This is a genomic window from Streptomyces sp. NPDC090083 (assembly GCF_044747445.1).
Classification (GTDB): domain Bacteria; phylum Actinomycetota; class Actinomycetes; order Streptomycetales; family Streptomycetaceae; genus Streptomyces.
The window spans coordinates 1-57,671 of the sequence record NZ_JBIVED010000012.1; the positions used below are offsets into that span (position 1 = coordinate 1).

Consider the following 57,671-nt stretch of genomic DNA (forward strand, 5'->3'; position numbering starts at 1 on the left):
CCGTCCGCGTTCCGCTTGAACCAGATGTTCGGGAACGCCAGGAAACGGTGCCAGGCCACCCCCATGTCGGTCTTCAGCGAGACGGTGATCATCCAGATGAAGGAGGTCGCGATCTTCACGCCGGCGAACAGGTAGGTGAGGTTCTGGAGCGTGGAGATGTCCAGGTGGCGGAGGGCCGAGACGACGGGGTACGAGATGAAGAAGGAGGCCTCGTACGCGTCGACGTGGTGCTGGGCGCCCTCCAGGGCGTGCAGCATGAAGATGCAGACGCCGACGATGAGGATGACGGCCTCGACGAAGTACGCCTGGCCGAAGTTGGAGCCGGCGAAGCGGGACTTGCGGCCCGGCCTGTCCGGCCTGTTCAGCTGGCGGATCGCGATGAGGGTCAGGATGCCCAGGACCGTCATCGTGCCGATGAACTCGACGAAGACGTTGTACGGGGCCCAGTCGCCGATGACCGGCAGCAGCCAGTCGGCCTGGAAGAGCTGGCCGGTGGCGTTGACGATCGTCAGCAGCAGTGTGAAGAAGCCCACCGCCACGAACCAGTGCGCTACGCCGACGACACCCCAGCGGTTCATCCGGGTGTGGCCGAGGAACTCCTTGGCCACGGTGACGGTCCGCTGGACGGGTTCGTCGGTGCGGGTGCCCTTGGGCACGTTCTGGCCGAGTCGCATGAAGGTGTAGATCTGCAGGACGGCGCGGGCGAACAGGGCCACACCGACCACGATCAGAACCAGCGACACGATGATCGCGGCGAGTTGCATTTCAGGGCTCCTCGGGCCTGCGAGGGGTCATTGCATCACCACTCAGCACATTACTAAGCGGTAACTTAATCGGTTCGACCGAGACTACCCCTATCTTGCGTCGCACTGTAGTCAGCCGTGCGGTGACGTGCGTCGCTGAGGGTCGCCTAAAAAGACCTGCTCCGGGCCGGTTCGCAAGCTTGTTACGGTCTGATCGTGTTATTCGTACTGAATTGGTACATTTGCCGCTAATTTGGATCCGTGCTCTACGGGATTCTCGCCGCCACGACCGCCCTCCTCCTCTCCGCCCTGCTCGCCGCACTGCTCCGGGTGCCCGCGCTCCGGGCCGGACTCGTCGACCGGCGACGACGGAACCGGCCCGTTCCGCTGCTCGGGGGACTGGCGGTCGCGCTCGCCGTCTCGGCGGTCACCTGGGCGTGCGACCGGACCGGACTCGCCCCCCTCGGTGACGGCGTCGACGGACTGCTGGCCGCCGGGGCCGCGGTCGCCGGGCTCGGGCTCGTCGCCGACGTCTGGCGGCTGAAGACCCGCTTCCTGGTTCTCGGTACGGCCGTGGCGGCCGCCTGTGTCGTGCCGTACGGCGAGATCGGGGTGCCCGGCGGTCTGCTGGCCGTGGCGTGGATCGTGTTCGTCGCCGGTGCCTTCAAGGGGCTCGATCACGCCGACGGGCTCGCCGGGACCGTCGGGGTGGTCACCGCCTTCGGGGTCGGGGCCTGTGCCGCGATGGAAGTGATGGACGGGCTCGCGGTGTTGCTCAGTGTGCTGGCCGCCGCGCTCACCGGGTTCCTGATGCACAACTGGCATCCCGCGCGGATCGCGCTCGGCGCGTGCGGGTCGCTGTTCACGGGGTTCCTGCTCGCCTCGGCCGCGGTGCTCACCCAGGGCGGGCACGGCCTGGGCGACGGTGCGGGCGTGCTGTTCGCGCTCACCGCCGTCGCCAGTGCCGACGCCGTCCTGGTGCTGCTGTCGCGGCGGCTGGCCGGGCGGGCGCTGCTGCGGGGCGGGCCGGACCATCTCGCCCACCGGCTGCGGCGGTTGGGGCTCACTCCGCAGGGGGCGGTGGTCCTCGTGGCGGTCGGAGGGTTCTCCGGGGTGGTCGTCGGGGTGCTCGTGCACAACGGGTGGGCGGACGGATCCGCCGTCATGTGGGTGGTGGGCGGGGCTCTTGTGGTCGTGTTCGGGTTGCTCAAAGTCTCGGTCCATGGGGGACGGCGTGCCGCGTCGACGCAGGTCAGGGTCCAGTTGCGTGTAAGGAACGGATAAGAGTTGAGTCTGCTCGACTCAGCTCTGTTGACCCAGCGGTGAGTGTCGTGCACACTTGAGTCCGTTCCACTCAAGTCATTGCTGGAGGAATCAACCATGGCACGTGCGGTCGGCATCGACCTGGGCACGACTAACTCCGTCGTCAGCGTTCTTGAAGGCGGCGAGCCCACCGTCATCACCAACGCAGAGGGCGCCAGGACCACGCCGTCCGTCGTCGCCTTCGCCAAGAACGGCGAGGTGCTCGTCGGAGAGGTGGCCAAGCGCCAGGCGGTCACGAACGTTGACCGGACCATCCGTTCCGTGAAGCGCCACATGGGCACGGACTGGAAGATCGAGCTCGACGGGAAGAACTTCAACCCGCAGCAGATGAGCGCCTTCATCCTGCAGAAGCTGAAGCGCGACGCCGAGGCCTACCTGGGCGAGAAGGTCACGGACGCGGTCATCACCGTCCCGGCCTACTTCAACGACTCCGAGCGCCAGGCGACGAAGGAGGCCGGCGAGATCGCGGGCCTGAACGTCCTGCGCATCGTGAACGAGCCGACCGCCGCCGCGCTGGCGTACGGCCTCGACAAGGACGACCAGACGATCCTCGTCTTCGACCTCGGTGGCGGCACCTTCGACGTGTCCCTCCTGGAGATCGGTGACGGCGTCGTCGAGGTGAAGGCCACGAACGGCGACAACCACCTCGGTGGTGACGACTGGGACCAGCGGGTCGTCGATTACCTGGTGAAGCAGTTCGCCGCGGGCCACGGCGTGGACCTGGGCAAGGACAAGATGGCCCTCCAGCGTCTCCGCGAGGCCGCCGAGAAGGCCAAGATCGAGCTGTCCAGCTCCACCGAGACCTCGATCAACCTGCCGTACATCACGGCGTCCGCCGAGGGCCCGCTGCACCTGGACGAGAAGCTCACCCGCGCCCAGTTCCAGCAACTGACGGCCGACCTGCTGGAGCGCTGCAAGACGCCGTTCCACAACGTCATCAAGGACGCCGGCATCTCGATCAACGAGATCGACCACGTCGTCCTCGTCGGTGGCTCCACCCGTATGCCGGCCGTCGCGGAGATCGTGCGCGAGCTGACCGGCGGCAAGGACGCCAACAAGGGCGTCAACCCGGACGAGGTCGTCGCCATCGGCGCGTCCCTCCAGGCCGGTGTCCTCAAGGGCGAGGTCAAGGACGTCCTGCTCCTCGACGTGACCCCGCTGTCCCTCGGCATCGAGACCAAGGGAGGGATCATGACCAAGCTCATCGAGCGCAACACCACGATCCCGACCAAGCGGTCCGAGATCTTCACCACCGCCGAGGACAACCAGCCCTCCGTGCAGATCCAGGTCTACCAGGGCGAGCGCGAGATCGCGGCGTACAACAAGAAGCTCGGGATGTTCGAGCTGACCGGTCTGCCGCCGGCCCCGCGCGGTGTCCCGCAGATCGAGGTCTCCTTCGACATCGACGCCAACGGCATCATGCACGTCACGGCCAAGGACCTCGGCACCGGCAAGGAGCAGAAGATGACCGTCACCGGCGGCTCCTCGCTGCCGAAGGACGAGGTCGACCGCATGCGCCAGGAGGCCGAGCAGTACGCGGACGAGGACCACCGCCGCCGCGAGGCCGCCGAGTCCCGCAACCAGGGCGAGCAGCTCGTCTACCAGACGGAGAAGTTCCTCAAGGACAACGAGGACAAGGTCCCCGGCGAGGTCAAGACCGAGGTCGAGGCCGCCGTCGAGGAGCTGAAGGCCGCGCTCAAGGGCGAGGACACCGCCGAGATCCGCACCGCCACCGAGAAGGTCGCCGCGGTCTCGCAGAAGGTCGGCCAGGCCATGTACGCGGACGCCCAGGCCGGTCAGGCCGCCGGCGCCGACGCCCCGGGTGCCGAGGCGCCCAAGGCGGACGACGACGTCGTGGACGCCGAGATCGTGGACGACGAGCGCAAGGACGGTGCCGCGTGACGGAGGAGACCCCGGGCTTCGAGGAGAAGCCCGACGTCCCCTCCGGCGCCACCCCCGACGACGCCGAGCCGCAGGCCGCCTCCCCCTCCAGCAGTGGGGAGGGGGCGGCCCCGGCAGGGGACGCAAGTGCACAGATCGCCGGTCTGACGGCCCAGCTGGACCAGGTGCGCAAGGCGCTCGACGAGCGCACCGCGGACCTCCAGCGGCTCCAGGCCGAGTTCCAGAACTACCGCCGCCGGGTCGAGCGCGACCGGATCGCGGTCAAGGAGATCGCCGTGGCGAGCCTCCTGACCGAGCTGATGCCCACGCTCGACGACATCGGTCGCGCGCGGGAACACGGTGAACTCGTCGGCGGTTTCAAGTCGGTGGCGGAATCCCTGGAGACCGCCGCGGCGAAGATGGGACTGCAGCAGTTCGGCAAGGAGGGCGAGCCCTTCGACCCGACGATCCACGAGGCCCTGATGCACTCGTACGCGCCGGACGTCACGGAGACGACCTGCGTGGCGATCCTGCAGCCCGGGTATCGCATCGGCGAGCGCACCATCCGCCCCGCGCGGGTGGCGGTCGCGGAGCCGCAGCCCGGCGCCACGGCCACCGGCAAGGCGGAGTCCTCGGACGCCGCCGAGACGGCGGACGACGACAAGGAGAGCGGTGGCCCGGACGAGGGCTGACATCGCCTCCCACGGGACCCGCACCGCGAGGAGCACCAGAGGAAAGGAGGGACGTCGAGGATGAGCACCAAGGACTTCATCGAGAAGGACTACTACAAGGTCCTCGGCGTCCCCAAGGACGCCACCGAGGCCGAGATCAAGAAGGCGTACCGGAAGCTCGCCCGCGAGTTCCACCCGGACGCCAACAAGGGCAACGCCAAGGCCGAGGAGCGCTTCAAGGAGATCTCCGAGGCCAACGACATCCTCGGTGACCCCAAGAAGCGCAAGGAGTACGACGAGGCCCGCACCCTGTTCGGCAACGGCGGCTTCCGCCCGGGGCCGGGCGGCGCGGGCGGCGGCAACTTCAACTTCGACCTGGGCGACCTCTTCGGAGGCGGCGCCCAGGGCGGAAGCGCCGGGGGTGCCGGCGGCTTCGGCGGCGGGATCGGTGACGTCTTCGGGGGCCTGTTCAACCGGGGCGGCACGGGCACGACCCGTACGCAGCCCAGGCGCGGCCAGGACATCGAGTCCGAGGTCACGCTCAGCTTCACGGAAGCGATCGAAGGGGCCACGGTGCCGCTGCGGATGTCCTCGCAGCAGCCCTGCAAGGCCTGTTCGGGCACCGGCGACAAGAACGGCACACCGCGCGTGTGCCCGACCTGCGTCGGCACCGGCCAGGTGGCGCGCGGCTCCGGCGGCGGCTTCTCCCTCACCGACCCGTGCCCCGACTGCAAGGGCCGCGGCCTCATCGCCGAGCACCCCTGCGTCGAGTGCAAGGGCAGCGGGCGCGCCAAGTCGTCCCGGACCATGCAGGTCCGGATCCCCGCGGGGGTCACGGACGGCCAGCGCATCCGGCTCCGCGGCAAGGGCGCACCGGGTGAACGGGGCGGCCCCGCGGGCGACTTGTACGTCATGGTGCATGTCGACACGCACCCGGTGTTCGGCCGCAAGGACGACAACCTCACGGTGACGGTCCCGGTGACGTTCGCCGAGGCGGCACTCGGCGGCGAGGTCAGGGTGCCCACCCTGGGCGGGCCCCCGGTGACGCTGAAGCTGCCCCCGGGCACGCCGAACGGCCGGACGATGCGCGCCCGCGGCAAGGGCGCGTTCCGCAAGGACGGCACCCGGGGCGATCTCCTCGTCACGGTCGAGGTGAGTGTCCCGAAGGACGTCACGGGGAATGCTCGTGACGCACTGGAGGCGTACAGAGAGGCGACCGCGGGCGAGGACCCGCGGGCGGAGCTGTTCCAGGCCGCGAAGGGAGCATGAGAGTGATGGACGGCCGTCGACGCAACCCGTACGAGCTGACCGAGGAGACCCCGGTCTACGTCATCTCGGTGGCGGCCCAGCTCTCCGGCCTGCACCCGCAGACGCTGCGCCAGTACGACCGCCTCGGCCTGGTCTCCCCGGACCGTACGGCCGGGCGCGGCCGGCGCTACTCGGCCCGCGACATCGAACTGCTGCGCACCGTCCAGCAGTTGTCGCAGACCGAGGGCATCAACCTGGCGGGCATCAAGCGCATCATCGAGCTGGAGAACCAGGTGGTCGCGCTCCAACAGCGCGTCGCCGAGCTCCAGTCGGCGGTGGAGGGCGCGGCGGCGACGATGCAGCAGCGCGAGGCCGCGGTGCACGCGTCGTACCGGCGCGACCTGGTGCCGTACCAGGAGGTCCAGCAGACCAGCGCGCTGGTGGTGTGGCGGCCGAAGCGGCAGCAGTCCTCGGACTGACGTCCACGCACACATGGAAGGGGCCCGGAGTCTTCTCCGGGCCCCTTCCGCGTGCCCGTGCGCCGCGGGAGAGGGCGGGGTCCGCTGTGCCGGTCTTTGCCTTTTCGTGAACTCCCGTTGGATGGAGGGTCCGTAAAGAGTGTTTGGAGGTGGTTTCGCGAGGTCTCCACATACCGAACGGAACGTGGCGTTGCCATCTCGTTAAGTGGTTCCGCTTGACGCCGGTGGTCGCATCCGCGTTGGCTTTTCAGTCACCTGGGTTGCAATGCTGCACCCACGTCCGGACGGCACCAGAAGTGAGCACCCCAATGCGTCGTATCGCCATATCCGTGGCCGCGTTCTCGCTGGCCCTCCCCCTGGCCGCCTGTGGCGTCCTCGACTCCTCGGGGAGCAGCTCGGACGCGACTCCGGCGAAGGGCAACGACATCACGGTGGGCGTGCTCATGCCGGAGAAGACGAACACGCGGTACGCGGAGTTCGACTTCCCGATCATGAAGGCGAAGATCCAGGAACTCACGGCGGACAAGGGCAAGGCCGAGTACGAGAACGCCGGTGGCGACGCGTCCGTCCAGGACAAGCAGATGCAGAAGATGATCGACGAGAAGGTCGACATCATCGTGCTCGACGCCGTCGACTCGCACGCCATCCGGACGATGGTGGCGAAGGCCAAGGCGGCCGGCATCCCGGTCATCGCCTACGACCGCCTCGCCGAGGGCCCGATCGACGCGTACGTCTCCTTCGACGGCGAGCTGGTCGGCGAGGTGCAGGGCCGCTCCCTGGTCGAGGCGCTCGGCAGCGACGTGGACACCTCCGACAAGATCGTGATGATCAACGGTTCACCGACCGACCCCAACGCCGCCGTGTTCAAGGGCGGGGCGATGTCCGAGCTGCAGGGCAAGGTGACGATCGCCGCGAGCTACAACACCAAGGCCTGGGACCCGGTCGTGGCCCAGCAGGAGATGACCGAGGCGATCGGCAAGCTCGGCAAGGGCAACATCGCCGCCGTGTACTCCGCCAACGACGCGATGGCCGGCGGCATCATCAAGGCCCTGAAGGCCTCGGGTCTGACCAAGCTGCCCCCGGTCACCGGCCAGGACGCCGAACTCCCGGCCGTGCAGCGGATCGTCACCGGCGAGCAGTACATGAGCGTCTACAAGCCCTACCCGGACCTCGCCGAGGCCGCCGCGAAGATCGCCGTCGCCAAGGTCCAGGGCAGGGACATCGAGTTCGACGCCCTGACCCGTGACACCGTCGACAGCCCCACGAACAAGAAGATCCCCTCGCAGCTGGTGTCCGTGGTCGCCCTGACCAAGGACAACATCAAGTCGACGGTGGTCGCGGACGGGATCTACAAGGTCTCCGACATCTGCACCGCGGACTACAAGTCGGCGTGCTCGGCCATCGGCCTGAAGTAGCGGCCTGCCGCGGTCGGTGAGGCAGGCCGCCCGGTCCCACCGGTGGCCGCCTCACGGGCGTGCGGGCGCCCGTCGTCGTTTCCCACGTGCACGGAGCCGTCCGCGGCCGTGGGGGCCGACCGGACGGCTCTGCGGGTGCCCTGGCGCCACCGCCGACGGTTCAGGCCAGCCGGGTGAACTCCACCGTCACCTCCGGCGGCCCGCCCGCCACTCCCCGGTAGATCCCCTTGTGCGGGGTCACGTCGTCGTAGTCACGTCCCCGGCCGACCACCACATGGGACTCGTCGGGCCGGGTCCGGTTGGTGGGGTCGTAGCCGCACCAGTCGCCCGCCCAGTACTCGATCCAGGCATGGCTCTGCCCGGCCACCGGGCGGTGCAGCTCGGCCTCGTGCTCGGGGTGGAGGTACCCGGAGACGTAGCGGGTGGGCAGGCCGAGCCCCCGCAGCAGCGCGATGGTCACATGGGCGATGTCCTGGCAGACCCCGGCGCCCTGCTCCCAGGCCTCGGCGGCCGAGGTGTTCACGCCGGTGACGCCGGGCAGGTAGGCGACCCGGTCGGCGACCAGCGCGGAGACCGCCACCGCCGTCCCGTGCGGATCGAGTCCCGCGGCGGTTCTGCGGGCCTTCTTCAGCAGTCTGGGCGGGACCGTCGTACGGGCGGTGGGGCCGAGGAACTCCAGCAGGCGCGAGTTCGCGGCCCGTTCGGTCACCTCCTGCCAGGCGGGGGCCGGGCCGAGCCGCTCCGGCGGGGAGGTCTCGACGAGGCTCGACGCGGTGATCGTGAGGTCGGCGTGGGGGTCCATGAGGTCGAAGCCGGTGACCTGGGTGCCCCAGTAGTCCCAGTACGACCAGGTCGGCGTCGTCGGGTCGACGGTCACGCGCGCGTCCAGCGTGGTCTGGCCGGGCAGGGTGAGCGGGGTCATCCGGACCTCGTTGTGGGAGGAGACGGCCGCCTGGGCGTACGACACGCGCGTGGTGTGACGGATGCGAAGCCTCCGGGTCATCTCAGGCTCCTTCCTGGGCCCACTCGACGGGCCCCTGGTACGGGAAGAACAACTCCGCGACCGCTTCCGCCGAGGCCATGCAGGCGTGCTGCAAGTCCTTGAGCAGAGCGGGCAGTTGCTCCTCCAGGGCGGGCGAGTCCAGGTATTCGAGGCGGGTGCGCAGCCGGCCGATGGGCCGGCGCGCCGGGTCCTGCCGCTGCCGCCCGAGCGCGGCCAGGCACTCCTCGGCCGTCGTCAGCGCGTGCAGCGCCGAGCGCGGGAAGTCCCGGTCCAGGAGCAGGAATTCGGCCACGCGCGGGGTGTCCCCGAAGCCGCCGTACACCCGCGCGTACGCCTCGTCGGCGCCGCTCGCGCTGAGCAGGGTCGGCCAGTCGGGCGCGTGCGCCGCGTCCAGCACCCGTACCGACAGCAGCCGTACGGTCATGTCCACCCGTTCCAGGCTCCTGCCGAGGACGACGAAGCGCCAGCTGTCGTCGCGGCTCATCGTCGAGTCGGCGAGGCCGAAGAACAACGCGGCACGTCTGCGCACGAGTTCGAGATAGGCGTAGGGACCGGTGCGGCGGGCCGCGAGGCGCTGGTCGGCCAGGGCGTGCCAGGTGGAGTTGAGGCACTCCCACATCTCCGAGGAGACCGCCTCCCGGGCGCTGCGCGCGTTGAGGCGGGCGGCGCCGAGCGCGCCCTCGATGGAACAGGTCGAGCGGGCGTCGAAGGCGAGCTGGTCCAACACCTGCTGCATGTCGACGCGTTGACCGCCCGCGTCGACCCCGAGGATCGCGTAGAGCGACCGGCAGGCCGCGTCCTCGTCGCGCCAGGGGTCCTCCAGCAGGCGGTGCAGATAGGCGTCGAGGATGCGCCCGGTGGCGTCCGCCCGCTCGACGTAACGGCCCGTCCACGTCAGGGCCTCGGCTATCCGGGAGAGGATCACGTCGTTCACTGCTGCACCCCTTCCTGTACGACCACGGGGTTGCCGTCGGGGCCGAGCTGGCGGGGCGCCACCTCGGGCAGGTGGCCGTCCGCGGTGACCGGCTCGGGCTGTTCGGCGGGGCCTTCCGCGAGCACCCAGGTGTCCTTGGAGCCGCCGCCCTGGCTGGAGTTGACGATCAGGTTGCCCTCCTGGAGGGCGACGCGGGTGAGACCGCCGGGCAGCACCCACACGTCGGTGCCGTCGTGCACGGCGAACGGACGCAGATCGATGTGGCGCGGTGCCATGCGGTCGCCCGCGAGGGTGGGCGAGGTGGAGAGGGCGACCGGGCGCTGGGCGATCCAGCCCCGCGGATCGGCGGCGACCGCTTTGCGAGTGCGTTCGAGGGTCTTCGCGTCGGCCTTGGGCCCGATGACGATGCCCTGCCCGCCCGCGCCGTCCACCGGCTTCACGACCAGCTGGTCGATCTGGTCCAGGACCGCCTCCAACTGGCCTGGCTCGTCGGGACGGTAGGACTCCACGTTGGGGAGGACGGGTTCCTCGCCGAGGTAGTAGCGGATGAGGTCGGGGACGTAGGTGTAGAGGAGTTTGTCGTCCGCGATGCCGTTCCCGACGGCGTTCGCGAGTGTGACGTTCCCGGCCTGGGCGGCGTTCATGATGCCCGGGCAGCCGATCACCGAGTCGGGGCGGAAGTGCAGCGGGTCGAGGAAGTCGTCGTCGAGCCGCCGGTATACGACGTGGACGGGCACCTCGCCGCGCGTGGTCCGCATCCACACCCGGTTGCTGCGGCACACCAGGTCGTGCCCCTCGACCAGTTGCACGCCCATCAGCCGTGCCAGCAGGGCGTGTTCGAAGTAGGCGGCGTTGCTCGGCCCCGGGGTGAGGACCACGACCCGCGGGTCCTGGGTGCCCGCGGGCGCGGCGGCCCGCAGCGCGGCGAGCAGGCGCTGCGCGTAGCCGTCGACGGGGACCACGTGCTGCTCGGCGAAGAGGGAGGGGAAGATCCGCGTCATGGCCCTGCGGTTCTCGATGACGTACGAAACCCCGCTGGGGACCCGCACGTTGTCCTCCAGGACCCGGAAGGCGCCGGCCTCGTCGCGCACCAGGTCGATGCCGGCGACGTGGATGCGGACCCCGCCCGGTGGCTCGACCCCCTGCGCGGCCCGGTGGAAATGGGCCGAGTTGAGGAGCAGCCGCCAGGGCACGACCCCGTCCTCGAAGACGCGGCAGTGCGTGTACGCGTCGGAGAGATAGGCCTCCAGTGCCCTCACCCGCTGCGCCACCCCGCGCTGGATGAGGTCCCACTCCAGCGCGTCGATGATCCTCGGCACCAGGTCCAGGGGCCAGGGCCGTTCCTCGCCGGCGAAGGCGTAGGTGACGCCGCGGTCGGTGAAGGCGCGGGCCATCTGGTCCGCGCGGAAGCGCAGTTCACTCGGCTCGATCGGCTGGAGTGCGGCCAGTACCGGCTCGTAGGCGGTTCTGACCTCACCCGGCCGCACAAACATCTCGTCCCACGCATCGGCCAATGCGTATGCGTCAAATATGTCCGCCATGAGGGGACGTTAAGTGCGATACGTAACACGGTGATCTCTGAGTGATTTCCGGCAGCTCACGCGGAAAGTGATACGACGAGAGGCTCGGTGGCCCTGGCCGGACACCCCCCAGCTTGTTGCAAGGTGAGCCGCGGAGGCCGGGAGATAGAGGGTGAAACCGGAGGTTTTCGGGGGCTGTTCGAGGGGGAGCCGTGTTGCGGAGCAGGTCGGGTCCGCGCATAGTTGCGCTGCAAAGAAGCGGGAAGCGGGGGTGGGATGAGCGATGGCCGGGCACGGGACGGACGAGCATCCACACGGTGCTGACCGACTCTGCGACGCGGGGGACCGTGTGTACTCCCGGGCCGTACGGCGGGGCCGGGTGCCGCGCACGGACGCCGAACCGGTGCCGTGCCTGCTGGAACTGGCCCTCCTCCATCCCGACCCCGACGACATGGCCTGGCTGGTCCCGACCTCCCCGCAGGAGGTCATGACCCGTCTGCTGCGCGGGGTCTACGACGAGGTCAGCGAGAGCCACCGGCGGGTCGGTTCGGCGGTCGCGGCCTTCGAGCGGTACGCCGGTCTCGGCAGCCGTGTCCAGGCGTCCGCGAAGGCGCCGGCGTCGCTGGAGGGCGGTGCCGCGATCCGCGTCCTGGACGGGCTGTCCCGTATCCAGGCGGCGATGGACGACGCGACGGAGGCCTGCACCGGCGAGGTCCTCACCGTCCAGCCCGGCGGGATCCGTCGCGAACCGGAACTCACGGAGGGTCTGCACCGCGCCCTCGCCCTGCGGTCCCGCGGGGTACGGATGCGCGACCTGTACACCCATGTGGCCCGCCACGGCCAAGGCCTGCTGAACTACCTGGAGTTGATGGGCGAGGCGGTGGAGGCGAGGACGCTCGACGAGGTCGTCGACCGGCTGATCCTCTTCGACCGCACGGTCGCCTTCATCCCCGCCAACGCCGACCACACGATGGCCCTGGAACTGCGCCACCCCGCGCTGATCGAGTACTTCGTCACCGTCTTCGACCGCCTGTGGCGCCTCGCCATCCCGGTCGCCGCCCCGCTGCCCGACACCGGCATCGAGGGCATCTCCCACCGCGAACAGTCCATCGCCGCCCTCCTCGCGGACGGCCACCAGGACGCGGTGATCGCGGAACGCCTCGGCATAAGCGTCCGCACCTGCCGGGCCCACATCGCCCGGCTCTCGGAGACCCTCGGCGCGGCCAGCCGCACCCAACTCGGCGTCCGCATAGCCCAGGTGGGCCTCGACGGCACCCCCTCCCGCCACCCGGACGTCCCGGTCCAGCTCACCCCGGCGGAGCGAGAATCCCCGACTGCCCTATGAGGTAGCCGAGTTGGGCCCGGCTCTCGCTGCCGAGGGTGGCGGCGAGTTTGGCGATGTGGACGCGGGCGGTGCGGATGTTCATGCCGAGCCGGTCGGCGATCACGGCGTCGGTGTGTCCCTCGACGAGCAGGTTCGCTATGGCGCGCTGACGCTGGCTGATGCCGTTCAGGGAGGGCCGCTGGACCGCCTCGGGGTGCATCGGGACGGCGAGGTGCCAGAGGCGGTCGAAGACGCCCGCGAAGTACTCGATCAGCGCGGGGTGGCGGACCTCCAGGGCGAGGTCGCGGTCCCTGCTGGCGGGGACGAACGCGACCGTGCGGTCGACGACGATGAGCCGGTCGGTGACCTCGTCCAGGGTGCGGGCCGCCGCGTCGCCCCGCAGCTGCTCGTAGCGGGCCAGGACGAGCGGCTTGTGGCGCTGGGTGTGCTGGTAGAGCGTGCGGATACGGCCGCCGCGGTCCAGGAGTGCCTGGTCGCGGGCGAGCGCGAGGGCCAGGGCGTGCGGGCTGCGCGGGCTGACGTTGGGCTGGATCGCGAGCAGTTCGTCCGTGGCGTCCGCCATGGCCTCGGAGATCGCCTCGTTGATCCGCTCCTTGCCGGCGAGGACCGTGAGCGCGGGGGAGTCCGCGGCCGTACGGGACCCGTCGAGCCGCAGCAGCGGCGCGAAGGCGGTCTCCAGGCGCTCCTCGCGGCGCCGCTCGTCCGCGATGCGCTCGGCCGACCGCCGCAGCAGCCGGTTGAGCACGGCGGCGGGCGCGGCCGGGCGCAGCCGTCCCGCATCCCCTTCGTCGGGGTGCAGCAGTCCGAGACCGGCCAGGCAGGGTGCCGTGTCCGCGTCCTCGGCGGGGACTCGCCCGTCGCGCAGCGCGCGGACGTAGAGGCTCAGGCCCTCCGCGCACAGGTCCTCCGCTCCGTGCGTGTGTGCCTCGGTCACTGCGGGCCGTCTCCCTCCTGCGCCGGCTGGTCCTTCTGCAGGATCCCCGACTGGGCGATGAGGAAGCCGAGCTGGGCGCGGCTGCCGCTGCCCAGGGCCGTGGCGAGCTTGGCGATGTGGGCCCGGCAGGTGCGCACGTTCATGCCCAGGCGCCGGGCGATGGCCTCGTCGACGTGGCCCTCGACGAGCAGCTTGGCGATGGAGTGCTGGATGTCGGTGATGCCGTCGGCGGCGGTCTCGTAGGGGCTGCCGGCGCTGAGCGGGACCGCGCGGCTCCACATGAACTCGAAGACCTTGATCAGATAGCCGACGAGCCCCGGGTGGCGGAGTTCCAGGGCGACCTGCCGGTCGTCCCGGATGGGGATGAAGGCGACCGTCTCGTCACAGATGATCAGGCGCTCGACCAGCTCGTCGATGGTCCGGTACTCCGCCTTGCCGTTGGCGAACTGATCCACGTAGGCCAGCCGCTCCGGGATGTACCGGGCGGTGTGCTGGTAGAGGGTGCGGATCCGCACCCCGCGTTCGATCAGGGTCCGGTCGCGCTCCAGGCCCTCGATGATCCGGCGCTCGGGATGGCGGACGCTCGGCTGCACCGTCAGCACCTCGTTGCGGCACTGGTCCGTGGCCAGGTCGAGGGCTCCGTTGATGCGGTCGAGGCCCTCCAGCACGGTGATCGAGTGCGCGGGGGCCGAGCCCTGCGCGGTGAGCGTCATGAACGGCTCGAAGACCTCGGCCAGTTCCATGGACGCGCGTCTGCGCTCGGAGATCTCGCGTTCGAGCGGGTTGAGCCGCAGGGACAGCGCCACCGAGGGGGGAACCGGCCGGAGCCAGTTCTCGTCGTCCGGATCGGCGTGCAGGAGGGCGAACTCCATCAGACAGGGGGCGGCCTCCACGTCCACACGGGCGACTCGTCCTGTGCGCAGGGCGTTGGCATATACGCGCCTCCCCTCCTCGCACAGTTCGGCGATGGTGTGGGGATGTGCCGCTTCTGTCGGATTTGTCGTCAAATCTCCACCCCCCAGGGTCCTGAACATGCAGGAACATGATGCACTCATTGTGTGGTCATGACGTGCCTGAATGAGCCATCGTCTTATCAGACGGGGGAAGAGGGGACCTTCAAGTGAGGACGAAGCCGACTATGCGTAAGAGAATGCTTCGCTCGGTGCTTGTCGCCGCCTTCTCCGCCGTTGTGGCCTTCGGAACGCTGAGTGGCCTCTCTGGTGCGAAGAGCGACATGCGAGCGGGGGACACCCAGTGGTCAGCGGTGAGGGCCGACGCGGTTGTCAGCGAAGCCGTCGTGGCCACACCCGGCGACACCCAATGGTCTTGATATGACAACGCCTCCTGACGACCGCAGCTTCCGTCGCGAAATGGCCACGGCCTACCGCTCCGGCTGGCACTTCATCGACCTGGCCACCGCCATCCCCCACAGCGGTGACTCGCTCATGGTGACGGTGTTCGGCGAGCCGGTCGTCGTGACGCGGGACGAGGACGAGGACGTACGGGCGTACCGGTGTCTGCGGCGGCCTCGGGGGGCGCCGCAGCCAGTGCGGTGTGCCATTCGGTACGGAATGATCTTTGTGAATCTTGACCAGCGAGACCACCGGCTGGTGGAACCGGATGCCCCCGACGTCCAGACCATCTCAGCCACCCCCCGCAGTGCCTGACGCGATTCCCCCGTCGTAAAAGATCGCTCAGGTGCTTCCCCCCGCAGCGGCGTCACCGTGACCTGAACACGGTGACGCCGCTGCAGTTTGTGCGGAATGTGCGGGTATGACCGCTGCCGCAGTGGCCGGAAATGATCGCTTCAGCGCTTTCCCATGGCCCGTGTCAGCTCTATCTCGATCACCACGCGCGACGGATTCGGTGACGGCGCCCGCTCATAGCGCTCCGCGTACCGGCGCTCCGCCTCGGCGACCCGGTCGCGTTCGACGCGCACGAAGGCCCGCCCCTCCAGCGTGGCCCAGCGCCGCCCGTCCACCTGGCAGACGGCGACCCGCGCGCCCTCGGGGCCGGCGGCCAGGACGTTGGCCACCTTCCGGCTCGCCTTGTTGGCGATGACCCGAGCGAGCCGCGCCTCCGGGTCGTATGTCACTCCGACGGGGACGACATGCGGGCTGCCGTCCGGGCGCGGGGTCGTGAGGGTGCACAGGTGCCGTTCCTGCCAGAAGCCGAGGTACGACGGGTCGGGGGCGCCCGGGTCGACCGGGTGGGTGGTCATGTCCCGGGAACTTAGTCGCCGGATCGTCGCCTCCATCGCCTTGAGTGGAATAGACTCAACTTTGTGCACGTTGACCGTGTCATTCCGTGCACGCAGGGCGCACAAAGGTCGTAGGAGGAGGAGCACCGGAACGTGGACGCCGAGCTGACCAACAGGAGCCGGGACGCGATCAACGCGGCCAGCAACCGTGCCGTGACCGGGGGGCACGCCGATCTCACCCCGGCGCACCTGCTTCTCTCGCTGCTCGCGGGAGAGGACAACGAGAACATCACCGACCTGCTGGCCGCCGTCGACGCCGACCAGGCCGCCGTACGGTCCGGGGCCGAGCGGGTGCTCGCCGCGCTGCCCAGCGTGACCGGGTCGACCGTCGCGCCCCCGCAGCCCAGCCGTGAACTGCTCGCGGTGATCGCGGACGCGGGCGAGCGTGCCAGGGAACTCGGCGACGACTACGTCTCGACCGAGCACCTGCTCATCGGTATCGCCGCGAAGGGCGGCGCGGCCGGGGACGTGCTCTCCCGGCAGGGCGCCGGTGCGCGGCAGCTGCTGGACGCGTTCCAGAAGAGCAGGGGAGGGCGCCGGGTGACCACACCCGACCCCGAGGGCCAGTACAAGGCGCTGGAGAAGTTCGGTACGGACTTCACGGCCGCCGCGCGCGAGGGCAAGCTCGACCCGGTCATCGGACGGGACCAGGAGATCCGGCGGGTCGTCCAGGTGCTGTCCCGCCGCACGAAGAACAACCCCGTGCTGATCGGCGAGCCCGGCGTCGGCAAGACCGCCGTCGTCGAGGGGCTCGCGCAGCGGATCGTGAAGGGGGACGTGCCGGAGTCCCTCAAGAACAAGCGGCTGGTCTCCCTCGACCTCGGCGCGATGGTCGCGGGCGCGAAGTACCGCGGCGAGTTCGAGGAGCGGCTGAAGACCGTCCTCGCGGAGATCAAGGACTCCGACGGCCAGATCATCACCTTCATCGACGAACTCCACACCGTCGTGGGCGCGGGCGCCGGCGGCGACTCCGCGATGGACGCCGGCAACATGCTGAAGCCGATGCTGGCCCGCGGCGAACTCCGCATGGTCGGCGCGACCACCCTGGACGAGTACCGCGAACGCATCGAGAAGGACCCGGCGTTGGAGCGCCGCTTCCAGCAGGTGCTGGTCGCGGAGCCGAGCGTCGAGGACACGATCGCGATCCTGCGCGGCCTGAAGGGACGCTACGAGGCGCACCACAAGGTCGTCATCGCGGACAGCGCGCTGGTCGCCGCCGCGACCCTCTCCGACCGGTACATCACCTCCCGCTTCCTCCCCGACAAGGCGATCGACCTGGTCGACGAGGCGGCGTCCAGGCTGCGGATGGAGATCGACTCCTCCCCGGTCGAGATCGACGAACTCCAGCGCTCCGTCGACCGGTTGAAGATGGAGGAGCTGGCCCTCGACAAGGAGAAGGACGCCGCCTCCATCGAGCGCCTGGAGAAGCTGCGCCGCGACCTGGCCGACCGCGAGGAGGAACTCCGGGGCCTCAACGCCCGCTGGGAGAAGGAGAAGCAGTCCCTCAACCGCGTCGGCGAGCTGAAGGAGAAGCTCGACGAACTCCGCGGCCAGGCCGAACGCGCCCAGCGTGACGGCGACTTCGACACCGCGTCCAAGCTGCTCTACGGCGAGATCCCCTCCCTGGAGCGGGACTTGGAGGAGGCCTCCCAGGCGGAGGCGCTGGCGTCCGCCGGCGCGAACTCCAAGGACACGATGGTCAAGGAGGAGGTCGGCCCGGACGACATCGCCGACGTCGTCGGCTCCTGGACCGGCATCCCCGCCGGCCGCCTCCTGGAGGGCGAGACCCAGAAACTCCTGCGCATGGAGGAGGAGTTGGGCCGCAGGCTCATCGGCCAGCGCGAGGCGGTGCAGGCGGTGTCGGACGCCGTACGGCGCACCCGCGCGGGCATCGCGGACCCCGACCGCCCCACCGGCTCCTTCCTCTTCCTGGGCCCGACGGGCGTGGGCAAGACGGAACTGGCCAAGGCCCTGGCCGACTTCCTCTTCGACGACGAACGCGCCATGGTCCGCATCGACATGTCGGAGTACGGCGAGAAGCACAGCGTGGCCCGGCTGGTCGGCGCCCCGCCCGGCTACGTCGGCTACGAGGAGGGCGGCCAGCTCACCGAGGCCGTGCGCAGGCGGCCGTACTCGGTGATCCTGCTCGACGAGGTCGAGAAGGCGCACCCCGAGGTCTTCGACGTGCTGCTCCAGGTACTGGACGACGGCCGCCTGACCGACGGCCAGGGCCGCACGGTCGACTTCCGGAACACCATCCTGATCCTCACGTCCAACCTGGGCAGCAACTTCCTGATCGACCCGGTCACCGCCGAGGACGAGAAGAAGAACCAGGTCCTCCAGCTGGTGAAGGCGTCCTTCAAGCCGGAGTTCCTGAACCGGCTGGACGACCTCGTCGTCTTCTCCGCCCTCGACCGCGAAGAGCTGGGCCGTATCGCCGCCCTCCAGATCGACCGCCTGGCCAAGCGCCTCGCGGACCGCCGCCTCACCCTGGAGATCAGCGACGAGGCCCTGACCTGGCTCGCGGACAACGGCAACGACCCGGCGTACGGCGCGCGACCGCTCCGCCGCCTCGTCCAGACCGCGATCGGCGACCGCCTCGCCAAGGAGATCCTGGCGGGCGAGGTCAAGGACGGCGACACCGTCCGCGTGGACGCCTTCGGCGACGGGCTGATCGTGGGGCCGGCGACGGGGAAGACGCTGTAGGTGGCACCGTAGGACCCTGGGCCGACCGGATCAGGTCAGCCCAGGGCGGACAGTCCCGGCAGGGGTTGCCACCCCCCTCCCCGGATGGGGGAGGATGGCGGAATCCGTACGAAGGGAAATACACGGTGAGCATCGACCCGTCCTCGATTCCGAACTTCGGGGGCCAGCCCGAGCCGAACCCCCAAGGACCGGCGGGCCCCGTCGTCCCGGATCAGGACCTTGTGAAGCAGCTCCTCGACCAGATGGAGCTGAAGTACGTCGTCGACGACGAGGGTGACCTCGCGGCGCCGTGGGAGCAGTTCCGTACGTATTTCATGTTCCGGGGCGAGGACGACCAGCTCGTCTTCTCGGTGCGGACGTTCTACGACCGCCCGCACGAGATCGACGCCAAGCCGCAGCTGCTGGAGTCCATCGACGACTGGAACCGCCGCACCCTGTGGCCCAAGGTCTACAGCCACACCCACGACGACGGCACCGTCCGTCTCATCGGTGAGGCGCAGATGCTGATCGGCACCGGCGTCGACCTGAACCACTTCGTGTCCTCGACGGTCAGCTGGGTGCGCGCCGCGATCGAGTTCGACCGCTGGCTCGTCGAGCAGCTCGGCCTCACCGAGGAAGTCGACGAGGCCGCGGAGAAGCCCGAGGACGACGAGGAGTAGTCCTCGCCCTGGTTCCGTATGGACGTACGGCGTCCATGACCTGCGCCCGTCCACAGCCTGTGGACGGGCGCAGGCCTGTCGTGCCCCGCTCTCAGCCGGCCAGCTTCTTCAGCCGGTCCACCGCTTCCTCCAGGACACCCACCTTCTTGCAGAACGCGAACCGGACGAACGGCGCGCCCGCGTCCCGGTGGTCGTAGAAGACCGCGTTCGGGATGGCGACGACCCCGGCCAGCTCCGGCAGCGCGCGGCAGAAGGCGAAGCCGTCGCCGTTCCTGGACAGCTCCGGGCCGAGGGGGCGGATGTCGGTGGTGACGAAGTACGTGCCGGCCGGGCGGAACACCTCGAAGCCCGCCTCGGCGAGGCCCGCCGCGAGGACGTCCCGCTTGGCCAGCATGTCCGCGCGGAACGCGTCGAAGTAGGAGTCCGGGAACGCGAGGGCCTCCGCGACCGCGTACTGGAACGGACCGGACGCCACATACGTCAGGAACTGCTTCGCCGACCGTACGGCGGTGACCAGCGGGGCCGCGGCCGTCACCCAGGCGACGCCTCGTTCGTACACTTATTTGTATGTCTCGCAACAGGCCCACCAGGGGCAACACCAGCAACACCGTCCCCGGCGAGCCGGCGGCGATCTACTGCCGCATATCCCAGGCGGACGATGACGATCAGACCGGCGTCGACCGCCAGGAGCGCATCTGTCGCGAGATCGCCGAACGGCGCGGCTTCGTCATCGATCCCGCCCACGTCTTCGTGGACAACAGCCGCTCGGCCTGGAGGCGCAAGCGGAAGCGGCCGGGCTGGGACCGTCTGCTGGAGGACGCCCGGAATCGTGGGTTCCGGCACATCATCGCCTATCACCCCGACCGGCTTATGCGGCAGCCTCGTGACCTGGAGGAACTGCTCCAGGTCTCCGACGACCACGCGATCACGCTCCACGGTGAGGCGAACCGGCGGGACCTCTCCGACCCCGACGACCGCTTCATCCTCCGCATCGAGGTCGCGCACGCTTGCCGGTCCTCGGACGACACCTCGCGGCGGTTGAAGTCCGCGATGCAGGACCGGGCGCGGGAGGGGAAGCCGCAGGGTGGGGTGAGGCGGTTCGGCTACACCAAGGACGGGATGGCGATCGTCGAGGAGGAGGCCGAGATCGTCCGGGAGGTGTTCGATCGCTACCTGAAGGGCGAGGGGGCGGCGCCCATCGCGAAGGACCTGCACAGTCGGGGCATCCTCACGGCTGGCGGCAAGGCGTGGAACAGCGGCACCGTCCGTGCGCTGCTCGACTCTCGGCACGTCGCCGGAATCCGGATGCATCAGGGCGAGGAAGTCGGCCCTGGATCCTGGCCCGCGATCATCGACGCGGGCGTGTGGGCGGAGGCGCGGACGCGGCGCGAGTATCGGTCGGCGGTGTACCGGGAGGCGCTCAGCAAGCCGGCGCAGCGCTACTACCTGCTGCGGGGGCTGGTGATGTGTGGGCGGTGCGGGACGCTGATGTCCGGGACGGCCAAGGGCACCGGACCTGTCTACCAGTGCAACCGCAGGGGCCGGAACGACGAGAAGAAGTGCACCCGGTCGATCACGGCCCTGACGTTGGAGGACTTCGTCGTCGACGCCGCGGTCGAACTGCTCGGCAAGCTGCGGGTGGATGGTCGGCTTGCCAGTAGCAACCTCTCCGAGAGCGTGACCGAGGAGCTGGAGGACGACCAGCGGCAGCTCGGCGAGCTGAACCAGATGTGGACCGCGAAGGAGATCTCCACGGCGGAGTACCGCAAGATGCGCAAGGAGATCACCGACCGCATCGCCAAGGCGCAGCGCAAGGTGGTTGTCCGGCCGATGGTGCTCCTCGACGGTCTCACGGGCGCGGGTGCGCGGGCGGCTTGGAACGCCGAGGACATGACGGACGAGCGGCGCAACGCAGTGCTGCGGTTTCTGTTCTCCGGGGTGGTCATCGATGAGCCGAAGAAGTTCGGGCGGTACATGGATTGGGACCGGATCGGCATCGAGCAGAACCCGTTGTAGCGCGTCGGCGGCCCGGTCCTCGCGAAGTCCCGCCGGGGGGCGTGGGTCGTACGACGTCCTCAGGCGCAGCGCCGTCGGCTTGGTGCCGCGTCCGCCCGCTTCTCTGTCCTGCCCAAGTGTGAGTGGGGGAGCTGTAGTTGGTGCCCGGGATCGAGGCCGGTTCCGGGTGCTGAGCTGGCGCGGCCAGGCAACATAGCCGATGATCGCCGGTTAGCAAAACCGGGGATTCTCCGGATCATTGACGTCGCTCACCGCCTGCCCGCTCGCTCCGCGTCGTGGCAGGTGGATCGCCGACCGATATGCCCCAAGGACGTCTATGCCCCAACGACAGCCACAGCTCACCGAGACCCAGCCTGACCGCGACATCGCCCCCGAGTACGATTCCGACCGCCGCCAGAAACCGGATGAGGCCAGGGAGGCCGCTCTCCGGCGCGTGTGCGACGGGTTCACCGCGACGATCAGCCCGCGGAGCGCGGCTCGGCTCGCGGACCTGCTCTCTGCCACGAGCTATGTCCAGGCGGCCTGATCACGCCCGCTTCGGCACCCAGGAATTCGGCTCTCCCGTTCAGGAAATGCGGTACAGGACGCGTTCGCCCTGAGCTGTTCGATTTCTCGGCGTAATGCTGGACTTGTGCCTGGTGAGTGTGGCTGTGTTGGTCGTGCGCCCCGGACGCTGGTTCCGGAGTCGCGAATCGCCGACACAATCGCGGGGGCCAAGGTGCCCCTTGCGTACGCCTGCGCGCAGCGGTGCCGACCGCCGCAGAGGCGCCAGGAAACTCCAAGCCGCGCCCTCTTCCTGCACGCCGCCTGTAGCGGACCCGCGCGCAGCCTTCAGCCTCGACGTAGGAGCCGCCTCCAGATGAGCCTTGACGCCCGCGAATGGGTGTGGGACCACAGCCGCAGCAAGGGCACCGCCCGAATGGTCCTCGCCTTGATCGCCGACCGGTGCCCCGACCGGCGCTGCATCGCGTACGCGTCCGTGCCCACTCTCATGAAACGCGCCAACGCCTCCCGTACGGCAGTGCGTGACGCCCTGGCCAAGCTGATCGCCGACGGGGAGCTGATCCCGCTCGCCGGCCGCAAAGGGCCGCGCGGAGAGACGTACTACCACCTGCCGGACGCGGCCCGGTTCCTCGCTGAACAGGCCGCCGAGGGGGATCAGGATCTGACCCTCCTGGGGGATCGGGTTCCGACCCCGGGGGGACCGGAATTCGACCCTGTCGACGCCTTCGAAGGGGGGTCGGAATCTGATCCCCCGGTGCGGATTCCGACCCCTGGGGGGTTCGGATTCAGACCCTCTGCGGGCGCGGATTCCGACCCCCAGAACAGAAGAGAACCGAAGGTGAACGGTAGTAACAGCAGCAGTTCTGCCCCTCTCATCTCCGCCGCCGACTGGCAGATCGACGACGACGCCGGGGCCTGGCTGCAACACCACGGCCACCTCAACCGACTCGGCGAGCACGCCCTCCACGCCGCCGACGAGAAGTGGCGTGCCTACCGGACTGCATGCGCGCCCCGCACCGCCTCCGCATGGGCTGCCGACTGGCGCGCATGGATCACCCGCGAGCACACCCCGACCCCCGGACGCCCGCATCTGCGCGCCCTGCCCGGTGGCAACGCCCCTGCCCCAACCACTGGCATGAGCCGCTCCGAGGCGCACATGGCCGCTCTGCTCGCCGCCCTCGACGAACCGAACGAAACGGAGTGACCACCCTGCAACGACGCGAAGTTGCCGCCGTCCTCGCCTACATCGGCCGCCTCGACCCCCGCGCCATCCGCACCGGCACGAACGAGGTTCGTGACCAACTCGTCCAATGGCACGAGCTGCTCGGCGATGTGCCCCTCGCGACGGAACACGGCTGGGACGTCCGTGAGGCGGTACGAGCACACGTCCTGGACTCCCCGTACCCGATCCTGCCCGTGGACGTCGCCCGCAAGTGGCGCGCGTACCGGCGCGACCGCCTCGACCGACACACCGACCCCACCCCGTCCGCCGATCCGGACGACTCGGCGTCCTGGCGTGCCGAGTTGCTCCGCACGCGGCACGCTGTCGCCGCCGGAAGGGCCGAGCCCTCGACGCACCGGCAGATCACCAGCGGTGCCCCGCACCCGGGAATCGAGTCCCGTCTCGCCGCCATCGGAACGTGCATCCCGTCGGCAGTCCGTGCCGAGCTGGCCCCCTACCGGCCGGCCCGAGCCGCACGCGAGGCGGCCGTCGTCGCGGGACAGCCCGACGCCCTCAGCGTTCCGTGCCAGTGGTGCCGCGCCGCCCAAGGCGAACCCTGCCGTAACCGGCGCGTCGGTCTCGACGGTCGCGCCCGGAGCAACGTGCCCCGGGCGACGCCCCACCCGACCCGCGTGGACTTCGCCGTGGCGGAGCGCGCTCGTCAAGAAGCGGCGTGACCCGCACTGGCTCCCCGCCGTGGACGCGCTGATCACACGCGGCAGCTATCACGCGTGGGGCCCCTCACAGAAGGGGTCCGCGTGTACGCCCCCTTCGTGTAGGCCCTCGCTCCCCTCGCCTTCCTCCCCGTGGAGACCGTCTGCATGACCCTCGGCAACATCGCACACACAAGCGCCGACGGCGGCATCACTCCGCCCCTGCCTCACTGGACCACCCTGTCAGCGGTTGGCGCCGTCCTGGTTCTCGTCGCCGTCCTGCTCGTTGGACAGCTGCTGCGCCGACGCCCCCAAAAGCCCGGTGCCGGGCAGCGACGTGGCAGCGCCGCCATCCCAGTCGCGGCTGTCGCGGCGATCGGCTGTACCGCCTACAGCGCGGACACCAGCTGGCGCTTCGCCTCCGACTACCTCGACATGGGCGGCACCGTCGAGCGCGCCGCGATGTTCGCCGTCGCTGAGCTCGCCCTGTTCGCCGCCGCGCTGATGGCCCGGATGAACCTCAACGGCCCGAAGCAGGCGCCAGGGGTGCCCGGCACGCTCACCTGGGTGATCACCGGCGTGCAGATCGTGCCCGCCTACGCCGAGTCCGGGCTGGTCGGCGGAACCGTGCGGGCCTTCGTCGGCCCGGTCCTGGCGGCGGTGCTGTGGCACCTGGCCATGGGCATCGAACTACGCAACCGCAGCCCGCACGCCGACTCCCGCAGCCTGACCGCCGTCCTCACCCGGCAGGCACGCGAACGGCTGCTGGCCCGCCTGGGAGTCGCCGACCGAGACGCGGACGCCGCCCGGATCATCCGCGAGCGCGCCCTCGACCGGGCCGTCACCCTGATCCTCCGGGCCGAGGCCATGACGCCGGCGAAACGCGCCAATCGGCGCGGCCGACGCCTCACCCGCCGCCTGCACCAGGCCCTGGAACAGGCCGATGTCGACCACGACGAGCGCCAGGACCAGCTGCTGCTGCGCAAGCTAGCCACCCGCCAACAGGCGCTGGCCCTGGCCTCCGTTCCGCTGCCCCGGCGATGGTCCGCCCTCACCACGGACACGACGGGCACCTCCACGACCACCCGCCCGCGGGCCACAGCGACAAAGCGGGCAGAGTATCCGGGCTGCCTGCCCGAGACCGGTACGGGCGATGACGCCGCCCACCGGGCTGCCCGCCCGGAGCCCGTAGCCCGCCCGTACCGGCCCGCCCGCACATCCACGAGCCCGGACCCGAAACCGAGCGAGGAACCGCCGGACGCCAATCCGGGCGAGGCTGCGCGGGCGAAGCCGAATCGCCCGGCCCACAAGCCGCGGGCGACACCCGGTCTCCTCACCGAGTACGCCCATCGCATCTTCCGCGAAACCGGACGCCTCTCCCGCGACCTGCTGGAGGAAGCCGTGCGCGAGGACGGCTACAGGGTCGCCAGCGACACCGCCGGAGAAGCCGTCCGCACCGTCAAGGCCGAGCTGAAGCCTGCTCGCGCCAGCCAGTCCCACTGACCTGCTCCACCCAGCACCGGAGGAGAACTGCTCAATGCACGACCCGCACCACGAACTCCCCACTCCCCAGGAGGAGATGGTCACCACTCCCGTTACACGCGCAGCAAGTTGTCGGATAAGGAGTCCTTATCCGGCCCCCGCCCTGGAGGGGGCGGAGGCGTCCGGTGCCGAGGCGGCACCGGAGTCGGCCGGCCCAGGGGGGCCAACCGGGACAGGGGGAGCCGAGTCGTCGTCGAGCGTGCCGCAGCAGCAGTCTGCGCCGCGTCGCCGTCTGCGTGACAAGCAGCTGCGCGAGCGCCGCGTCCACCCTCGCTACAGCGACGACGAGTTCGCCCTGATCGTGAATGCCGCTGCCCTGAGCGGCATGGCCCTTGGCGGCTACGTGGCCGAGTGCTCGCTCGCCGCCGCCCGCACCGACGACCCCACCGCAGCGGTCGCCGACTACCGCGCCATGGTCAAAGCGCTGATGGCTGCCAACGGGCAGCTCGGCATGATCGGTAACAACCTCAACCAGCTCACCTGGCACCTCAACAAGGACGGTGCCTGGCCCCACCCCGACGCCGTCCAGCGGCTCCTGGAGCGCGTCGAGGCTTCCATCGCCGAACTGGACACCGCCATCGCCCAGGTCACTGAAGGGCGGTGAGCGGGTGATACCCAAGATCATCCTGAGCGCGGGCCCGTATGCCACGCGCCGCACGATCGGCTACCTCTTCGGCAAGGGCCGGGCCAACGAACACGTCGACCCCCACCTGGTGGCCTCCTGGAACGGCTTCGCCCCCGACCCCGGCCGCAGCCCCCACCGCGATCCGAAGGACGCGATGGCCCAGCTCGTCGCCCAACTCGACCAGCCCGTGAAGATGCTGGGGGACAAGGCACCCAAGGACACCGTGTGGCACTGCCCCGTCCGCGCCGCCCCCGAGGACCCGATCCTCACCGACGCCCAGTGGGCCGACATCGCCCGCCGGATCGTGGCGGCCGCAGGCATCTCCCCCCGAGGGGGACGAGCATGCCTGCCGCTGGGTGGCCGTCCGCCACGCCGACGACCACATCCACATCGCCGCCACCCTCGTACGCCAGGACGGACGACGCCCCGAGCGCGGCTACGACCAGCGCGCCGTCCAACGCGAGGCCCGCAAGATCGAAATCGACTACGGGCTCAGGCAGTTGAAGCAGGGGGACGGCACCGGTGCCAAGCGCCCCACTAGCAAGGAACACTTCAAAGCCAAGCGCCTGGGCCAGGACGCCGCCACCCGCGACGTGCTACGTCTGCGGGTCCGCCGCGCGGTCGCCGCCGCGGCCGACGAAGCCGAGTTCTTCGCCCTGCTGGAAGCCACCGACGTGATCGTGCGCCTCAAGCTCGGCCCCTCCGGCGACGCGCTGGGCTGCAACTTCGCCCTGCCCGCAGACACCAACGACAAGGGCGAGCCGGTGTTCTACGCGGGCTCCACGCTCTCCCCCGACCTGTCCCTGCCCAAGATCCGCAAGAGCCTCGCCACCACCGGTTCCGAACCGGCCACCGCCCGGTCGGGTAACCCGTGGCACCAGGCCACCGCCGCCGCCGAACGCATCCCCCACCACCTCGCGCACGACGACGACCGTGCCGCCCAGGGCCAGCTCGTTGCCCTGGGCACGACGCTGGACCTGCTGCCGGTCGCTGCTCCGGCCGCGCTGAGGACTGAACTCGAACGCGCCGCAGCCGCCTTCGAGCGAGCCACCCGCTCCCGCATCACCGCCGATCTCGCCAGCACCCGCGCTCTAAACCGCAGCGTCCAGGTGATCTGGCGCGACCGCCCACAGGAGCGTGACGGCACGGGGCTGGCGATGCTCCTCGACGCCGTCCTCACCGCCGTGGCGTTCGCCGTGCACTGGCACCGCACCCACCAGCACGCCCAACAGGAAGCCGCCGCCGCACAGGCACTCGTCCACCTGCAGATCGCGTACGGGCAGGTCGCCGAGCCGGTCCTGACGGGCCTCGCCCAACGCACCCCCAGTGACCAGACCAAGCGCCGCTTCGCCCATCACCTCCAGGAGGCGGTCCCGGAGCACGCCGAACGCATCCTCAACGACGCCTCCTGGGACGCGCTCGCCACCGTGCTCGCCGAGGCGGAAGCCGCCGGGCACAACGCGGTCACCGTCCTGGACCAAGCCCTCGGACAGCGCACGCTCGACGATGCCCACAGCCCGGCCCGCGCGCTGACCTGGCGCATACGGCGCCTCGGCGAGCGTCATGCCCCCGGCCCCCGCGCCCAAGCGGCCATGGCCGGCAACACCGCACAACGCCCCGGTATCCCCGCAGCCCACCCCACGGCAGGTGTTCCGCTCCAGCAGCAGCCTCCCGCACGGCGGCGCTGACCCACGGCGCGCGAACTGTAGCCGACGATCCCCGGTTACCGAAACCGGGGATCGTCCGGAGCATTTGTGCCCCACCCCCGACTCCCACTTCCCGGAAGGAACCCCCTGCATGGCCCAGACCGACATCCGCCCCCGCGTCGTCATCCTCCTCGCCGACGTAGACCCCTCCCGCCGCGACGAACCCGGTCGCCTGTACCGCCGCGACGGCCGCCCCCTCACCGGTGCCGAGCACGACCTGTTCGCCACCAGCACCTCGGACGAGATAGCCATGGCCGTCGCGCACGGGCTGCCTGATGAGGCCGACTGGATGAGCGAAGCCGACCTGGTCGCGAAGGCCCTCGTCAACCTGTACATGAAGTACGCGTACCAGCTGCCCGACGACTCCCTGGACAGCGTCTACGACCTCATGACCGACGAGGACTACGCCGAGTTCGAGCGTCTGACCGACCTCCAAATAGCCCTGTACGCAAGCGAAGAACACGCCGAACTCGAAGAAGACTGACCGACGACACACCAGCGGGCGGCGATTCAGGACCACGCCCACCAGTCAGCGCCCTCAGCACCACGCACCCATCAACGTGGCCCCTGGCCCCACACATGCCGAAGGCCCGACCAGAAACACCGGCCGGGCCTTCGACATGCACACGAACTCACGTGGTCACACGGGCTTTCGCCACCGCCTCCTCCACATGGGCATCGACCAGCGCGGGCGAACCCGAGACCACCGCAACCACCATCCCCACACGAACAGCCGTCTGCTTAACGACCTGGCTACGTCCTCCTGCCGTGAAGGTAAGCAGTTGGCCCCACTGCTCGTCACCCAACCTCGGGGCGGGCACCTCGTGGGCGGTGACCGTGACGGCCGTGCTGCCGGCGAGGACCCGGTAGCTGGAGCAGGAGGTCATCGCCTCGAAGATCCGGCCCACGCCACTGGAGAGCTCGGCCGCGGTCCCGCTGTACAACTCCTCAGAGACCTCCGAGCCGGTACTGCTTGCGTAGGTGAAGGAGACCTTCGCCCTGCGCGGGAAGCCGAGGCTGCCGCCAGCCGCAGCGTCACCGCCGAGTTCGCTCACCGCGGGGCAGCCGGTCAACGTGACGTCATCGTGCCGACCGGGCTGCTCCGCCTTGCGGGCGTAGCCCTCGCCCAGGTCACCCTCGTCCAGAAGCCTCTTTGCCAGCGCGGCCGAGGACAACGGCCCCGCAGCCGGGGCGTTCCCGCCCTCCTGGCGTCCCGAAACGGAGGCGGAGGCGGAAGACATCGGGTCCGTGGCGCGGGCGCTGTCATTGGAGCAGGCCGTCAGGACCAGGACGGACACAGTGCCCAGGCAGAGCGCGGTCGTGGTGGGAAAACGCATGTGGAACCCCCATGTTGGTGCGGAGCGAACGGTCTGACCAACCCGGCTCTCCGGGGCCGGCGATGTGGAGGGGAGGGGGAGAGGGGGTTTCGGAGGAGTCAGTGGCCGAGATGGCGCAGCCCGTCCTCAAGGGTGGGGTGCCAGTGGTCGGCCGGACCGGAGTGGCGGTTGTACCAGGCCGCGTCCAGCTCCGGCTCCCTCGCCGTATGACCGGCACGGCAGCGCAGCCACACCGAGTCGTCGCGCAGGCAGAGGACAACCCAGTGCCGGTACGCGCCGCACGCGTGACACTCGTGTACCTCGCCGTCGATGACGAGCGGCTGGTCCCAGCGCATCATGAACCCGACGACGTCCTGGCGGGACGGCGCCCGACATTCCGGCGGCAGGAAGTCTGGGTCCAGCGCAGCGTCTGCGGCGTCCTGGGCGGTCTCGGCGGCCGAGCCGGACGCATCGGGCCAGGGCACTTCGGTGTGCATCTGCAGCAGCACCTGGCCCGCACGCTGAGCATCACGGAACTCACGGTCGGCGCGAACACGGCGTCGGAATATTCGGAACATACGGGTCTCCTTCATTGCCATCCGGCGAGTCCGGGCAACAGCCCTCTCAGGGACATCCGCGCTCGGCGAGGAGCCGCACGCCAGCCACCCGTGGGGTGTGGGTCGTCAGCTGCGGCGGACGACCATTAGCCGGCCCTCGGCGTCCTTGGGCAAAGTGCGGCGGGACACCACGGCCGGCGAGGCCAGCGAGGAGGCGAAGGCGGCGACCAGATCATTGGGGACACCGGCGCTGAAACTGGCGCACCACAGATACGGGGCGCCGAGAACGGGTTCCGTCCACGCCTGCCAGCCCATCAAGCCAGGGCGCGGATCGGCGTCCTGGACGAGCGGCGGCTGCAGCCCCAGGGAGAAAGTGGCGGAGAACCCGGGGTCCATGGCGGTGGTGTGAGGACTGTCCAGGTCACGGACCCAGCCCTGGGCGCCAAGCGCGTTCAGGACTGTCGCGGGCCCCTCGTAGCCGATGTCGGGCGCCTCGCGGGTGTCGACCGCAACGAGGAGGTCGGCGAGTGCCTCATACGGGATACCGGCGGTGAAGTACGCGTTCCACGATGTCATCACGGAGTCGGCGTCCGGGCGGGCACTCAGTTGCCAGGCCACGGGCAGCCCGCCCAGTTCGAACGGGTAGGCCGCGAGGACCCACTCGGCACCGCACAGCCCGTCCGGGTCCACGTACAACAGGGTGTCGCGGGAGGTGGGCCACATGCGCCAGCCGAGACCGGTCAGGGCGGACCCGATCTGCTCGGCGAGTACGCCGTCGTCACCAGCCAGGTGCCGAGGGGTGACCCAGTACAACGGCTCCTGCGAGTCGGGGCTGAGGGGGTCGCTGGGGTGGTGCGGGTACAGGGGCGCCTCCGTGGGTTCGGGGGTGGGTGTTCTGGCGGGGGTGTGTACGTTGACATGGCTTGCGGCCGGGCACCAGTCATTTCCGGGGATTTCCTGTCTGCCAATGGCGAACTGGAAAGAAGGCGGACAAATTTGCCCTCGCGCGTAGGGGTCAACCCCTCGTTCTGCCTGAGTACGGAAGAGGCAGACTGCATGACGACGAGCGAGTAAACCGCGTTCCTTCATGCGTCTCTGGCTGCGCGCCCGTCTATTTGATTGCTGCTGTCACTGCCCGCTCCGTATCCTGCTGGGCAACGCGTTGACGGAGACGAGTATCCGCAGATCACGCGAGCAGAGAGAGCCGCTGGAAGCTGGGAAGGCGGTCTCGCGTCCCGTGGTGAAGACCCTCCTGAGCGCGAGGAGGAACGACCCCCGTCTGGTGGTCCAATGCCCCGCCGGCCAGCCCCCGTCACTGGGCCTGAACGAGGTCGCCACCATGTGGCGGCGAAAGTGCGGTGGTACCGCGAGTTGCCCTTCTCGCCCGCACTCCCAAGGGATCATGACGGCGTCCCTTGGAGGACCGAATGATCCACAGCCGCGTACCCGTCTCCGACTTGCGAGAACACGTCGGCCGTACCGTTTCCGTCTTCGGATGGGTGAACACACTCCGCCTGCAGCGCCACATGCAGTTCGTCATCGTGCGCGACCACACCGGCATGGTGCAGGTGATCCACAAGCGCGACAACGGCCCGCTGGAGGCCCAACTCGAAGCTCTCACCCCCGAGTCCGCAGTCAAGATCACAGGGCGCGTCGTCGATGTAGCCCAGGTCAAGCTCGGCGGCCTCGAAATCGTCCCCGAGGCTGTCGAGGTTCTGAACCCGGCCGCGACACCGCTACCCATCGACGAGCGCACAGGGCTGGAGCAGCGGATGGACTGGCGCTTCCTGGACGTGCGCCGTCGTCCTGCCACCCAGTTGCTGTTCGCCGTGCAGACCACCCTGGAACAGGGCCTGCGCGAGTACGCCTACGCCCAGGGCGCCACCGAGATGCACACCCCCAAGCTCATGGGCACCGCCTCGGAGTCCGGCGCTGAGGTCTTCGAGGTGGGCTACTTCGGCCGTAGCGCCTACCTGGCGCAGTCGCCGCAGTTCTACAAGCAGATGGCGATCGCGGCCGGCATCGACAAGGTCTTCGAGATCGGGCCGGTCTTCCGCGCGGAGCCGTCGTTCACCTCCCGGCACGCCACCGAGTTCACCGGCGTCGACGTGGAGTTGGCGTGGATCGACGGCGTCGAGGACGTGATGGCGTTCGAGGAGCAGATGCTCGCCCATGCGATTGCCAAGGTCGCCGACGCGCACGGCGAGGCGATCGCCGAGCACTTCGGGGTCGAGGTCACTGTGCCCACGACGCCCTTCCCCCGCATCGCCATGGCCGACGCACAGGAGATCCTGCGTAGGGGTGGCTGGGACCCGGCAGGGGACAAGGAAGACCTGGACCCGGAAGGCGAGCGGAGCATCTCGGCCCACATCAAGGAGGCCACCGGGCACGAGTTCGTGTTCATTACGCACTACCCGGTCGGCATCCGCCCCTTCTACCACATGCGGGCTGCCGATGACTCGAGCGTGACCTTGAGCTTCGACCTGCTGTGGAAGGGCCTGGAGGTCACCACCGGCGCGCAGCGCGAACACCGGTACGGCGTGCTGCTGAAGCAGGCCGCCGAGAAGGGCATAAGCCCCGAGCCGATGCAGGACTATTTGAACGCGTTCCGGTACGGATGTCCGCCCCACGGCGGCCTCGGCATGGGTCTGGGGCGAGTGCTGATGGTGATGCTCGGGCTGGACTCCATCCGCCAAGCCAGCTTCCTCTTCCGCGGGCCGAACCGGCTCACTCCGTAGCCAGCCGCACGGACAATCTGGGCTTGAGCAGTTTCCAGCGCCTCCTCTCAGCTGGCCAGTCCGCTCCGCCCCCGGCCTTCGGGCGGTGGGGCTCGGACGAACCGATCAGGACGCCCATCTCGTGCAGCCGCTCCAAACTCAGGCCGTAACGGGGTGGGCAGCCTGAGTAGAGTTCAGAAACGGCAGGACGGCGGTGGGGACCCTGCAGTCGGATTATGAAGTGGCGGGTGGCTACCGCCCGTACTTCGGCAAACAGGCGCCTCTCACTGCGCCACTGCTACGGTCGCGTCCATGACGCTCTCGGTCTCCACGGGTCAGGCTGTCGACCTACGTGTACAGCCGGTTGACGAGGTTCTTGACCGCGTCGAGCGGTCTCTCCAAGTGGGGCTGCTCCCAGAGACGATGGTGCGTAAGCGCCGATCCGTGGGGGCCAGAACAGACCGCGACACCTGGGTTCGGATCGAGCGGCGCCTGCTCGACAAGATCTCCGACCAGGGGTGGAACGGGACTGAGAGTGCCGCCCGCCTGAAGGGCATCGCCCAGCCCGAATGGCACGGAAGTGTCGTCTGGCGGGCCACGGACGGGCCGGTGATGTGGCGAGCCGACGAAACCGATCTCCTGCCAGGGGCTCCTGTCGGAAACGCCATCCTGAGTGAAGCCCCGGAGCTGCCGGACGACTGGTGGGGCGCACTGAACGCGTCGTTGGACGCGCTGGCGAAACAGAGCACGAGGCGGGTCGCCACGCCGGACACCGAGACCGTCACCCAGGCCCTTGTCACCGAGTCTGTCCGTGGTGTTTTCTCCGGCGATTTCGATACGACCATCGAGCAGTGGGTGCCGGCCCACGCGGACTTGAACTGGGCCAACATGACGGCTCCGGCGTTCAGTCTCTTCGACTGGGAGGACTGGGGTAACGCGCCGCTGGGGCTGGATGCGGCCTCGCTGTGGGCGAGTTCCCTTGTTGTCCCGGCTCTGGCCGATCGCGTATGGCACGAGCGCCGGTCGGACTTTGAGAGCCGGGACGGCAAGCTGATGACGCTGTTCGCCTGCTCGAAGATCCTCGGGCCGTACGCGCACCCGGAAGACCCTCGGCTGGAACCCGCCCGGCGCATGGCCGAGCAGGTCATCAAGGAGCTTCAGGCCGGCTGATCGTGTGAACGGTCTCGCAGGAGACTCCGGTACTCCTGGACTGTTCGTTCCTCGACCTCGCCGACCAGGGCGCCGACGAGTTCGCCCAGATGGGCGGGCTCATCAGTGCCCACCGCCATAGTGCCGACCCTCGGCAGGTGATAGGCGGTTATGAACGCCGCCTGCACACGCGAGGGTTGGCGGCTGTCACCGAGGAAGACACGGGGGTCGATCTTGGCCCACACCGAGTCGCTGGTGCTGCCGCCGAAGGGGCTCATGCCCCATACCTCGCTGGGGTCCAAGTCCCACGCCCTGATGAGGGCGTCCGCGGCATCCAGCGCTCTGACTCCGACGAGTAGGCCGGCGCGGACCATGAGGGTCGCCGGTCTCGGTACGGTCGGGCCGATCAGTCCCACCAGGGATGACGGTTCCCAGGACGCGATGCCCCAGGCGGCACACAAACCCTTGCCCGTAGCTTCATCAAGGGCAGCGCACGCTTCTGCCAGCACCTCCTGGCCATGTCCGCCGGCCTCGCGGACCGAGTGTTCCGGGTTGTGCAGGAACACCAGATCCGGCTCCTGCCCCAGGTCCCCGGCCGCCTGTTCCACGGCCGCGTGCAGCCGTACGGGATCCAGGGAGTGCCCCGCCCCGCCCGGTCCCGGAAAGTAGCCCACCTTCGTGGAGACGCTGAACTTCGACAGCAGGTCTCCGGCCGTCTGCGCGAGGACCTGATGCGAACGGAAGCCGAGGTAGTTGGTGCTGGTGTCGAGTGTCGTGACGCCGAGGTCGAGCGCCCCAGTCAGGACCCGGCGTTCGTGACGAGACCGGTGTAGCCCGAGAACAACTCGGGGGTCAGCACCGCGCACAGCTCCTCCTTCACCAGGATCTCAGCGACGTCCGTTACTTCGGCCCCGGCGACGGCCGCAGCCTGTTCCAGCTCGACCGGCTTGCCGCTGAGCAGCAGACGAAGTGCGGGCAGTGCCTTGGCCGCGAGGGTGAGCTTCTTGCCCGAGGCCACGATGTCGACGGTCTCTCCGTGCTCCTGGATCTGGGGCGGGAAATGGGTGGTGCACACCACGGCGTCGAGCGGCCCGAGTATGTCGAGGAACGGCACGTGCCGAGGCAGGGCGGTCGCCTGCTCGTACGCGTCCAGGAAGTCGGCCGGCGGTCGCTCGCTGACCAGCTGGGCGGCGGCCTCGGTCAGCGCGCCAGTGCCAGTTCCGTGTCGGCGGTCGAGGTCGTGGCGGAAGATCTCGTGCTCGCGGCACCAGTCGGCCAGCCATGCGAGCCAGCTCGCCCCGGTGCGCTTGGTGATGCCGAACGTGACGTGAAGGCTCTTGCCGGAGCCGCTGCCGGTCCGTGTCGCCTGGTGCCAGTGGCCCCGCGGAATGTGCATGACGTCGCCGGTCCGCATCAGACCAGACCAGATGATCTCGTCGCTCGGAGTGCTGTTGGGGTCGGCGTCCCGGTACATCGGGACCGCGCGGGAGGTCACGCGGACCTCCCACTCCTTCTCACCCGCGAGCTGGACGATGACGACATCGTGGTCGTCCCAGTGCAGGGGGAAGCCGGAGGCGTCGTTCGTGGTCAGGTACGCGTTGACCTGGACTCGCTCACGGGACCACCACTCCAGGGCCCGGCAGGCGACCTCCATCGTCGGATCGAAGACGTTGGCCTGATCCATGATCACCGTCGCTCCTTCGCCCAGGAGCCTGCCCAGGCTGCGCATGTTGACCATGGAGATGCTCTGGCCGCGGGGGCTGACGCTGTCGGTGTAGTAAATGGCCGGGTGGACCTCCTCGCCCTTCTGGAAGCACCGGAACTGCGGGCGGTTCAGGCTCCTGCGCATCGCGATATCGAGCAGGCGGTTCGGGGTCATGATGCGGGAGACGAGGGTGGCGTCGTCCATGCTCCCGCAGACGAAGTCCTTGCCCAGCTGCTCGGCCCCGCTCCAGCCGAGTGCTGCCTCGATGGCGCTGATCAACCGGTGTTCCATCGTGTGTCCTCCATGGGTTCGGCCACTGATGCGGACACAGCGGGGGCTGGCGCGGCCGACCGCGCCGGCCCCCACCGCTTGGTGCCTACTCGCTGTCGTGCAGGTTGCCGTCGCCACCTGGCCACGGCGCGTCGCCAGAACTGCCCTGGTTGTCCGACCGGAGGCTGTCGTAGCGGTCATGGACGGCGGTCAGCTCTGTCACCGCCACCAGGAGGCCGCTCCGGGCCGGAGGCGGTGTCGTGGGCTCTGTCACCTCGTGCTCCTTCCTTTTCGGTTCTCCCGCTGGGAATCCGACGGGAGGTCGATGGCCGCCCCATGGCCGTGGGAGGAGGGGTTGCCGTGGGGCCGGCGGTCATTGGGCGCGCGATGAGCGGCAGTCCGGCGCCAGGTGCAGGGCGGGTCAGCGGTGAATCGGCAGGCCGCCGACGTCCTCGCGCATATTGATCTCCAGAACGCGCTGGTCCAGCTCATACAGACAGGCACGGCAGGCGTAGAGGGCCGCGTGCATGCCACTCGACCGGACGGGCCCGATCCACGTCACCTCGACGTCGTCACGTCCGCACCACAGCCAGCACTCGCCGCGCGCCTGCCACTCGTGGCGGTCCCATAGCGCGTAATCAGTGGGCTCCCTGGTGACGGGGTCGATGTCTCGGCGGGTGGGCCGGAAGACCACGTCGGGATCGGGAAGCGGATTCGCTCGTAAGGTGTGCCGCCCCATCACGCGACCACCAGAGTGAGCGACTCAGGCTCGGCTACCACGCCGTGCTTCGGCCGTAGCGCGAATAATCTGCGCAGAACAGCGGCTCGGATGGCGGGCGCCGCCTTGGGAAGCGCGATCTCCGCCCATACGCGCTTTCCCTGGCCGACTGGCTCCCAGGCACACCGAGAAGCGAGAAACTCGACCAGTGCCAGGCCGCGCCCGCTCTCGTCGTCGGCCTGGGCACAACTCGTCTGTGGGGCGCCGGGATTGGCATCGAGGACGTCGATCACCAGACGGCCGGGGCGGTGGTGCAGCGTGACAGTGACGGGCCCTTCCCCATGGACCACGGCGTTGCTGACGAGCTCGGAGGCGACGAGACGGATGGCGTCAGCCGTCTCGTCGTTCAACGGCACACCCCACGCACGCACCTTGTCGACGACCGTGCGCCGGGCGAGGGAGACTTCCCTTTCCTCACCCGCGAGGACGAACCGATGGACGAGCGTGGGCATGGCGGACGCCTCCGATGAGTTGGAGAGCGGCTCCGTCCCCGACGGGGAAACAGGGGCGGAGCCGCCGATCTGAGAACCGTTCCGGGAGCGGTCGCGATGTGCGGCTCCGTGGACGGCTGATATTCAGTCAACGGCCCCAGCCAGCAAGGCGGAACGTTTCTAGGGGGTTCCTCCTGGGGACGCCCTCCCCGTACGCGGCCACGCGAAGTAGCCTCCCCACTACGCCGCGAGGGGGATGACGGGAGTGATGACATGCCTGGTGAGCCGTTGGCGGTCCACCCGCTGAGCTTCCTCCGGCAGACGCGCGGATGGGGCAAGGCCGAGTTCGCCCGACTCATGCAGGCGCACGGGCGGTCACTCGGAGTCCCGCTCGCGACCAACCGGACCACCGTATGGAAGTGGGAGCAGGGGCAGGAGCCGGATGCGGACGCCCAGCGCGTCCTCGCCGACCTGCTGCGCGTCCCGTACGAGCAGGCGCGGAGGGAAGGTTGGCCCCGGTGGCTGCCGGTCTGGGAGGTCACGGGACTCACCGCCCCGTGGACCGAGGCCGGTACCGTTGAGGCGTTGTCCGAACTCGTGGGGAGTGGCCGCATGGATCGCCGGGGCTTTCTCACCATCACCGGCGCCGCCCTGACGGGCCTCGCGGCAAGCTGGGTGGACGCGCCGTCCGCCTTCGCCTCGGCCCTGGGCGGGGATCAGGTCACGGACACCATGGTCACGACGATCGAGCAGCGCATCAGCACGCTCCGCACCCTCGACGACCAACTCGGCGGTGCCACACTCCTGGAGCAGGCACGCGGCGATCTCGCCCTCGTCACCGGCCTCCTGAGCACCGGCAGGTACACGGAGAACATCCGACTCCGCCTCTACGCCCTGGCTGCCCGGGTGTCGCACCTGACCGGCTGGATGGCATACGACGCGGGACTGCGATCTGTCGGCCAGCGCTACTACATCGGCGCCCTGCGCAGCGCCCGTACCGCCGGCGACGACGCGTTCGGCGCCTTCATCCTCGCGGAGATGGGCGTCCACGTCTCCGAGGCCGGACGCACCGCCGAGCGCGTCGACCTCATCTCGACCGCCATCGACAACGCCCCTCGCACGCTGTCGCCGTACACCCAGTCCTTCCTCTACCTGCACAAGGCCGAGGCGCTGTCCCGCGACGGCGACCACGCGAAGGCCGGAACAGCGCTCAACCGCGCCGTGTCCCACTGGGAGCGCCACACGACGGAGGAAAATCCGGACTGGCTCAACTGGTTCGGCGAGGCCCAACTGAAGTCGACCGAGGGCAAGGTCCTGCTGCGATCCGGACAAGTGGAGCGCGCCACAGGCTCCCTGGAGACCTCCGTGAAGAGCGCGGCTCCCCGGGACAAGGCTGTACGCTCCAGCCGCCTGGCCGAGGCCCGGCTCGCCGGCGGCGACCTGGACGGGGCGCTCGACGCCGCGAACTACGGCACCGAACTCCTGGAGAGCAGTGTCAGTTCCGTACGGGCGTTGGACCGCTTGAAGGAGTTCTCGGCACACCTCGAACCGCGCAAGTCCGTCCCCGCTGTCCGTGAGTTCCGCGAACGGCTTCAGGCGGTGCCCGTCGCGGCGTGACTGTCACCTTTCGGATTGCGAGGCCGAACCCGCCCCCTCAGAGCAGGCTGCCGCAATGCCAGGATGGACGGCATGACGACGATCCACGGTGAGGTCGCGGCTGGGTTCGAACCGGTGTGGGAGGCGTTCGCGGCGAACTTCTCCGAGCACGGGGACATCGGCGCGGCGGTGTGCGTGTACCAGTACGGCCGACCGGTGGTGGACCTGTGGGGCGGCGTCTCCGACCCGGAGACCGGTCGGCCGTGGACGCGGGACACACTCCAACTCGTCTACTCAGCGACCAAGGGGGCCACCGCGACCGCGGCACACATGCTGGCCGAGCGCGGTGCGCTGGACCTGGACGCGCCGGTGGCGAAGTACTGGCCGGAGTTCGCCGCGAACGGCAAGGCGGACATTCCGGTGCGCTGGCTGCTGTCCCACCAGGCTGGCCTAGTCGCGCTGGACCGACCTGTCCCGCTGAACGAGGCGTTGGCCTGGCACCCGATGACGGCAGCACTTGCCGCGCAGCGTCCACAGTGGACTCCGGGCACGGCGCACGGCTACCACGGGCGGACCTGGGGCTGGCTCGTCGGCGAGGTGATCCGCCGGGTATCCGGCCAGACGCCGGGCCGCTTCTTCGCCGAGGAGATCGCCGCTCCCCTCGGACTGGACTTCTTCATCGGACTGCCAGCGGATCAACGCGACCGGGTCAGCCGCATGGTGTACCAACGACCGACCGTCGACCTCACTACCGTGCCCGCCGAGTCGGTTCCCGAGGAACTCCGCGAACAGGTGGCCGCGTGGCGGGATCCGAAGTCGTTCAGCAACAGGGCGTACGCGGTCACCGACCCCGCCGCGATCGACTTCGACTCGCCCGAGGTACAGGCTGCGGAACTCCCGGCCTCCAACGGCATCGGCACCGCACACGCGCTGGCACGTATGTACGCCGCGCTGATCGGCGAGGTGGACAGTACGCGCCTGCTTACTCCGGAGACCCTGGAGTCAGCGGCCAAGGAGCAGGCCAGCGGGAAGGACCAAGTGATGCTGATCCCGAGCCGATTCAGCACCGGATACATGCTGCCTACCGAGACCAACCCGATTCTTGGGGCAGGCTCTTTCGGCCATACGGGACGAGGCGGCTCGCTCGGCTTCGCCGACTTGGAGTACGGCGTCGCCTTCGGTTACGCGATGAACAAAATCATCGGGGGAGCCGACGACGTGCGCGCGGCCTCGCTGGTCAACGCGGTACGAAGGTCGCTCGCGTAGCCCTGCCCGCCTGCGGGTACGGGGCACACAGCCACGGAACTCCTGAGGGTGACGGTCGAGAATGAGGCCCTGCCCCCTGAGTGCAGCACTTCATTCAGGAGCCGTGACCCTAGCGATCACCCCCGGAGTCCACTCCAGCTCCCACGGTGATTGGCGAAAACCCACCCATACCCAGCGCAAGTACGTCACCATCTGTGCACGAACTGGGGAGGGACCTGTGGGTAAGCGCGAACGCCGTCGCAAGAAGGAACGAGCCAAGAAGAAGCACCAACCGCAGCAGCAACCAGCCGCTCCGCAACCCATCACCCGGGAATACCCGGAGGCTGACCCCCGCATCCGCATCGTGATCAAGCACGACGCACCCGAGGATGCGCAGAGGATCAGCCTCCTGTATTGGGAGATCAAGAACGACGGCAGCTGGGCCCGAACCGTCAGCAGCATTGGAGTGGCCAGCCATATCGGCGCGATAGCAACTGCGCACTCTCATGCCACCCTGCTCGGCTCCCCCTGCGCGAACTGCTCCGAGCCAATCACCGTCACCAACCGGTCCTGGGCAAACAAGGTCGGGGGAAAGTACCTCGACGTCGATTCCCCCTCCTACCTCTGCTGGGACTGTACGGCGATCCAGAAGCGCGAGGAGGCGGAGCGGCAGCGGATTGCCACCGAGCAAAAGCAGGTCGAGCTGGAGCGCGAGAAGGAGAAAGCCGAAGAACTCAAGCGTCTGATCGCTGAGGCCATCGAGGACGAGGAGGCAAAGAACGACTCCCCCAGCGGCCTCCCCGAAGACAACCCGCTGGCTTTGGCCCTGTACGTGGCGTTGGTCAGCTACGCCACCCGAAACCCCGGGAAGCCACTCCCCAGTATTACGGGTATCGGCGCCATGGGCTGGACTGGCGACACGTCTCGGGACAGAGATCTCCTACGCGCGCTCTACCAGGCGAACGCGATTGCCATTTCCCGGGAGACCTCGCCTCAGGCTTTCAGTATCTCCGCGGACGGTGACGACGTCAGGTTCGTGGTCGACGACGTCATGTGGCGTCTCATAGGTGACCGAACAGCAGCGCAGGAACGCGCCGAGAAGATCACGAACAGTTTCAAGACCCAGCCTGGCCCTCAGGGAGCCGCAAAGCGCGAAGCCTTCACCTCGTTGACGGACGAGATAGAGGTCGCCGACGTCGCGTCGTACCTCAACGGTCTGCTCACAAAGAAGTACGACTACCCCGAAGTCCCAGAAGCGCGGCGCGAAGAGCTCACGGACGTCATCCGCAGAGGTTTCGGCCACGGATACACCTCTGGACAGATGTTCTGTTTCGCGTGGCGGGCCGCAGACTCCGCCGCAGCCTGGAAGGAGCGCAACCAGCGGATGGGGCCGCCAGAGGCGGCATCTGCGTCGGTGACTACCTTGAATGGGAAGATCGACAAAGCTATCGAACTCCACCATGCCATCCCGGAGTACGACGTCCCTCGCTGGCACGGGTCCCCCCTCGCGCTCAGCAGTTTCCGACGGCTGACCTCAGATATTCGTTGGGTGTACAACCGTGAGGTCATCGACGCGTGTCCGCACTGCGACCGCAACGGTCTTAAGGAAACCGTTCATCCGGAGACCGAGGCGATCACCATGGCGCGCTGTACCCATCCCGTCGAGATTCGGGACGAGCTCCAGGATGAGGAGCCGAACTGGTGGGACGGCGCACCCGATCCGGCCGATGTCTGAGCCCAGCGATTAATCCGTCAGGAGATTCGCTCGTACAAGACCCCCTCTGCCTCCCGCAGCTCGCGCTCGACGGCTTCGGTGAGGTTCGGGCTGTCGATGAGGACGCCGAACTCGACGTTGTTGTTCTCTGCGCTCCAGGAGAAGTTCGCGCTGGTGACGAGGAGGAGGTGGTGGTCGATGGCGAGGAACTTGGCGTGATTGCGGACGTACCCGCCGTCGAATTCCTTGGTCCGCCATACCTCGGCGGGAGCCAGGTGCGCGGCTACCTCTGTGGTCGAGGGGGACCAGCGTTGTCCGCTGCTATCGGCGGCCCGGGTGTCCATGTAGACGCGGACGGCGACGCCGTCGCGTTGTGCGGTCGTCCGCAGTGAAGTCCAGAGCGCCGAGCTGCGCTGGAAGTTGAAGGTCGAGCAGGTGATCGCGTGGCGGGCGCTGTCCACGAGGCGGGTGACCGAGGCGGTGAGCGGCCCGCTCTGGGCGAGGTGTCCGGGCATGGTCCACAGCGGTGACAGCGTGGTCGGAAGCGCTCGTGCTCCCTCGATCGCCCGCAGGACCAGGACCTGCTGGTAGGTCGCTCTGGCGTCGCGGGCCACCGCTTCCAGTAGCCGCCGGACCTCTGCTCGCTGGCCGACGGCGACGACCTTGAGTGCGGTGGTCAAGGTGTCGCCGTCGGCCAGGCGGTCGGCTATGTCCTTGGCCTCGGTTCCGGTTAGGAGCCGGCCGAGTTGGCGTGGCGCGTCCGCGTCACTCATGGGCATGGAAGAAACCGAGGTCGCTGCCGGGCAGGTCGAGCAGGAAGCGGCGGTCGAGGAAGCGGTTGGCGCGCTCGCAGGAGGTCTCCGAGGCCATGACGCAGCAGTGGCAGGCGGCGCCGTGGAGGAAGTCCTCGGGGTCCTGTGGGGTGCGCTTGGAGCAGATGGGGTCGGAGGAGCAGCGTGCGGCCTTGCGTAGCGCGCTGTCGACGACCCGCTGAAGTCGCGTTGGCTCGCTGAGTTGTACAAGGCCGCCGAGGGTGCCGTCGCTGTCGGAGGCGGTGGTGCAGATGAGAAGGCCGGCCGCGGGGTCGCGGCCTTCGGCGGCGGGCCATGCATAGAGGCGTTCGCTGAGGCTGGCGGCCGAGTAGCCGCAGGTCAGGGCGAGTTCGCGGATGAGGATGTGGGCGAGGGTGTGGACGAGCCAGTAGCGCGGGGGCTTGAATCGGCTGTCGGGGTCGACCTGGCCTGCCGTGTCGGAGAAGCGGCGCTCGAAATTCCGGCGATGTGCCTCGCGGTGGAGCTTCCAAAGGTCGGTGTCCAGGACTCGCTTCTCCCACGCCGCGACGGCGTTCTCGTCGAGCTGGAGGAAGATGCCCTCGCCCCGGTCCTCGGTGGCCACGGTCCAACTCGGCCGGGACGTACGCGTCAGTGGGGCCAGGCGGCGCGGGAGGTCGCCGACGCGGTCCATGTCGTCAATGCGGGTGAAGCCGACCAAGGCATTCACCTTGCGGAGGCGTTCGACCGCGAGCACACGGGTGATCTCAGGCTGAAGGGCGTCGCCTCGATTGCGGGTGGCAAGGGTGAGCCCGCTCTTGGGGTCCTCGACTCGGGTGCCGACGATGTCACGCAGCAGGTAACGCCATTCGGGGACGAGGAGGTCGACCGGGTCCCAGTCGCGGAGCTTCTCCTCCTGTTCCTCTGGGGTGTCGGTGGGGGCGGAGGCCGCCTGTAGGACCTGCTCCAAGTCGTGGTCGGTCAGGCCGGTGACGTCGACGCCGCCGGCCATGCCGAGGAGATCTCTGATCAGCTCGAGGTTGTCACGGTATTTCGCGAGTTTGTCGCCCAGCGCGGTGCGGACCCGGTCGGCCAGGTCGCTGGCTTTCTCCTCCTGGGACTCCGGCATCACGATGATCGACTGGGTGGCGGGGAACCACAGGTTGGAGGCGCCGACGAGCATCAGCCGGGTTTCGTTGCGACACCCCTTGGGCTCGAAGGCGTCCAAGTGGGGGTGGCGTCCACGGCACTGCGGGAGTTTGGCTCTGCCAGCCTCGCCTTGGGCCTCGTTCATGGGCCGCCGCATGTCGCAGGATGCGCAGTGGATGACGGCCGAGGCGCCCTTGCCGGCTGTCCGGTCAACCATTTTCAGGGCGGGCAGCTCTGCTTGGGTGCATGGCTGTCCGCGGTGCACCCACAGGTCATAGGGGAACTCGTCCAAGTGTCCGTCGACGCACGCCAGTAGATACCGGGCCGGGATGGCGGTACGGCGCATCGGCTTGCGGGTGCCGGCGCCCGCGCGGCCCGTGCACTTCGCGTGCTCGAAGACGGCCAGGTCCGTGCGGAAGGGGTGAGTGTTGCGGTAGTCGAACTGAGCAAGCAGTCCGAGCATGTCGCAGCCCGTGCACCGCAGCCATTGCGGGAACACCCGGGAGGGAACACCGAGGTCGTTGCCTTCGGCGGACCGGCTGTGCTTCTTCGGCTGCCAGGGATACGGTCGCAGCTGCACGTCGGGCGAACGCAGCATCATCCGGACCACGTCGCGGAGGCGCGGGGCGTGGATCTGCGGGGGTGCAGAGTCTCGGCGCCGCCAAATGCGGTCCCAGTCGTCCAGACCGGTGGGCATGATCGTGAATTGCGGCAGGTCCATGATCGCGCCGGGACCGTAGGTGTAGAGCAGAGAGGAGGGCCGGGCCGAGCCCACCTTGGCACGGTTGTGCTTGGTGGCCTTCTCCGCCTCCTGCTCCAGGTCGCCCAGCGGGTCGACGGCGTGGGCGACGTCGTAGACGAAACGCGTCTCGACACTCACGAGTTGTCCTCCGGCATCTTCCACTGGGGGGCATGGGCAGGGGCGCGGTACACCAGTCGCTCCTTGATCGGGCTCACCAGGAGATTGATCTCCGGCTGCACCTCACGCATCGAGTTCGCCACGATGAACGGCGCGGCGTCGCGGGTGTCGATGCCCGCCTTGGCGTTCTCCGCGCTCATCATCAGAGCGTCGTGCCGACTGTCATCCAGAACCCTCTCGTACACCAGGGACTTGCGCAGCTCCACGAGGTGCTTGCGCCGCTTGCCCCATTGGTCGAGCCGGTTCTCCAGGCGCAGGCGTGCGCGTGTGGCCGCGTCCTCGTCGCCGGCCCGCGCGACGCGACGAACTAGGGCGTCGACGAGTTCGCCCGCGAAGTGCTGCTCAGCCTCGATACGGGCCGCCCCGTCCTCAGGGGACAGCCCCTGGCCGTGGCCGGCCTTGGCGGCCTGTAGGACACGGGCGGCGCTGACCAGCACACCGTCCAGGCCACGCTCCAGGGAGGTCACCGAGAACGGAGTCACCGACAGCGCCTCCACTTGGGCGTAGAACGTCTCGTGGTAGTGGCGGAACTGCTCGTAATGGGCGAGGTCCCTCGGCCGCGCCCAGTTTCCGAGCGCGACCACCAGACCCGGCCGATCCGCGATACGGCCGACACGGGACGACGCCTGGATGTACTCCGCGGTGTTCTTCGGCTGCCCAACCACGAGCATCAGGCCAAGGCGAGTCACGTCCACACCCACCTGGAGCATGGAGGTGGCCAGGACCACATCGTACGGATTGACCTCACGCGTGGGTTCCGGCTTCTTCGCATCTCGCAATGCGCGCCGGTTCCGTTTGCCCGCGGTGGAGTCGAAGCCCGGGTCGAACGCCATCGCCATCTGGTCCAGGGTCGCGGTGATGTCCGCGCTGGCCACACGCGAGGTCAACTCAGCGACGTGCAAGGAACCGTAGTCGGTGCCGGTACGGCGCGGGAGCTTCGACCAGGGACGGCCCTTGGCGAGCGCGGTCTGGATGTCGTCGCTCATGTATCGAGCCATGCCGGCGAGTTCACGGGTGGCGCTGAAGTATCCGACCAGGCTCATGTACGGATCGGCCGCGCGGCCGGAGCGGTCGATGAGGAGTTGCCCGCCGGCCAGGAGCACCTCGGCGACCCGGATCTCCGCCGTGGTCAGGCGCACCCCGGTGGTGCTAATTCCGATGTACCGGCGTCCCGGGTGCTTCTCGGAGACCGGGATCTCCTTGGAGAAGTAGGTGTTCCCGGCGTCCAGGACCTGCGGTGGGAAGATGGTGACGTCGCGCCCGTAGATCGCACGCACCTGCTCCGACGCATTGCGGGCGGTGGCCGTGGAGGCAATTAGCAGCGGACGCACCTGGCGCCCGTCCTTCGTCCGCCAGTCAGTCATCACGTCGATGGCCACCTCGAACAGGCCCACCGTCGTGCCGAGTGCCCCGGTGATCAGGTGCAACTCGTCCTGGATGACCAGATCCGGGGGCCGCAGCCGCGTTGCCGGGTGAACGGGGGCTGCTGGCAAGCCGTCCTTCTTGGGATGCTTGCTGCCGTCCTTGATGTCGCACTGCTGATAGTCGGGATGCACGTATCCGTGCCGTTCACAGCGCCGCGAGACGTGCCCGAACAGCGAGGCGGCCTCGCCCTCCCGCGCCAGGCGAGCGAACTTGTCCACGGTGGCGATGACGAACGCCGGCGCGAGCCGGTAGATCTCCTCGTCCACCGTGAGCACCGGCAGTCCGTCCGGGACCTCACCGCCGTCAGCGAACGGGCAGTCGGCCAGCTCGTCCCCGCAATACACGTACACCCGGCGCAGCGCGGGTTCTGTGCGCACATCGCGCGCCTCGACCCGCGTCCCGCACCACGGACAGCGTTGGATCTGCAGCACCGTCAGCCGATAGCCACGGCCCCCGTGGGCCTTCTGCAACTGCTCGGCGGCCTCGTCGTACCGCTTCGGGCTCACATCGGTACCGACCCACAGCCCGATCCGGAACGGCTCGTCCCCCCACGTCGCCACATCATCGCGCCGTGCCAGCTCCGCAGCGCACACCAGGGCGGTGGCCCGCTGGAACTGCTGGGCGGTGAGCAGGCGCAGGGTGTACCGCATGAGGACGGCAACCCCGGACCGCCCGTCCAGCGGACCGTCGAAGGCATCCACGACGCCCTGGCGGCGACGGATCGCGAACGTGTACGCGGCCAGACCCAGATACGCCTCGGTCTTGCCACCACCGGTCGGGAAGAACAGCAGCTGTGCCTTGGCCAGATCCCCCGATCGCTTCTCGACCGCCGGGTCGGACAGCAACGGCAACTGCATGAGCACGAAGGCGAGCTGGAAGGTACGCCACGAATGCGCCAAGGCTCCCTTCTCCGCGAGGATCGTCTCGCGAGCCTCGTCGATGCTCTCCTCCGGCCGACTCGCCCGCCGTTCCGCGACCTGGGACTGCACACGCTGATCGGCCATCACCCTGTTCATGAACCGGAAGCAGCGCAACGCCTCCTCGTCCCCCAGGAGATGCTTCAGCCCCTCCTCAAGCTGGCGTTGCACCCGGCGCGCTTCGGTGACCGCGTCCAGACCCTCGGACCGCAGGTGCTCCGGAAGCGCCTCGGCCCGCTGCTCCTCGCCGTCCAGCCAGGCCGTGTAACCCGCGACGATCGGCTCAAGACCCGTACGCAGTTCGTCGGTCGATGCCTCCTGGAGCTTGCGCATGTCCAGCAGGGCCGCGCCGATCTCCTCGGCGGCCGTCTGCGGCGTCTCACTCACCGGCAGCCACGTCGTCCAGACCTCACTGGCCCTGCGCGCTCCCTCGGCTACCTCCCAGTCCACCGAGCAAGTACGGCCATGGGCGAACTCCAGACGGTTGCGGTACTGAAGCCGCAGCCGCCGCAGCTCGTCGTCCAGCTCCTCGCGCGTGTCCAGGAGTACGTCATTGACCGGCAGGAATACCTCAGCGCCACCGGCCGTCACCGACAGCTTGGTCTGGTACAGCCATGCCTCGACGGGGATCTTGCGAGGTGTCTCCCGGTCATTGCACAACGCCACCTCAATCAGCCGGCAGCTGCGCTCGGGATCGTCGTAACGATCTACCCGGAGCAGGATCTTGTCCTTGAGCACGATCTCGGTGGTACGGGACGGCTTCACGTCAGCAACCTTGATCGCCTTCGCGATGGCGTGCGGGGTGCGCTGGAAGCGGCGGAGAGCCGGAGCAGGTGCCGCGCCTTCGTCCCCGCTGGCTCCGGTGCCCTCGCCGCGCTTCTCTTTCACAGGCTCGTACGTGCCCCACGACGCGGTCACCATGAACTCGTCCAGACCTTCAGGGATCTGGAAGCGCAGCCCCATCGACGCCGGGATCATCAGCCCGCGCTTCTGCGGCTGGTCCTCGACCTCGTCTTCGTCCGAGCTCGCGCTGCTGTCGTCGACGGCGGTGAGCGGCACGCCCCGGCTCTCGGCAGCGTCCACAGCGTCGCCCACGTCGGTCGCGGCGTCATCTGATCCTGCCTCGCCAGGGTCGTCCTGGCCAGCGGTGAGGCGCACGGGGGCGATCCGGCCGATCAGGTACGCCGAGTCGGGGACGCCGTCGAGGATCTCGTCCGGGCCGTTCGCCGGGCCGAGGAGCTCACGCTCCAGGATGTCGACCAGGTTCTCGCGGGCCGTCCAGGAACGGTCATCGGGTTCGAGGGCGAGACGGTAGGCCGGACCCTGAGGAGTGCCGGGTGTCGATACGGGATGGGCGCCGTCGCGCCGGGGGGTGGTCACTCGTCGCCCTCCTCTTCCTCAATGCACTCATTGTCGCCGGTGGGACTGACAACGCCCTGTGAGGCGGCACGACGATGGTTCTCTGCGAGGAGACGATCGAGGATCTCCACTCGGGTAGTGGGACTCACCGTCCAGCGTTGCATCTGGCGGTAGGTGTGGAAGCCGTGGTCTAGGGGGACGTCGTCCCAGCCGTAGGCCGCCATGACTGTCTGGTCGAGATCGACATGGATGTTGCGGAGGCGGGCTACATCGGGGTCGGCAGAGTTGGGGATGGCCGGGTCGTTGACCAGGTTATAGAGCTTGGTAAGGCCGAGATCGCGGCGCAGCATGATCTCGCGACGCTCTCTATCCAGACACTGGCCAGCCTGAGTCAAATTAGTTGTTGGCTCAGGCAGCGGGAAAGTAGCAAACACATCGGACGGCGCATAGTTTACGCGGGTCTCAAGTGTAGAGCTGTACTTAATCGCCCATACCTGGTGCAGAGTCGAGGAGAGTACTGCCTGATCGGTAAACGAGTTCGTCGCGAAGATGGCCAACTTATGACTGAACAACTGCTCTGTCGACACGCGCATCGGCATCACTGTCTTGCTCACGAGCGCGATCACGAGCACTTCGTCGAGATCTGCAATGGCCTTCCGCAGTGCTGGGCGTCTATCGGCATACTGCCACCATCGATCGCGGAGCGCTTTCCGGTTGACTTTCTGCCGCTCGGGCTTGACACGCTCCAGCACCTGCGCGTACGGCAAGGTGTACTCCCGCGCCTGTTCCTCTGTCCGAGCGTTAAAGTCGATGGCCCAGCGCGAGGGAGAGTAATCCGAGCGAGAATTAAGATCCTCGCCGTTGAGGAAGGGGAAGAGCACCTCCTGGTTACGAGGGTCGGCCTTGATCCAGGCGCTTGCTTGCTCAGGTTCCAGGATGAATCCGGCACCATAGGGCTTGCAACCCTCGAAAGTGACGCCTTGATTCTCCGCCAGCCTCTTCGGTAGTCCTACAACTTTTCCCTCTGGTTCCAGGAGGGTGGAAATTCGCTTGACCACGATGTCATCGGCGACCCTCGGTACACCAGCAGCTACCGGTCCTCGGCTGCCCCAAACCGCCGCGTACTCCAGATTGGCGCTGGCGGCGGGCCAAGGGCGGCTTTGAATTGACCTCAGTAGTGTAATTCCATTCGCTACGAGGCGATCGAGGCCGATCTCACGTGTATCCCCCTGAGCAATTGTATTAGTTGCAATTAGCCCGATGTTCCCACGCCGCGTCAGGAGAGTAGCAGCGCGAAGGAAGAAGTAAGCCACCATGTCGGCGCGTCCGCTGCCCCCCTCGCCTTCCGCGAGAACGTTTCTGAGCCAATCGCGGAAGTTTCCCCCCGCCGCACCAGAGATCTTGGTTCCGCCCAAGAACGGCGGGTTCCCAACCACTGCATCGAACCCGCCCCGCTCCATAACATCCGGCACGGCCAGGATCCAGTGCAGCGGTTTCCACCGCGTATAGTCCGTCGTCACCGCCGGAGTGAGTCCAACTCCCAGGATGCTGTCGAACATCGTCCGGTCCGGCTCCCCACCTCCAGCGGGGTACGCCTTTTCTACCGCTATGCGCAGATTCTCATACGCGGCCTTCAACTGCTTCCCAGGCTTACCACCCCACTGCAGTCCGGCTGCGATCACCCCGTCCGCGACATCGGCGAGCTGCGCGGTCAGCTCCTGGTATCGGCGCCACTGCCGCCGCTTCGTAGCGGCCGAGCGCTGCGGGTCGCTGTCGTCTACCTCGGTGGCGAGCTGGCGACGCAGACGGCTGGCCTGCTCCAGGATGTCGTCCACGTCCAGCGCGAAGATGCTGAACTGGTTGCCGGCCGCGGCCGGGTCGATGTGGAGGCGGCGCAACTGGTCCGCGTCGGTCAGGCCGAGCAGGGCATTGCCGTGCAGCACCTTGTCGTCGACGAAGGAGAACGGGAGCTTTGGATCCAGCGACACCAGCCACAGCGACAGCTTGCACATCTCCACGGCCATGCCGTTGATGTCGGCGCCGTACAGGCAGGTGGCGACGACGGTCCTTATGGCGTGGACGTGCAGGTCGTGCGGTGTCCTTCCACGTGTTTCGCCTTGGCGCTGCCATGCCTCGACGAGTCGGTCGGCGAGGTAGCGCGCCGCGGCGACGAGGAATGCGCCGGAGCCGCAGGCGATGTCGGCGATGCGCAGGTCGAGGATCTGGTCGGAGTCGATGGGCCGCCAGGCGTCCTGGTCGGCGGTTTGGTGTGGTCCGGGCGAGTAGACGAGTGGTTCCAGCGCGTACCGGACGACTTCCTCGGCCAGCGAGCGGGGTGTGTAGTGCGCGCCCGCTGAGGCGCGCGAGGGGGTCTCCACCAGCAGAACGCCGCCGGGCTCGACGACCAGCGGTCGGTTGCGCAGGTCGCGGCGGATGATTCCGATGAACGGGCGTAGTCTGTCGCGCAGTTCGGGGTCGTCGGTGACGTCGCGCAGGGCGATCTCGGTGTCGTCGAGGGTGTCGCCTGCCTTGAGCGCCTTGGTGAGGGCGGCCTTGCTGGACGGCTTCGCGGCCGGCTGGTGCTGCTTGATCCAGGCGAGGATTGCGTCGGCCCGTGCGGTCTCGGTGCGCTTGGTCTGGCTGAGTTCTTCGAGGGTGGCGAGGGGGATCTCGGGTTCGGATCCCGCGCTGCCGTTCAGGCCGACGATGATCTCTTCGGCGGGTTCGCAGGAGTAGCCGAGCAGGCCCTCGTAGATGTAGCCGATCTGTTCGACGTCGATGTCGCGGAAGGAGATCCGTCGTGCTCCGCCGGGCAGTTGGGCGATTTGGACGGCGCGCAGGACTTCGAGCATGACGCGGTCACTGACCGTGATGGCCAGGGTGTCCTGGGAGCCGCAGGCGGTGAGGAAGGGGAAGCGGGACGGGTCGAAGAGGGAGCCACCGTACTCGGGAAGGCGCAGGTCCTCGAAGGTCGCGCCCCGGTACAGGGCCTGGGAGGTGGCCAGGAGCCGGTGCCAGGTCAGGAACGTGGCGTCGAGGGCCTGTTCGCCCTCCTCCTTTTCGCGGGCGTCGAGGAGGTCGAGTTCGTCGCTGATGCCGTATCCCATGGCGAAGAGGCGGCTCTGGGGCAGCAGCCCGCGTTCTTCGGCGAAGAGGAGGAAGACGACGCGCATCATGACAGTGACGGCGGCCTCGTAGACCTCGCCCCTTGCCGCCGGCAGCGGGTCGGGCTCGCCGCGTCGCTGTGCGTCCAGGGCGCCTTCGGACAGGGCCTGGACGATGAGTTCGACGGCGCGGCGGACCTGGGTGCCGAGCGCTTCGGTGATCTTCTCGGCCGCGGTGACGGACTCGCCGAAGAGTTCCGTCAGGCGGTCCTGCTGTTTGCCGCCAACCAGGCGGCGGCGCTGGAGGAGTTCGATGAAGGCGTTGCGGGTCTGGGGCTCTTCGATCCAGGTCTGGGCGTCGACGATGCCGGAGGCGACCATGGTCTGCGGGCGGGCGCTGACGATCGCCCACCAGCGGCCGTCGGTGACGACGCCGATGGGGACGCCAGAAGCGCGCAGCAGTTCCTCCATGCGGTCGATGGGGCTGGCTGACCAGCCGTCGGTGAGCGGGTCGCGCAGGGAGTCCGTGGGGTCGGTGATCAGGACGAGAGCGCCGGTGGTGTCGCCGTGAACGAGCGCGCCGTCAGCGCGAACGGTGACGGCGTAGTCAGGCGAGCGGACCTCGGCGGCGGCAGGGGCGGGAACGGTGTAGGAGGCGCCCCAGCGCAGCCCCTGGCGCAGGACGAGGTCGACCCAGGTATCGCGGGCCTCGCGGTACAGGGCGAGAGCGGCTTCCTCCCCTGGGTGCTCGTCCCAGTTCTCCCATGCCTTCTCGAAGGCCGGCTTGGCGTCCTTGATGGCGTCGAGCGCCCGGGAGTCAGGCTGGGGAATGCCTTCGCGGTAGACGCGCTCCAAGGCAGGGACGGCCAGGAACGGGCCGTCCGCGTCGACGAGTTCGAGCCAGGCGCGGTGCAGGTCGGCGGCGGTCGGGGGATAGCGGCGGCTCATGCCTTGACCATTCCGTTCTTCGCGTCTTCGGGGGTGAGGGCGAACACGACCGCGGCGGCGGATACGTAGGGCCTGATGTCGCTGTAGCGCTCCTGGATCGAGGCGATTTCGCGTGCTTCCTCGTCGTCCAGGCTGTCAAGGCGCTCGTTCATGTGGTGCAGGTCCCGGCGTCGCTGCTTCTGCTGGTCGTCGGTGAACAGCAGCTCCTCCTCAGCGCGGATGGCCTGTTCCAGGCGGTCGCGGGAATCGCGCAGGTTGAGCCGGAAGGCGTCGAAGATCTCGTGGGCGCGCTTGATGTCGGCGTCCCGGCGCTGTGTGAGCGCCTCGGTGACCTTCTCCTGGCGGCTGGCACTCTTGCGTTCCATCGCGGTCAGCAGCCGTGTGCGCAGCCGGGAGCCGTCGTCGTTCCACTGGTCAGCGAGGTGAGCACGCACCTTTTCATCGGCCAGGAGCAGGTCCTCGGAGTCGAGGGTTTCGTCGAGGACCTGCTCGACCTTGGACTCGGCGAGTGCCTGACCGCGTAGCCGGACACCGGTGAGGAACACCTCCTCATGTAGTCGCAGCCCGCCGCGCCCTACCAGGACAAGCCGGGAGACGGCGGCAACACAGGACTCGGGAAGGCCGGGGGCGATGACGGCGGTGACCCGGTGTACCGGGGAGTCCGTGCTGAACAGCGCAGAGCGCAGGGTGCGGGTGGCGCGCTGCATGAGAGCGTGCCCGAGGTGGACGTGGACCAGATCGGTGCGCTGCTGAGCGGCTTGGTCGTCGAAGGTGATGGGACGCGGGATGCCCGGCTCCAGGCGGGTGTCCAGGCCGCGCAGGGCCGGCTGCCAGGAGCGGCCGAGGTTCGGGATCTCGAAGACCTGTGCTTCGGTGCGGTCGTCGCCGATCTCGACAAGCGGGGGCTGAGAGGTCAGAGTGAGCGCGGTGTCCACCACCCGGCGGGCGTTCGCAGGCGTGAGGTGCATGGCGGCCTTGTGCTCGTTGTACGTCTCCGACAGCTGGGTGAGCTGTCGGTTCAGCTCCATCCCGCCGGCCAGCACGCGGGTAATCACCTCGTTGCCGTCGTCCGGCGCGGTCAGCCGGGCTTTACGCGTCGTTCGGGTGGGGGCGAAGTGCTCCTGCACCTGGGCGTCGATGACTTGGTTGACCTTGCCGAGGTCCTCGGTGGCCCGGCCGACCTTGGTCGCGATGATCCCCATGAACTTCATGTCGGCGTCGTACGTCGTGGAGCCGGAGACCGGTACGAAGTGGAAGATTTCCGGGTTCTTCGTCTGCCCGTACCGGTCGATCCGGCCGATGCGCTGCTCCAGGCGGGACGGGTTGAAGGGGATGTCGAAGTTGACCAGTCGGTGGCAGTGGGTCTGCAGGTCGATGCCTTCACCGGCAGAGTCGGTGGCGAGCAGGATGCGGACCGGGTGCTTGTCCGGGCTCTCGGTGAACCGGGCGCGGATCTTCTCTCGCTCCTCGGTCGGGGTCGAGCCTTGGATGACCTCCAGTACGTCGTTGTAGCCGCGCTGCCGTAGGACGCGCTCGATCCATTCGAGGGTGGCCGCGTACTCCGTGAACACCACGACGCGTTCGTGAGTCCAGTGGGTGCCGTCCGGTCGGCAAACCGCGGCGAGGAAGGTCAGCAGTTCTTCCAGCCGGGTGTCCGGCTTGTGCTCATACCGGCGCCCCCACTCGATGAGCGAGGCGATCTCGCTCCTGGTGGCCGCGACCAGGGGATCTGAGCCCTTGGAGTGGCGCAGCGCGGTGAACTCGGGGTGCTCGGCCGCGCCCTCTTCACCGTCGGACTGACCGCTGCCCAGTACCTCCGTGTAGTACTGGTCTTCATCATCCATCCGAAGCTGCCGGTCACCCCCGTCTGAGCCCTCGTACAGCTCAAGGGTGCGGGCGAAGGACCACGGGCTGGACAGGAAACGCTTCTTCAACAGCATCGCGACGATGTCGCCGCCTGAGCCCTTGCCGTTCGCCCGGGCGCTGTCCGCCAGTAGCCGCTCCAAGCGCGCGAATTGCTGCTGCTCCTCCTCCGAGGGCGTGAACGGGAGGGTCCCCAGCTTCCGGGTCTTGAACCCCTTGTCCGGAAGATCGGTCTTCAGCCACCGCACCATCACCTCTTTCAGCGCGCGCTCGTCGATGCTCGCGCCGCGGGTGAACCGGCGACCGTCGATCATCTCCAACAAGGCGGTGAATGACTCCGAATAGCCGTTGTGTGGCGTCGCGCTCAGGAACAGCCTGTGCTCGCACGCTTCCGCGAGCCTCATCGTCGCCGTCGTCCGGTTGCTGTCCACCGCGTAGCCGCGCTGCCCCGGCGCCGTCGTCGGACTGGCCGGCGCCACATGGTGCGCCTCGTCGACCACCAGCACATCGAACGCGTACCGTCTGGCCGACCCGGAGCTGCGTACGTCCGCCAGCACGTCACGCAGCAAACGCTGCGCCCGCAGTGACGGCAGCCAGGCCATGCTCACGATCACGCGAGGGAAGAGCCTGAACGGGTTGGCGTTGAGCCCGTGGCTCCGCCGTACCTTCGCCATCAGTTCACTGTTGACGATGACGAAGTCGAGGCCGAACTTCTCCCGCATTTCGTCCTGCCACTTCAGCGACAGGCTCGGCGGGCACACGATCACCACGGATCGTGCACGGTGCCTCAGCAGCAGCTCCTGCACGACGAGGCCGGCCTCGATGGTCTTGCCCAGACCGACATCGTCCGCGAGCAGCAGGTTCGTACGCGACGACTGCAGCGCACGGCTGAGCGGCACCAGCTGGTACGCCTCCACATTGGCGCCGCTCCGGAAAGGGGCCTGATAGGAATTTGCGTCCGCGGAGGTGACCGCGCCCCAGCGGACCGCGTCCACGAACGCGGCGAGGGTATTCGGATCGTCGAACGCCTCCGCCCGCACAGTCTCCGGAAGGCCCTGGTTCGGGGCGACGGTGTGTCCGACCTCCAGCTCCCAGACCACCGTCAGTTCCTGACCAAGCCGGTCCTCGTCAAGCGACTGCAGGCTGACCACATGCGTCAGACCGGGTGCGCCCTCGTCAGCGGGACTACGAGGAAGGCCCTGCTTCTGGATGTCGGACACGGCCCAGGTCGAGCCCCGGACCTTAACGACCTGACCCGGCTCCGGGACCGGCGGAATGGCCGCCGTATTCGGGGTGCTGCTCGCCGATCCCTGCGGATACTCCGTCGCGGTCGCCACCTGGGCAGACTCCTTCATCAACGCCATCATTGCCGGAGCGCGATCACCTGGGCACGCTGCGTGCAGCTGGGCCGCGGAGGTCACTGAAAAACCAGTATCTCCGACCCCAGATACGGCCCGCTTCGAGTTCCCAAGACTCAGGGGCATCTTGGTCAGCGGATACACGGGCGGCTGGACTGAACCGCACGTGCCGCTGTATCCGGAACTGCTACACGCCCGATCTCCTGTTGATGGGGCAGAGCTGGAGTGCCTCCCGAGGCGAGTTTCGTTACGGGCTACACCCTGGCTCGACAGGCGTCGATCAAGGGCAGCCATCGGTGAGTGAGGAAGCCAGCGCATGGAGCACGCGGCCATTCCCGTCAGGCAGCCTCGGGCACGAAGCGCGAAGGTCTACGAACCGGAGAGATCAGGCCAACATCACCGAGCGTCGGACATGGTGTCTCGATCGCCGATCACGTTTCCCACCTGTGAAATCAGGAACTCTCCTGCCGGTCGCATCCCGCCATGGCACAGGCAGATGAGTTTCGGTCCTCGGCTGGACCCTGGTTATCCCCGTGCTCCGTGGGCAGGATGATCGGCCTCAGGAGCGGGGGATCCGGGGGAGGTGGCGCATGTCCCTGCTGCCTTGGCGCGGTCCGTCGCAGAACGGAGCGTCTCCAAAAGGCGGGAGGGAGTCCGGCTCGGCGGACTCTTTCCCCGGCATTCCTGTGGGAACTGCCTCGGACAGCTTGACTGCTGCCAGCGGACGATGGCCGTTGCGTACGACCTACGCCGAACGGGACGCCGTACCCAGCACGAACGCGGTGACTCGGCAGTTGGCGGGTGTCATGCATGAACGGGTCAGCCGCATAGGGCAAGCCCGGGACCTGTTAGGACGCTGGCAGGACCGCACTCTTGGGCGGCGACAGCGGGCCATTGGGCAACTGAGCCCGCTTGCTGGCGAGACTCTCGCCAAGTGGTCGCTGGACAACGTCCTCAACACGCAGAAGCGACCGGTTCCCTCGTTCGGCTTCGGCCTGGCGCCGGTGCTTACCCATAGTGTTGCCGCCATTAGACAGCGGAGGATGCGCGGCCTCGTGATCGCGGGAGTCGTTGGGCTGATCGCGGCGCGTCATCCTTGGGGAATTGGGGTGCTGGCGGCGTCCGTGCTGCTGTACCAGTTCTTCATTGCCGCAGGGCGGCTGCGTTCATTGCTCCGCTGGGGTCTTAACTCACTTGTGCCGATGGCTCTTCTGGCGGTCGGCGTCTTCGTGGCCTGGACCCAAATACGGCCGTACTCGCCCGTCCTCAGGATTGCGACACAGGACGCCGTTTCTGCCGCCGTGTGGCTGGCACTGCTGCTCTCGGGCACCTACACGTTGGACCGATGGATCTCCCTGGCCTACTTGGCTTCCCTGGGCCCATGGCGCGAGCAGATCGCCACACGTCCGCGGTTCGCGCCCCGCTCAGCTGCACGGATAGCCGACTGCGAGGCAACCGAGCTGTGGCAGAGCACTCCCTACCGCAAGGAAGCCGGAGCCGACCGATTCGTGGGTGCCGGCCTTGATGCCTGGCGTTCTGGTGGACCTCGTATCCAACTCACCCCCGCACGTCGCGCCGGGGAAGAAGACGAGTCCGAGAAGGGGCCCAGCGTCAAGCCGCTCCCCAAGGGCGGATCTCCTACTAAAGGAAGCGCGGAAGGCATTCGCACCTTCGAAGCCGACGAACTGCTCGACAAGGTGCGGGACGAACTGGAGGATCTCAAGGGCGTACTCGTAGAGACCCATGCCCTGCCGAACTGCGACGTCTTCGAAGCCCTCGCCATGCCGCAGTCCCGGTGGAAGAAGCTCACGCGCACGCCGGATCGTTTCGATGACCGTCCGATACCCATCGGTCCGGAGCCGAGTACCTCGGAGCAGGTTCACCGGGCCCCTTGGCCTGAAGCGAAGGAGATGATCGCCGAGGCCAGGAAGGCCCCGTCCGGGCATCCCTCCCGTCGCTACCTCGCGGCCCAAGTCGTCGACTGGAAAGGCCACATCGTCGTCACAGTCTTCGCCCACGCTGCGCTGGAGGGCAAGACCTTGCACTTCGTTACCCGCCCCCAGGTCCTAGCTCCGCTCAAGAGCGAAGCCTGTGCCGAGTCGGCGAAGGGCTGGGAACTGATCGGGAAGCTCCTCCTCGCACCCGTCCATGCCGTCGGCGACACGGTTGCCCTGGCGCACAGGTCGTACGGCATCATCATCCGTGCTCTGGGGACCGTCGTGTTCGGAGCAGTCGCACAGGCCATGCGACAGCAAGTGGCGACGGCTCTGGACCAGCCGCCGAAAGACGAAGACAAACCGATCAGCCTGCGCGAGTACTGCGCACACATCGAACCGGAGGACATGCACCAGACCGAAGACGCGGCCCGCCACATCTCCATCCTTCAGTCCCGCATGTTCAGCACCGTCACCGCCTTTCTCGACGACCATGGGGCCTTCACCGGCGAGTTCAGACGGCAGGCGGAACAGGTTGTCACGCAGTTCTTCATCAGCGGCGACCACAACCAGGTGAACACCGGAACCGTGCACGGCAATCAGGCGCAGAACAACCAGACTGACGGCTTGAAGGCGAAAGGATGATCATGCGACGCGACGCGAACCCCGGCGGAATGAACATCACCGGCAGCGGCAACCAGATCAATACGGGGAAGGTTGGCGGCGACCAGCGGCAGGTCTACATCAGCGGCAGCTCCGAAGACACCTCACTCCTCTTGGCCGCTCAGACGAAGCTGGCCGAGCTGAACGCCGCTCTTGAGGAGCACTCCGCCGAGCTGAGCAACCCCGACCTCGCCCGCCGTACCGCCTCCCGCATCGGCGAGGAACTGAACAGCGCGACCCCTGACCGGCGGCGCATCACAGAGAACTTGGAAGACCTCGGTCTGGCCGTCGGCGCCGTGGCATCCGTCATCACCATCCTGCAGGGGCTCGCAGCTGCAGTGGCCGCATTGCACGGTTGAAAGTCGGCTAACGGGCAGTAGGACTGGGAGCCATTG

43 protein-coding genes and 4 pseudogenes are annotated in these 57,671 nt (G+C 68.4%); 25 read left to right on the top strand and 22 right to left on the bottom strand.

Translation table 11 applies throughout. The annotated features are described in order from the left end of the window. Positions 1–764, bottom strand: a pseudogene (locus ACIPTO_RS33530) (Fe-S oxidoreductase); the annotation flags it as partial. A 240-nt stretch (positions 765–1,004) separates the two neighbouring features. Between ACIPTO_RS33530 and ACIPTO_RS33535 the strand changes: the two are divergent. The 6 genes from ACIPTO_RS33535 (at position 1,005) to ACIPTO_RS33560 (ending at position 7,760) form a co-directional block, all read left to right on the top strand. Further along, a complete protein-coding gene (locus ACIPTO_RS33535; protein ID WP_401198427.1) occupies positions 1,005–2,027 on the top strand; it encodes an MraY family glycosyltransferase in 1,023 nt (340 codons plus the stop codon). 96 nt (positions 2,028–2,123) lie between these two features. Then, on the top strand, positions 2,124–3,968 hold the full coding sequence (gene dnaK, locus ACIPTO_RS33540) for a molecular chaperone DnaK (RefSeq protein WP_366322547.1): 1,845 nt from the start codon (positions 2,124–2,126) through the stop codon (positions 3,966–3,968). Further along, positions 3,965–4,639 (top strand): nucleotide exchange factor GrpE, encoded by a 675-nt coding sequence (gene grpE, locus ACIPTO_RS33545; protein ID WP_366322545.1) that lies wholly within the window; start codon positions 3,965–3,967, stop codon positions 4,637–4,639. Before dnaK ends, grpE begins: the two co-directional genes overlap by 4 nt. Positions 4,640–4,699: 60 nt before the next feature. Beyond that, positions 4,700–5,887, top strand: coding sequence for a molecular chaperone DnaJ (gene dnaJ, locus ACIPTO_RS33550; RefSeq protein WP_401198430.1), 1,188 nt, complete (start codon positions 4,700–4,702; stop codon positions 5,885–5,887). Positions 5,888–5,892: 5 nt separating this feature from the next. Further along, on the top strand, positions 5,893–6,345 hold the full coding sequence (locus ACIPTO_RS33555) for a heat shock protein transcriptional repressor HspR (RefSeq protein WP_033284884.1): 453 nt from the start codon (positions 5,893–5,895) through the stop codon (positions 6,343–6,345). A 308-nt stretch (positions 6,346–6,653) separates the two neighbouring features. Beyond that, the gene (locus ACIPTO_RS33560) at positions 6,654–7,760 is read left to right on the top strand and encodes a substrate-binding domain-containing protein (RefSeq protein WP_366322541.1); all 1,107 of its coding nucleotides are present in this window, start codon (positions 6,654–6,656) and stop codon (positions 7,758–7,760) included. Between the two features lie 160 nt (positions 7,761–7,920). On the opposite strand, the gene ACIPTO_RS33565 is transcribed toward ACIPTO_RS33560, so the two are convergent. The 3 genes from ACIPTO_RS33565 to ACIPTO_RS33575 are packed head-to-tail and all read right to left on the bottom strand — an operon-like array spanning position 7,921 to position 11,238. Continuing rightward, the gene (locus ACIPTO_RS33565; RefSeq protein ID WP_401198433.1) at positions 7,921–8,763 is read right to left on the bottom strand and encodes a transglutaminase N-terminal domain-containing protein; all 843 of its coding nucleotides are present in this window, start codon (positions 8,761–8,763) and stop codon (positions 7,921–7,923) included. A 1-nt stretch (position 8,764) separates the two neighbouring features. Further along, positions 8,765–9,697: an alpha-E domain-containing protein gene (locus tag ACIPTO_RS33570; protein ID WP_366322537.1), complete on the bottom strand. Its 933-nt coding sequence runs from the start codon at positions 9,695–9,697 to the stop codon at positions 8,765–8,767. Continuing rightward, entirely contained in the window at positions 9,694–11,238 is a 1,545-nt protein-coding gene (locus tag ACIPTO_RS33575) for a circularly permuted type 2 ATP-grasp protein (RefSeq protein ID WP_401198435.1), read from the bottom strand. Before ACIPTO_RS33575 ends, ACIPTO_RS33570 begins: the two co-directional genes overlap by 4 nt. A gap of 262 nt (positions 11,239–11,500) precedes the next feature. Between ACIPTO_RS33575 and ACIPTO_RS33580 the strand changes: the two genes are divergently transcribed. Continuing rightward, complete coding sequence (locus tag ACIPTO_RS33580) at positions 11,501–12,562, top strand: helix-turn-helix transcriptional regulator (RefSeq protein ID WP_366322533.1); 1,062 nt, start codon at positions 11,501–11,503, stop codon at positions 12,560–12,562. Here the strand turns inward: ACIPTO_RS33580 and ACIPTO_RS33585 are convergent. Together ACIPTO_RS33585 and ACIPTO_RS33590 are read right to left on the bottom strand one after the other, a co-directional pair. Then, the gene (locus tag ACIPTO_RS33585; RefSeq protein WP_366322531.1) at positions 12,525–13,496 is read right to left on the bottom strand and encodes a LuxR C-terminal-related transcriptional regulator; all 972 of its coding nucleotides are present in this window, start codon (positions 13,494–13,496) and stop codon (positions 12,525–12,527) included. The two genes, ACIPTO_RS33580 and ACIPTO_RS33585, sit on opposite strands and share 38 nt — an antisense overlap. After that, positions 13,493–14,530, bottom strand: a complete 1,038-nt coding sequence (locus tag ACIPTO_RS33590; RefSeq protein ID WP_401198438.1) for a helix-turn-helix transcriptional regulator — start codon at positions 14,528–14,530, stop codon at positions 13,493–13,495. The genes ACIPTO_RS33585 and ACIPTO_RS33590 overlap by 4 nt, the downstream gene beginning before the upstream one ends. A 297-nt stretch (positions 14,531–14,827) precedes the next feature. Here ACIPTO_RS33590 and ACIPTO_RS33595 point away from each other — a divergent pair, with 297 nt between their 5' ends. After that, on the top strand, positions 14,828–15,163 hold the full coding sequence (locus tag ACIPTO_RS33595; RefSeq protein WP_266770105.1) for a hypothetical protein: 336 nt from the start codon (positions 14,828–14,830) through the stop codon (positions 15,161–15,163). Positions 15,164–15,303: 140 nt separating this feature from the next. On the opposite strand, the gene ACIPTO_RS33600 is transcribed toward ACIPTO_RS33595, so the two are convergent. Then, positions 15,304–15,717, bottom strand: a complete 414-nt coding sequence (locus tag ACIPTO_RS33600; protein ID WP_366322527.1) for a TIGR03618 family F420-dependent PPOX class oxidoreductase — start codon at positions 15,715–15,717, stop codon at positions 15,304–15,306. A 132-nt stretch (positions 15,718–15,849) separates the two neighbouring features. On the opposite strand from ACIPTO_RS33600, the gene clpB reads away from it, so the two are divergent. Together clpB and ACIPTO_RS33610 are read left to right on the top strand one after the other, a co-directional pair. After that, entirely contained in the window at positions 15,850–18,462 is a 2,613-nt protein-coding gene (gene clpB, locus ACIPTO_RS33605; protein WP_366322525.1) for an ATP-dependent chaperone ClpB, read from the top strand. 125 nt (positions 18,463–18,587) lie between these two features. Then, positions 18,588–19,121 (top strand): YbjN domain-containing protein, encoded by a 534-nt coding sequence (locus tag ACIPTO_RS33610; RefSeq protein ID WP_328830600.1) that lies wholly within the window; start codon positions 18,588–18,590, stop codon positions 19,119–19,121. Positions 19,122–19,212: 91 nt separating this feature from the next. Here ACIPTO_RS33610 and ACIPTO_RS33615 read toward each other — a convergent pair. Next, a pseudogene (locus ACIPTO_RS33615) lies at positions 19,213–19,665 on the bottom strand (aminotransferase class I/II-fold pyridoxal phosphate-dependent enzyme); the annotation flags it as partial. A gap of 23 nt (positions 19,666–19,688) precedes the next feature. Here ACIPTO_RS33615 and ACIPTO_RS33620 point away from each other — a divergent pair. From ACIPTO_RS33620 to ACIPTO_RS33655, 8 genes and pseudogenes are all read left to right on the top strand, one after another. Beyond that, positions 19,689–21,137 carry a recombinase family protein gene (locus ACIPTO_RS33620; protein WP_401198441.1) on the top strand — a complete coding sequence of 483 codons (1,449 nt, stop codon included), beginning with the start codon at positions 19,689–19,691 and terminating at the stop codon, positions 21,135–21,137. Positions 21,138–21,453: 316 nt separating this feature from the next. Further along, complete coding sequence (locus ACIPTO_RS33625; RefSeq protein ID WP_401198443.1) at positions 21,454–21,663, top strand: hypothetical protein; 210 nt, start codon at positions 21,454–21,456, stop codon at positions 21,661–21,663. A gap of 333 nt (positions 21,664–21,996) precedes the next feature. After that, the gene (locus tag ACIPTO_RS33630) at positions 21,997–22,845 is read left to right on the top strand and encodes a helix-turn-helix domain-containing protein (protein WP_401198445.1); all 849 of its coding nucleotides are present in this window, start codon (positions 21,997–21,999) and stop codon (positions 22,843–22,845) included. Positions 22,846–22,850: 5 nt separating this feature from the next. After that, the gene (locus tag ACIPTO_RS33635; protein ID WP_401198703.1) at positions 22,851–23,540 is read left to right on the top strand and encodes a hypothetical protein; all 690 of its coding nucleotides are present in this window, start codon (positions 22,851–22,853) and stop codon (positions 23,538–23,540) included. Between the two features lie 144 nt (positions 23,541–23,684). After that, positions 23,685–25,019: a hypothetical protein gene (locus ACIPTO_RS33640; protein WP_401198447.1), complete on the top strand. Its 1,335-nt coding sequence runs from the start codon at positions 23,685–23,687 to the stop codon at positions 25,017–25,019. Positions 25,020–25,257: 238 nt separating this feature from the next. After that, positions 25,258–25,662 carry a plasmid mobilization protein gene (locus ACIPTO_RS33645; protein ID WP_401198449.1) on the top strand — a complete coding sequence of 135 codons (405 nt, stop codon included), beginning with the start codon at positions 25,258–25,260 and terminating at the stop codon, positions 25,660–25,662. A gap of 4 nt (positions 25,663–25,666) precedes the next feature. Continuing rightward, positions 25,667–27,371 (top strand): annotated as a pseudogene (locus ACIPTO_RS33650) (mobilization protein). A gap of 109 nt (positions 27,372–27,480) precedes the next feature. Further along, positions 27,481–27,873: a hypothetical protein gene (locus tag ACIPTO_RS33655; protein WP_401198451.1), complete on the top strand. Its 393-nt coding sequence runs from the start codon at positions 27,481–27,483 to the stop codon at positions 27,871–27,873. 148 nt (positions 27,874–28,021) lie between these two features. Here ACIPTO_RS33655 and ACIPTO_RS33660 read toward each other — a convergent pair whose 3' ends face one another. The 3 genes from ACIPTO_RS33660 to ACIPTO_RS33670 all read right to left on the bottom strand — a co-directional run bounded on the left by ACIPTO_RS33660 (position 28,022) and on the right by ACIPTO_RS33670 (position 30,075). Then, a complete protein-coding gene (locus tag ACIPTO_RS33660) occupies positions 28,022–28,726 on the bottom strand; it encodes a hypothetical protein (protein ID WP_401198453.1) in 705 nt (234 codons plus the stop codon). A 98-nt stretch (positions 28,727–28,824) separates the two neighbouring features. Beyond that, the gene (locus ACIPTO_RS33665; RefSeq protein ID WP_401198455.1) at positions 28,825–29,283 is read right to left on the bottom strand and encodes a hypothetical protein; all 459 of its coding nucleotides are present in this window, start codon (positions 29,281–29,283) and stop codon (positions 28,825–28,827) included. 105 nt (positions 29,284–29,388) lie between these two features. Then, positions 29,389–30,075, bottom strand: a complete 687-nt coding sequence (locus ACIPTO_RS33670) for a DUF317 domain-containing protein (protein ID WP_401198457.1) — start codon at positions 30,073–30,075, stop codon at positions 29,389–29,391. 614 nt (positions 30,076–30,689) lie between these two features. Here ACIPTO_RS33670 and aspS point away from each other — a divergent pair. Next, entirely contained in the window at positions 30,690–32,000 is a 1,311-nt protein-coding gene (aspS, locus tag ACIPTO_RS33675; RefSeq protein ID WP_401198459.1) for an aspartate--tRNA(Asn) ligase, read from the top strand. Here aspS and ACIPTO_RS33680 read toward each other — a convergent pair. Beyond that, positions 31,990–32,201, bottom strand: a pseudogene (locus tag ACIPTO_RS33680) (flavoprotein); the annotation flags it as partial. The gene aspS and the pseudogene ACIPTO_RS33680 sit on opposite strands and share 11 nt — an antisense overlap. Before the next feature lie 90 nt (positions 32,202–32,291). On the opposite strand from ACIPTO_RS33680, the gene ACIPTO_RS33685 reads away from it, so the two are divergent. Next, positions 32,292–33,149 carry a hypothetical protein gene (locus tag ACIPTO_RS33685; RefSeq protein ID WP_401198461.1) on the top strand — a complete coding sequence of 286 codons (858 nt, stop codon included), beginning with the start codon at positions 32,292–32,294 and terminating at the stop codon, positions 33,147–33,149. Here the strand turns inward: ACIPTO_RS33685 and ACIPTO_RS33690 are convergent. The 5 genes from ACIPTO_RS33690 to ACIPTO_RS33710 all read right to left on the bottom strand — a co-directional run bounded on the left by ACIPTO_RS33690 (position 33,137) and on the right by ACIPTO_RS33710 (position 36,333). Continuing rightward, positions 33,137–33,994: an aldo/keto reductase gene (locus ACIPTO_RS33690; RefSeq protein ID WP_401198463.1), complete on the bottom strand. Its 858-nt coding sequence runs from the start codon at positions 33,992–33,994 to the stop codon at positions 33,137–33,139. The genes ACIPTO_RS33685 and ACIPTO_RS33690 overlap by 13 nt on opposite strands. Further along, positions 33,928–35,124, bottom strand: coding sequence for a JmjC domain-containing protein (locus ACIPTO_RS33695; RefSeq protein ID WP_401198465.1), 1,197 nt, complete (start codon positions 35,122–35,124; stop codon positions 33,928–33,930). Before ACIPTO_RS33695 ends, ACIPTO_RS33690 begins: the two co-directional genes overlap by 67 nt. A gap of 85 nt (positions 35,125–35,209) precedes the next feature. Next, a complete protein-coding gene (locus tag ACIPTO_RS33700) occupies positions 35,210–35,377 on the bottom strand; it encodes a hypothetical protein (RefSeq protein ID WP_173985599.1) in 168 nt (55 codons plus the stop codon). Between the two features lie 147 nt (positions 35,378–35,524). Then, positions 35,525–35,842, bottom strand: a complete 318-nt coding sequence (locus ACIPTO_RS33705) for a hypothetical protein (RefSeq protein WP_393508294.1) — start codon at positions 35,840–35,842, stop codon at positions 35,525–35,527. Continuing rightward, positions 35,842–36,333 carry an ATP-binding protein gene (locus tag ACIPTO_RS33710; RefSeq protein ID WP_107442749.1) on the bottom strand — a complete coding sequence of 164 codons (492 nt, stop codon included), beginning with the start codon at positions 36,331–36,333 and terminating at the stop codon, positions 35,842–35,844. Before ACIPTO_RS33710 ends, ACIPTO_RS33705 begins: the two co-directional genes overlap by 1 nt. Before the next feature lie 252 nt (positions 36,334–36,585). On the opposite strand from ACIPTO_RS33710, the gene ACIPTO_RS33715 reads away from it, so the two are divergent. The 3 genes from ACIPTO_RS33715 to ACIPTO_RS33725 all read left to right on the top strand — a co-directional run bounded on the left by ACIPTO_RS33715 (position 36,586) and on the right by ACIPTO_RS33725 (position 40,888). Next, positions 36,586–37,929, top strand: a complete 1,344-nt coding sequence (locus ACIPTO_RS33715) for a transcriptional regulator (protein WP_401198468.1) — start codon at positions 36,586–36,588, stop codon at positions 37,927–37,929. Positions 37,930–38,001: 72 nt separating this feature from the next. Further along, positions 38,002–39,174, top strand: a complete 1,173-nt coding sequence (locus ACIPTO_RS33720; RefSeq protein WP_401198470.1) for a serine hydrolase domain-containing protein — start codon at positions 38,002–38,004, stop codon at positions 39,172–39,174. A gap of 217 nt (positions 39,175–39,391) precedes the next feature. After that, positions 39,392–40,888, top strand: a complete 1,497-nt coding sequence (locus tag ACIPTO_RS33725; protein WP_401198472.1) for a hypothetical protein — start codon at positions 39,392–39,394, stop codon at positions 40,886–40,888. 17 nt (positions 40,889–40,905) lie between these two features. Here ACIPTO_RS33725 and drmC read toward each other — a convergent pair whose 3' ends face one another. The 5 genes from drmC to drmD are packed head-to-tail and all read right to left on the bottom strand — an operon-like array spanning position 40,906 to position 54,742. After that, entirely contained in the window at positions 40,906–41,640 is a 735-nt protein-coding gene (gene drmC, locus ACIPTO_RS33730) for a DISARM system phospholipase D-like protein DrmC (protein ID WP_401198474.1), read from the bottom strand. Beyond that, the gene (drmB, locus tag ACIPTO_RS33735; RefSeq protein ID WP_401198475.1) at positions 41,633–43,666 is read right to left on the bottom strand and encodes a DrmB family protein; all 2,034 of its coding nucleotides are present in this window, start codon (positions 43,664–43,666) and stop codon (positions 41,633–41,635) included. Before drmB ends, drmC begins: the two co-directional genes overlap by 8 nt. Continuing rightward, positions 43,663–47,427: a DISARM system helicase DrmA gene (drmA, locus tag ACIPTO_RS33740; protein ID WP_401198477.1), complete on the bottom strand. Its 3,765-nt coding sequence runs from the start codon at positions 47,425–47,427 to the stop codon at positions 43,663–43,665. Before drmA ends, drmB begins: the two co-directional genes overlap by 4 nt. Continuing rightward, the gene (locus ACIPTO_RS33745) at positions 47,424–51,458 is read right to left on the bottom strand and encodes an Eco57I restriction-modification methylase domain-containing protein (RefSeq protein WP_401198479.1); all 4,035 of its coding nucleotides are present in this window, start codon (positions 51,456–51,458) and stop codon (positions 47,424–47,426) included. The genes drmA and ACIPTO_RS33745 overlap by 4 nt, the downstream gene beginning before the upstream one ends. Then, entirely contained in the window at positions 51,455–54,742 is a 3,288-nt protein-coding gene (gene drmD / locus ACIPTO_RS33750; RefSeq protein ID WP_401198481.1) for a DISARM system SNF2-like helicase DrmD, read from the bottom strand. The genes ACIPTO_RS33745 and drmD overlap by 4 nt, the downstream gene beginning before the upstream one ends. A gap of 671 nt (positions 54,743–55,413) precedes the next feature. On the opposite strand from drmD, the gene ACIPTO_RS33755 reads away from it, so the two are divergent. Together ACIPTO_RS33755 and ACIPTO_RS33760 are read left to right on the top strand one after the other, a co-directional pair. Next, positions 55,414–57,258, top strand: coding sequence for a hypothetical protein (locus tag ACIPTO_RS33755; RefSeq protein WP_401198483.1), 1,845 nt, complete (start codon positions 55,414–55,416; stop codon positions 57,256–57,258). Positions 57,259–57,260: 2 nt separating this feature from the next. Continuing rightward, entirely contained in the window at positions 57,261–57,635 is a 375-nt protein-coding gene (locus tag ACIPTO_RS33760) for a hypothetical protein (RefSeq protein WP_401198485.1), read from the top strand. The last annotated feature ends 36 nt before the right edge of the window (positions 57,636–57,671 follow it).

What these genes read in the sequence shown, in the direction of transcription:
- dnaK (WP_366322547.1), top strand. Translation starts at nt 2,124, where the DNA reads ATGGCACGTGCGGTCGGCATCGACCTGGGCACGACTAACTCCGTCGTC.
- dnaJ (WP_401198430.1), top strand. Translation starts at nt 4,700, where the DNA reads ATGAGCACCAAGGACTTCATCGAGAAGGACTACTACAAGGTCCTCGGC.
- ACIPTO_RS33555 (WP_033284884.1), top strand. Translation starts at nt 5,893, where the DNA reads ATGGACGGCCGTCGACGCAACCCGTACGAGCTGACCGAGGAGACCCCG.
- ACIPTO_RS33560 (WP_366322541.1), top strand. Translation starts at nt 6,654, where the DNA reads ATGCGTCGTATCGCCATATCCGTGGCCGCGTTCTCGCTGGCCCTCCCC.
- ACIPTO_RS33565 (WP_401198433.1), bottom strand. Translation starts at nt 8,763, where the DNA reads ATGACCCGGAGGCTTCGCATCCGTCACACCACGCGCGTGTCGTACGCC.
- ACIPTO_RS33575 (WP_401198435.1), bottom strand. Translation starts at nt 11,238, where the DNA reads ATGGCGGACATATTTGACGCATACGCATTGGCCGATGCGTGGGACGAG.
- ACIPTO_RS33580 (WP_366322533.1), top strand. Translation starts at nt 11,501, where the DNA reads ATGGCCGGGCACGGGACGGACGAGCATCCACACGGTGCTGACCGACTC.
- ACIPTO_RS33590 (WP_401198438.1), bottom strand. Translation starts at nt 14,530, where the DNA reads ATGTTCAGGACCCTGGGGGGTGGAGATTTGACGACAAATCCGACAGAA.
- ACIPTO_RS33595 (WP_266770105.1), top strand. Translation starts at nt 14,828, where the DNA reads ATGACAACGCCTCCTGACGACCGCAGCTTCCGTCGCGAAATGGCCACG.
- ACIPTO_RS33600 (WP_366322527.1), bottom strand. Translation starts at nt 15,717, where the DNA reads ATGACCACCCACCCGGTCGACCCGGGCGCCCCCGACCCGTCGTACCTC.
- ACIPTO_RS33620 (WP_401198441.1), top strand. Translation starts at nt 19,689, where the DNA reads ATGTCTCGCAACAGGCCCACCAGGGGCAACACCAGCAACACCGTCCCC.
- ACIPTO_RS33625 (WP_401198443.1), top strand. Translation starts at nt 21,454, where the DNA reads ATGCCCCAACGACAGCCACAGCTCACCGAGACCCAGCCTGACCGCGAC.
- ACIPTO_RS33630 (WP_401198445.1), top strand. Translation starts at nt 21,997, where the DNA reads ATGAGCCTTGACGCCCGCGAATGGGTGTGGGACCACAGCCGCAGCAAG.
- ACIPTO_RS33640 (WP_401198447.1), top strand. Translation starts at nt 23,685, where the DNA reads ATGACCCTCGGCAACATCGCACACACAAGCGCCGACGGCGGCATCACT.
- ACIPTO_RS33655 (WP_401198451.1), top strand. Translation starts at nt 27,481, where the DNA reads ATGGCCCAGACCGACATCCGCCCCCGCGTCGTCATCCTCCTCGCCGAC.
- ACIPTO_RS33660 (WP_401198453.1), bottom strand. Translation starts at nt 28,726, where the DNA reads ATGCGTTTTCCCACCACGACCGCGCTCTGCCTGGGCACTGTGTCCGTC.
- ACIPTO_RS33665 (WP_401198455.1), bottom strand. Translation starts at nt 29,283, where the DNA reads ATGTTCCGAATATTCCGACGCCGTGTTCGCGCCGACCGTGAGTTCCGT.
- aspS (WP_401198459.1), top strand. Translation starts at nt 30,690, where the DNA reads ATGATCCACAGCCGCGTACCCGTCTCCGACTTGCGAGAACACGTCGGC.
- ACIPTO_RS33685 (WP_401198461.1), top strand. Translation starts at nt 32,292, where the DNA reads ATGACGCTCTCGGTCTCCACGGGTCAGGCTGTCGACCTACGTGTACAG.
- ACIPTO_RS33695 (WP_401198465.1), bottom strand. Translation starts at nt 35,124, where the DNA reads ATGGAACACCGGTTGATCAGCGCCATCGAGGCAGCACTCGGCTGGAGC.
- ACIPTO_RS33705 (WP_393508294.1), bottom strand. Translation starts at nt 35,842, where the DNA reads ATGGGGCGGCACACCTTACGAGCGAATCCGCTTCCCGATCCCGACGTG.
- ACIPTO_RS33710 (WP_107442749.1), bottom strand. Translation starts at nt 36,333, where the DNA reads ATGCCCACGCTCGTCCATCGGTTCGTCCTCGCGGGTGAGGAAAGGGAA.
- ACIPTO_RS33715 (WP_401198468.1), top strand. Translation starts at nt 36,586, where the DNA reads ATGCCTGGTGAGCCGTTGGCGGTCCACCCGCTGAGCTTCCTCCGGCAG.
- ACIPTO_RS33720 (WP_401198470.1), top strand. Translation starts at nt 38,002, where the DNA reads ATGACGACGATCCACGGTGAGGTCGCGGCTGGGTTCGAACCGGTGTGG.
- drmC (WP_401198474.1), bottom strand. Translation starts at nt 41,640, where the DNA reads ATGAGTGACGCGGACGCGCCACGCCAACTCGGCCGGCTCCTAACCGGA.
- ACIPTO_RS33745 (WP_401198479.1), bottom strand. Translation starts at nt 51,458, where the DNA reads ATGAGCCGCCGCTATCCCCCGACCGCCGCCGACCTGCACCGCGCCTGG.
- ACIPTO_RS33760 (WP_401198485.1), top strand. Translation starts at nt 57,261, where the DNA reads ATGCGACGCGACGCGAACCCCGGCGGAATGAACATCACCGGCAGCGGC.